This is a genomic window from Paraburkholderia sp. (assembly GCF_024281035.1).
In the GTDB taxonomy this organism is placed as follows: domain Bacteria; phylum Pseudomonadota; class Gammaproteobacteria; order Burkholderiales; family Burkholderiaceae; genus Paraburkholderia.
On the sequence record NZ_JAMXLH010000030.1, the window covers coordinates 1 to 55,942 of the forward strand.

A 55,942-nucleotide genomic window follows, 5' to 3' on the forward strand; every position below is an offset into this window, starting at 1 on the left:
AGCCGCCCGCGCAGACGAACTGCGCACGGACTTCCCAATAGTCGCGCGGCACGAAGTTGCGGATTTTCTCTTCACGTTCGACGACGATCGACAACGTAGGCGTCTGCACGCGGCCGACGGTCGTCAGGAAGAACCCGCCGCCCTTGCTGTTGAACGCGGTCATTGCCCGCGTGCCGTTGATGCCGACGAGCCAGTCCGCCTCCGAGCGGCAGCGGGCCGCATCGGCGAGCGGCTGCATTTCCTCGTCGCTGCGCAGACGCGCGAAGCCGTCGCGGATCGAGCCGGCCGTCATCGACTGCAGCCACAGCCGTTGCACCGGCTGCTTTGCTTTCGCGTGCTGCGCGATCAGGCGGAAAATCAGCTCGCCCTCGCGCCCCGCGTCGCATGCGTTGATGAGGCGGTCGACGTCCTTGCGCTTCATCAGCTTCGTGAGCACCTTCAGGCGCGTTTCGCTTTTTGCGATCGGGTTGAGGTCGAAATGCGGCGGGATGACGGGTAGATGCGCGAAGCTCCACTTGCCTCGCTTGACTTCATATTCTTCCGGCGCGGCGATTTCCAGCAAATGGCCGACCGCCGAGGACAGGACGAAATCGTCGTTCTCGTAATACTCGTCATGCTTCGTAAACCCGCCCAAAGCGCGTGCGATGTCGTTCGCGACGGACGGCTTCTCGGCGATGATCAGAGCTTTGGACATGACTTTTATAAGTGGGTGAATCCGGGTTAGTGCGCCTGTGGCCGATGCCCTGGCGGGTCGGTTCTCGGGCCGGTCCTGTAACGACCGCTTTATAGCACAAGGTGCGGCGGCGGCGATTTTCGCATCTTCTCGTTGGCCGCCATCGCCACTGCTGTTGACACTGCTGGTGACGCCGCAGTTGTCACATAAGGCGCCCAATCATAATGGCGCGATGAGCCCGCGGGCAAGCGAGGGACTTATCGGAATCAGGTCATTGTGCGAACGGGCGGGTTGCGGCTCGTCCTCCTGCTGAGGGTCCTGCCCCGGCTTCACGCCTCGGCAAGCGCGGGACGCAGCTTCGGCGCGTCTGTCACGCCCGGCAGCGCCGTGAGATCGGCGAGCATGCGCTCGACCACGGCGCCATGGGGCAGCACGGTGCCGAAAAAGCGCGTTGCAGAGGCATCTTCGATCAGGATCGTCGGGAAGTTCTCCACATCGAGGTCGTCAAAGCGGTCGGCGTGCGTTTCGATATCGATCCAGGCGAAACAGATGTCCGGGTGCGCGTCGGCGATGCGATCGAACGTCGCCCGATAATCGCGACAGGTGCCGCACCAGTCGGCGCACAGGCACGCGACGAACAGCGTATCGCGGTCGGCGACGCGGCCGGCGATCCGGTCGGCATCGGTGTCGAGGTCAAGCGCTGGCATGGTCGTTCCTTGCGTTCTCTTATATATAGAGGCGGTACATTTGGCGCGAATGTAACATGCCGGCGCTAGCGAAGTGTCGCCCTGACGAACCATCCTCCAGGCAGCGAATTCAATTGACCGGAAAGTTCGAGCTGTAGCAATGCGGCTTGCAACGTCGCTTCGCTCAGTTCGGTACGCGCCGCGAGAATTTCAAGCGTGGCGGGCGCATGGCCGAGCGCGTCGAGCACGCGTCGCGCCTCGGGATCGGGGTTGCCCGGCAATCGTGTGTGGTCGCTTGGCGGGAGTTCGTGCGTGGCCGCACGCACCGGTTGCGCGATGCTTTCGCCAACGCTGCGCGGTGCGGGTGCAGCGGGTGCAGCGGGTACGGTGGGTGCCGCACGCGCCGCGGGTAGCTGAATGCCAAGCGCTTCGAGTACTTCCTCGGGCGACTCGACGAGTTGCGCGCCTTCCTTGATCAACCGATGGCAGCCGCGCGCAAGCGGTGCGTGAATCGAACCGGGCAGCGCGAAGACATCGCGTCCCATTTCATTGGCGAGCCGTGCCGTGATCAGCGAGCCGGAGCGCATGGCGGCTTCCACGATCACGACGCCTTCCACGAGTGCCGCGATCAGGCGATTGCGCTGCGGAAAATTCGCCGAGCGCGCGGGCGTGCCAAGCGGCCACTCGGAAAGGATCGCGCCGCGCTGCGCGATTTGCGCGGCGAGCGCGCGATGCGTGCGCGGGTAGACGAGATCGGCTCCGGTGCCGACAACGGCGGCTGTTCCGCCGCGTTCGTCGAGCGCGCCCCGGTGCGCGGCGCCGTCCACGCCGAGCGCGAGCCCGGAGACGACCGTGGCGCCCGCGGTTGCGAAGGCGCGGGCAAACCGTGCGGCGTCTTCGAGTGCCTGCGGCGTCGCGCTGCGGCTACCGACGACGGCGATGCTGCGCGCGTGCAGCAGGCCGAGCCGGCCTTGTACGTAGAGCAGCGGCGGCGGGTCCGGCATCGCGAGGAGCCGCGGCGGATACGCGGGATCTGCGAGCGTAACCAGCGCGTTTCCTGGCGTTGCGCACCAGGCGTTCAGCGTTTCGAACTGGTCCGCAAAGCCGGGCGTGGGCGCAGCGACCGCGGCGCGCGCGGCTTCGCTGCCCGCCGCGGCGGCAAGCGCCGCGAACGGCTGGGCGAGCACGTTCTGCGGCAGCCCGAAGGCGGCGAGCAGCGTGCGCAGCGCGGCGGGTTTCAGGCCGCGCGCAGTGGCAAGGTGCAGCCAGGCGGACCGTTCCTCGTCGCCGATCGGCAAGGGTGCGAGCATGGAGAAAACCCCGGTGCCAGGTGGGTTGGAACCTGGCGTGATAAAATTTTCACTATCCGAAATCCAGTGCGGCGCGTCCCTCGATGCGTCGCGCGCCTGTGCGGCGGCCTGCGGACTGTGGCGTGGGCAGCGGCTGTTGAATCCGGCCGTTTTGTCCGTATATCCTCTGCGTCCTGCAACGCGCGGACAAGCTGGCCGAACGGCCAGTCCGCGCGATGCCGCAAGAACCCGGCCCCTCATAGAAACTCCGTAAAACCATGGCTCTACTGAACATCCTTCATTACCCGGACAAGCGCCTGCACAAGATTGCCAGGCGGGTCGAGGTCTTCGACGACCGCATCCGCAAGCTCGTCGCCGACATGGCGGAGACGATGTACGCCGCACCCGGCGTCGGTCTCGCGGCGACGCAGGTGGATGTGCACGAGCGTGTCGTGGTGATCGACGTCTCCGAAACGCACAATGAACTGCGGGTGTTCATCAATCCCGAAATCATCTGGTCGAGCAAGGAGCAGGTGGTCCACGAAGAGGGCTGCCTCTCGGTGCCGGGCATCTACGACGAAGTCGAGCGCGCGGAACGCGTGCGCGTGCGTGCGCAAAACGAGAAGGGCGAAACCTACGAAGTGGACTGCGAAGATCTGCTCGCCGTGTGCATCCAGCACGAGATGGATCATCTGATGGGCCGCGTGTTCGTCGAGTACCTCTCGCCGCTCAAGCAAACGCGCATCCGGAACAAGATGAAGAAGCTCGAGCGCGCGATGTGAGTTGCGATGTGAGGCGCGTGTGAGGCATTCTCGCCGCGCCGTTCTTTCCTCCTTCTTCCTCCCTCAGCCCGACTTCGAGCGCACATGAGTCACTCCCTTCGCGTCATCTTTGCCGGCACGCCGGAATTCGCCGCCGCGGCGCTCGCGGCGATCCACGAAGCGGGCTTCGCGGTGCCGCTCGTGCTGACCCAGCCCGACCGCCCGGCCGGGCGCGGGATGAAGCTGCAGGCGAGCCCGGTCAAGCGCTACGCGCAGGATCACGGCCTCGCGGTTGCGCAGCCCACTTCGCTGCGGCGCGCGGGCAAGTATCCGGAAGAGGCCGCCGCCGCGCTGGACCTGCTGCACGCGACGCCGTACGACGTCATGGTGGTCGCCGCGTACGGGCTGATCCTGCCGCAGGAAGTGCTGGATATTGCGCCGCACGGCTGCATCAACATCCATGCCTCGCTCTTGCCGCGGTGGCGCGGCGCCGCGCCGATCCACCGCGCGATCGAAGCGGGCGACGCTGAAACCGGCATCACGCTCATGCAGATGGACGCGGGCCTCGACACCGGCCCGATGATCTCCGAGGCGCGCACGCCGATTACCCCTACCGACACGACCGCAACCCTGCACGACCGGCTTGCGCAACAGGGCGCGAAGCTGATCGTCGAGGCGCTCGTGGAACTGGAGCGCAGCGGCAATTTACCGAACACGCCGCAACCGGCCGAGGGCGCGAATTACGCCGAAAAGATCGGTAAGCAGGAAGCCGCGCTCGACTGGCGGCGTCCCGCCGGCGCGCTCGTGCGCCAGATCCGCGCGTTCGACCCGTTTCCCGGCGGCGCCGCGACGCTGGACGGTGCGCAGGTGAAGCTCTGGGCCGCCGAACCGGCCGATGGCGCCAGAGTTCCCGCAGGCGCTGCGCCGGGCCAGATCCTCGATGTCACGCCCGCTGGCGTGGTGGTGGCGTGCGGCGAAGGCGCGCTGCGCGTGACGCAATTGCAGAAACCGGGTGGCAAGCGCCTTCCCGCGCGCGAATTTCTGGCGGGCATGCCGCTCGTCGCGGGACAGCGTTTTAAATTGCCGGATACGCCCGATACACCCGATACGCCCAACACGCCTGCAGTCTGAGCGACGAAGCACTGGCGCGCCAGTCGTCCATTCGGCCAGGTGCCGCGCATGATCCGATGCGCGTTAGAATCGGTCCAGCCTGATTCGTATTCCCCGAGGACGTCATGTTCGGCATTACCCACTTTGGCTTTTTCTGCGTCGCCGTCTTTTTGCTCAACGTGACGCCGGGCCCGGATACCGCTTACATCGTCGGCCGCAGCGTCGCGCAAGGCCGCAGCGCCGGGCTCGTCTCGGCACTCGGCATTTCCGCCGGGTGCTGCGTGCACTCGCTTGCATGCGCGTTCGGCCTGACCGCGCTGCTTGCCGCGTCGGCTACGGCGTTCACCGTCGTCAAGTTCGTCGGCGCGGTGTATCTCGTCTATCTCGGTGTGCGGCTGATTTTCACGAAGGCAGCGCCCGCGTCTGTCGAAGCCGATGCCGCGCCACGCGCGAGCGCGCCGCGTCCGTTGCGCCAGCTCTTTCTGCAGGGTTTCTGGACCAACGTCCTCAACCCCAAGGTGGTGCTGTTCTTCGTTTCGTTCTTCCCCCAGTTCGTGACTGCAACCAGCTCGCACAAGGCGCTCGCCTTCCTTGCGCTTGGCGTCGTGTTCGTGTTGATGAGCACGGTCTGGAACAGCTTTGTCGCCTGGGTTGCCGGCAGTGTCACGCGGCGCTTCTCCGGCAAGCCGGGCATGAAGCGGTGGCTGGACCGCACGGTCGGCTCGGCGTTCGTCGGACTTGGCGTGAAGCTCGCCACCGCTTCCCGGTAACGTTGAATTTTTCGCATCCGCCCATAAATTACAAATCGCATACAATGCGTTCGCTGCCGGTGTGCGGCGCGCGCCAAACGATTTGATTCCCCTTTTGGGTGAAGGAGCACAGCAATGTTCAACTGGGTCAAAACCGCGATGTTGATGGCTGCGATTACGGCCCTCTTTATCGCGATCGGCGGGATGGTCGGCGGTCAACGAGGGATGATGTTCGCGTTCGTCGTGGCGCTCGGCATGAACTTCTTCTCGTACTGGTTTTCGGACAAGATGGTCCTGCGCATGTACAACGCGCAGGAAGTGGACGAGACCACGGCGCCGCAGTTCTACCGCATGGTTCGCGATCTTTCCACGCGCGCCGGGCTGCCGATGCCGCGCGTCTACCTGATCAACGAAAACGCACCGAACGCATTTGCCACAGGCCGCAATCCGGAGCATGCGGCGGTCGCGGCGACCACCGGCATCCTGCGCGTGCTCTCCGAGCGCGAGATGCGCGGCGTGATGGCGCACGAACTCGCGCACGTGAAGCATCGCGACATCCTCATCTCGACGATTTCCGCCACGATGGCCGGCGCGATTTCGGCGCTTGCGAACTTTGCGATGTTCTTCGGCGGCCGCGACGAAAACGGCCGCCCGGCGAATCCGGTTGCGAGCATCGCCGTGGCGCTCCTCGCACCTGTCGCGGGCGCGCTGATCCAGATGGCGATTTCGCGTGCGCGCGAATTCGAGGCCGACCGTGGCGGCGCGCAAATATCGGGCGATCCGCAGGCGCTCGCGTCCGCGCTCGACAAGATCCATCGCTACGCGCAGGGCGTTCCGTTCCCGGCGGCGGAGGAGCATCCCGCAACCGCGCAGATGATGATCATGAATCCGCTCTCGGGCGGCGGCGTCGCGAGCCTGTTCTCGACGCACCCGCCCACCGAGGAGCGCATCCGCAGATTGATGGACATGGCGGCGGGCAAGACCTGACCGAAATCCGCTGCTCCGAAAAACGCCTCTCTGGAGGCGTTTTTTTTGCCTTTCGCACGCCGCAGGCGTGCAGCGCGCGTTCAGGCGCGGTCGGCCCATGTCGGGCCGCGTCCTCGGGCGTAGCGCTCACGCCACGCTACAATGCGTCGTTTGTGCCGCGCGTCTCTCGCGGCCCGCTTCCGGTTTTTCCATGACATCCAGCTCGTCCCGGCGGTCCGCCGCCCCGTCCCGCAACCAACGTCCTGGCGCTCAGGCACACAAGCCCGGCCCCGCGACCGGCCGTCAGGCCGTGCATCTGGCACCTGATTCGCTCGGCTTCGCGCTCGATCAGGCTGCGCAGGCCGTCGGCGCGGTGCGCGCGGGCGCGGCGCTGCCCGCGGCACTCACGAGCATGTTCGCCGCCTTGCCCGCCGATTCGGCGACGCTCGCGCGCGGGGCCGTACAGGACATCGCCTACCGGACGATGCGGCGTCTGGGCCTCGTCGACTGGCTGCTGCGGCAGCGCGTGAGCAAGGCGCCGCCGCAGCCGGTCGCGAACCTGATGGCGTGCGCGCTGGCGCTGCTCGTCGACGACGAAGCGAACGCTGCCTACGCGCCGTTCACCGTCGTCGACCAGGCGGTTCGCTCGGTGGGCGCGCGGCGTGATGTGGCTTTCGCGAAGGGGCTCGTCAACGCCGTGCTGCGCGGTTTTCTGCGCGAACGCGAGGCATTGCTGGCCGCGGCGCGCGCCGACGAGGTCGCGCGCTGGAACTATCCGCAATGGTGGATCGATGCGACGCGCGCCGCGTGGCCGTGCGAATGGCAGTCGATTCTTGCCGCAGGCAACACCCACGGCCCGCTCACGCTGCGCGTGAACGCGCGCCGCACGACCGCAGCCGATTACCTCTTGCGCCTTCAGGCGGCGAACATCGACGCCACGCAGATCGGCGACTATGCCGTTCGTCTTGCTGCCCCAATGCCGGTCGATCGCATTCCGGGTTTCATGGCGGGCGACGTTTCGGTGCAGGACGCGGGCGCGCAAGCCGCGGCGCAACACCTGGGCGTGCGCGACGGCATGCGCGTGCTCGACGCCTGTGCGGCGCCTGGCGGCAAGAGCGGCCATCTGCTCGAACTTGCCGACATCGAACTGATCGCGCTCGAAAGCGACGCCGCACGCGCTGCGCGTATCGGCGAGAATATCGAGCGGCTCGGTTTCGCCCAGGACGATCCCGCGCATCCGCTGCGGCGCGCGCAAGTCGTGATCGGCGATGCGGGCGAGACCGCCGCCTGGTACGACGGCCAGCCCTTCGACCGCATTCTGGCCGACGTGCCGTGTTCGGCCTCGGGCATCGTCCGGCGTCACCCCGATATCCGCTGGTTGCGTCGTCAGGGCGACATCGCGGCGCTCGCCAGGGAGCAGCGTCGCATCGTCGCGGCGCTGTGGCCGCTCCTGAAGCCGGGCGGCGAGCTGCTCTACGTGACCTGCTCGATCTTCCCCGAGGAAGGCGAAGCCGCGGCGCGCTGGTTTGAAAGCAGTCACCCGGATGCGGTACGATTGGACGCGCCGGGGCAACTGTTGCCGACGGCCGGGCATGCGCCGTCCGGGGGGGCTGATGGGGTGACTGACACCAGCGCAGCCAACAAGGCGCAGCCTGACGCGAGCGGAAACGATGCGGATAACGCCGCCGTTCCCCGCCGCACCGCCGATCACGACGGATTCTTCTACGCGCGCTTTCAGAAACGGTGATCATTAAACGCTTCTTCCCGCTGCGGCTCGCGGCTCTGCTCTGGTTCGTGCTGGTCGCCGGCTTTATCGCCGCGACGCCGGCGCGCGCCGAGTCGATTTCGGTGCAGCGCGCGTCGCTGCAGGCCGACGGCAACGGCTGGAACCTCGACGCCCGTTTCGACTTCGACCTGAACAGCAGTCTGGAAGACGCGGTCAACAAAGGCATTCCGCTCTACTTCACGACCGATTTCGAACTCTCTCGCGCGCGCTGGTACTGGTTCGACGAGAAGCCCGTGAGCGTGTCGCAGAGCATCCGGCTGTCGTTCCAGCCGCTCACGCGCGAATACCGCGTCTCGACCGGCGGCCTGCAGCTCGGCTTTCCGACGCTCGCCGAGGCGCTCGCCGTCGTCAAGCATGTGACCTCGTGGCATGTGTTCGACCGCAGCGACGTGAGCGCGGACGAAACCTACATCGCTTCGGTGCGCATGCAACTCGACGTGGCGCTCATGCCCAAGCCGTTCCAGATCGACGCGGTCAACAACCGCGACTGGAATCTCGCCTCCGACTGGAAGCGCTTTAACTTCACGGTGACCGAACGTGCTAGGTAAAGTGCGCCGCGCCACCAGCGTCAGCAGCATTGTCCTCAGGCTGCTCGTATCCACCGTCGCGTTCACCGCGACGCTGCTGCTCGTGCTGCTCGCCGCCGCGAGCGCGAACACCGAATTCTTCGATCGCTACTACGGCTGGCTCTACGCGGCCAACTTCGTCGTCGCGCTGATTTTCATGTCGGTGGTGACGGCGCTCGTGATCGTGATCGTCGTGCGCCTGAGGCGCGGCAAATTCGGCACACGGCTGCTCGCGAAGCTCGCGTTCTTCTTCGCGCTGGTCGGCGTCGTGCCGGGCGGCATCATCTACATCGTTTCGTATCAGTTCGTGTCGCGCTCGATCGAATCGTGGTTCGACGTGAACGTCGAAACCGCGCTCACCGCGGGCCTGAACCTCGGGCGCGGCATGCTCGATGCGTCGCTCTCCGATCTGCAGACCAAGGCGCGCCTCATGGCCGAGCAGATCGCGAGCGCCGACTCCGCGGGCACGACGCTCACGCTTTTGCGCACCCGCGACCAGTTCGGCGTGCAGGACGCGACGATCGTCACGCCGGTGGTGCGCAGCATGTCGGGCGCGGCGCCGGACCTGCGGGTCGTCGCGCAGGCGTCGAGCAACCTGTCGTCGCTGGTGCCCGCCGGCCTGCCCACGCAGTTCATGATCGAGCGGGCGCGCGAGGGCGGCTACGCGGCGATCGAAGGGGAAGTGGACGGCGATCCGCAAGAGCACGGTTCGAAGGGCCCGCTGCGGCTGCGCGTCGTGACGCGCATTCCCGATGCGAACACCACGGACCTGCAGCCCACCGAACGCTTCCTGCAACTCGAACAGCCGGTGCCCGCCGCGCTCGCGCGCAACGCCGACGCCGTGCAGCGCGCGTATCGCGAGTATCAGGAGAAGGCGCTCGGGCGCACGGGCTTGCGCAAGATGTACATCGGCACGCTCACGCTCGCGCTCTTTCTCGCCACGTTCGTCGCGATGATGCTGGCGCTCGCGCTCGGCAACCAGCTTGCGCGGCCGCTGTTCCTGCTCGCGCAGGGCACGAAGGAAGTGACCGAGGGTGACTACACGCCGAAGCGCGAAATCAAGTCGCGCGACGAACTGGGCTTCCTCACGCAGTCGTTCAACGCGATGACGCGCCAGCTATCGGAAGCGCGCGCGGCTGTCGAGAAGAACCGCGTCGCGCTCGAACATTCGAAGGCATACCTCGAAAGCATTCTTGCGAACCTCACGGCGGGCGTGTTCGTGTTCGACCGCCAGTTCCGGCTGACCACGGCGAATCCGGGCGCGGAGCGCATCTTCCGCCAGCCGTTCGAGACGCAACTGGGCGTGCAGCTCGAACACATCGGCGTGCTGGCCGAATTCGGCGCCATGGCGCGCAAGGCGTTCGCCGATCAGGAAGCCGCGAGCAGCGACGGCGAACAGGCGCGCGGCCACTGGCAGCAGCAGTTCTCCGTGCCGATTCCCGGCGAAACCGATCCGCTCACGCTGCTCGTACGCGGCGCGCGCCTCGTTGCGGGCACGGGAACGGGGACAGGCGCCGAGGCGGGCAACCCGCAGACGGCGGGCTATGTGGTCGTGTTCGACGACATCTCGGACGTGATCTCGGCGCAGCGCTCGGTCGCGTGGGGCGAAGTCGCGCGGCGTCTCGCGCACGAGATCAAGAACCCGCTCACGCCGATCCAGCTGTCGGCGGAGCGCCTGCAAATGAAGCTTTCCGACAAGCTCTCGCCGACCGATGCCGACGTGCTCAAGCGCGGCGCGACGACGATCGTGAACCAGGTCGCGGCGATGAAGCAGATGGTCGACGATTTCCGCGACTACGCGCGCACGCCGCCGGCGGTGCTGTCGAGCCTGCAGCTCAACGATCTGGTGAGCGAAGTGCTGACGCTCTACGGCGTGGAGGAAGGCAAGAGCGCGCTGAAGGTGGAGTTGTCGGCGCTGCCGGTGATCCGCGGCGACGCGACGCAATTGCGCCAGGTGATCCACAACCTGTTGCAGAATGCGCAGGACGCGGTCGCCGACACAGCGAACCCGCATGTGACGCTCGAAACGCGGGCCGTAGAATACGGGGATCCGGACGCGGACGGCCGCTCGCGCGTCGCCGTGCGCCTCACAATATCGGACAACGGACCGGGATTCCCGGCGCGCATCCTCACGCGCGCATTCGAACCCTATGTGACGACCAAAGCCAAAGGAACAGGACTCGGGCTTGCGATGGTCAAGAAGATCGTCGATGAGCACGGCGCGCGCATCGACATCCGCAACCGCATGAAGACGGGCGATGTGATCGAAGGCGCGCAGATCTCGATTCTCTTTCTCCAGCTGGCAGACGACGCCGCAACGCCGGAATCCGGCGAGCGGAATTCGCGTGCCGCAGCCGGGCAGGGAACAAAAGCAACAGTGCAGACAAGGGCAGCGTAAATGGCAACCATCCTGGTGGTAGACGATGAAATGGGGATCCGGGAACTGCTCTCGGAGATCCTGAGCGACGAGGGACACGTCGTGGAGCTGGCGGAGAACGCGCAGGAGGCGCGCGAATTCCGCCTGCGCCAGGTGCCTGACCTGGTTCTGCTCGATATCTGGATGCCGGATACCGATGGCGTCACGCTGCTCAAGGAATGGGCGGCGCAGATGCTCCTGACGATGCCGGTCATCATGATGTCGGGGCACGCGACGATCGACACCGCCGTCGAGGCGACGAAGATCGGCGCGCTGAATTTCCTCGAAAAGCCGATTGCGCTGCAAAAGCTGCTGAAGGCCGTCGAGCAGGGACTCGCGCGCGGCACGGCGGCGCCCGTGCTCGCGCAGGCGGGCGGCAAGCCCGCCGCGGGCGGCACGGCCGCGGTGGCCTCGGCGGCGGCGCTGCCGATGCTCGTGGCCGATGGCGTGCAGGGCATGGCGCCGGCCTCGCAGATGGCGTCGATTTCGTTCGACATTCCGCTGCGCGACGCGCGCGACGCCTTCGAGCGCGCCTACTTCGAATATCACCTCGCGCGCGAGAACGGCAGCATGACGCGCGTGGCGGAAAAAACCGGGCTCGAGCGCACGCACCTGTATCGCAAGCTCAAGCAACTGGGCGTGGATCTCGGCAAGAGCAAAGGCGAATGAGGCTTATCGCCCACTTTTGAGAGGGGCTTGCGTTGGAGCGCGAGCGTCGCTATAATCTGCGTTCTTCGTTGGCCCGGTAGCTCAGTTGGTAGAGCAGCGGATTGAAAATCCGCGTGTCGATGGTTCGATTCCGTCCCAGGCCACCAGAATTGCAGCCCCAGGAGATCGCACGATTCCTGGGGCTTTTTCGTTGTTCTGCTGTTCTGTCGCGCCGATGCGGCAGCCAGCCGGGCGGATTGCAGCGCCGGGCGCCGATCCTCCCGCGAAGGGCCTGGGCCTATACTGCATTAGCTGCATGAACCGGCACCGCATGAACCAGTACGGCCCCGGGCTGCCGAAAGCGGCTACCTGCGGCGGCTACCTGAAGTGACTACCTTCGGCGGCTACCTGAAGTGGCTAACTGCGGCGGCTACCTGCAGCACGGCGGCGGCGTTCGCGACGCTGTGCGGGAATCTCACACACGGAGTTTCACGTTGACTCGAACAGACGCCAAGACCGGCGCACTCGTGCTGTTTTCCGGCGGCCAGGACTCGGCCACGTGCCTCGCCTGGGCGCTCGATCGCTACGATACTGTCGAGACGCTCGGCTTCGATTACGGCCAGCGCCATCGCGTCGAGCTAGCGTGCCGCGAAGGTTTTCGCTCGGCGATTGCGCGTGCGTTCCCGGCGTGGGCCGGGCATCTGGGCGAAGATCACATGGTCGACCTCTCGGTGCTCGGTTCGATCAGCGACACCGCCATGACACGCGAGATCGAGATCGAGACCGCCGCGAGCGGCCTGCCGAACACGTTCGTGCCGGGCCGCAACCTGATGTTCATGACGATTGCCGCGGCGATTGCCTATCGGCGCGGGCTCAAGGTGCTGGTCGGCGGGATGTGCGAAACCGATTTTTCGGGCTATCCCGACTGCCGCGACGACACGATGAAGGCGCTGCAGGTCGCGCTGAACCTCGGCATGGACAGCCGCTTCGTGCTCGAAACGCCGCTGATGTGGCTCGACAAGGCCGACACCTGGCGTCTTGCCGAGCAACTGGGCGGCAAGGAACTCGTGGAGCTGGTGCGCGTCGAGACGCATACGTGCTATCTCGGCGAGCGCGCCGAACTGAACGCATGGGGCTTCGGCTGCGGCGAATGCCCGGCCTGCAAGCTGCGCAAGCGCGGCTACGAAGCGTATCTCGCGGGCGAGAAGGTCACAGAAGCGCCGCATTGAGGCCCTCGGCGTATCTAGGCAGACTCGGGCAGCCGACTCAACCCGATCCAGGATCAGGCAGCAGCATGACTTACGCGGTAAAGGAAATTTTCTACACGTTGCAGGGCGAAGGCGCGAATGCCGGGCGCCCGGCCGTGTTTTGCCGGTTCGCCGGCTGCAACCTGTGGTCGGGCCGTGAAGAGGACCGGGCTGCTGCCGTGTGCCGGTTCTGCGATACGGACTTCGTCGGCACCGATGGCGAGAACGGCGGCAAGTACCCGCGTGCCGAGGAACTGGCCGCGAAAATCGCGTCGCTGTGGCCCGAGGGCGAAGGTAACCGCTTCGTCGTGTGCACGGGCGGCGAGCCGATGCTGCAGATCGACCAGCCGTTCGTCGACGCGCTGCACGCCGCGGGCTTCGAAATGGCCATCGAAACGAACGGTTCGCTGCCGGTGCTCGATTCGATCGACTGGGTGTGCGTGAGCCCGAAGGCCGATGCGCCGCTCGTCGTCACGAAGGGCAACGAGCTGAAGGTCGTGGTGCCGCAGGACAACCAGCGCCTCGCCGACTACGCAAAGCTCGACTTCGAGTATTTTCTCGTCCAGCCGATGGACGGCCCGTCGCGCGACCTGAACACGAAACTGGCCATCGACTGGTGCAAGCGCCATCCGCAGTGGCGCCTTTCGATGCAGACTCACAAGTACCTGAACATTCCCTGACGCGCCGTGCTGACGATCACCCGAAAACTCGAATTCGATGCGGGCCACCGCATCCCCGACCACCGCAGCCAGTGCCGCAACCTGCACGGCCATCGCTATGTGCTCGAAGTCACGCTGCAGGGCGACACGGTCGAGGCCGAAGGCGCGCCCGACCGCGGCATGGTGATGGACTTCGCGGACGTGAAGTCGCTTGCGAACCAGCATCTCGTCGACCGCTGGGATCACGCGTTTCTCGTCTATGAAGGCGACACGCAGGTGCGCGGGTTCCTCGACACGCTGCCGGGCCACAAGACTGTCGTGATCGACCGCATTCCGACCGTCGAGAATCTCGCCGCGCTGGCGTTCGAGATCCTCGCGAACGTCTACGACGCCCACTACGGCGTGAATCTCCAGCTCCACAAAGTGCGTCTCTACGAGACGCCGAACTGCTGGGCCGAAGTCGTCCGCGACTAGGTCCGCCACCAGGCCGCGCGCCCGCGCGGCTCGCGCCTGTGCGCGCCATCCGAGGCGCGCGCACGCCCTTTCCCCTTGCCTGTCGATGCCTCGCCGCACCGGGTTTTCCGCCCGATGGCGGCGTTTATTGTCGCTGTATCATCATTGCAGCAAGGCCGCGCACCTTCCGCGCGGACGGACAACATAAACATAGCGAGACATGCCGGTTGCGGCGCCGCCGGGCCATACGCCCGGGTACGGCGCGCGCGGCGCGCGGCCTCGCCGGGAGCACGGCGATGAGCACCTTCACCAATCCCCTGAAAGAACGTTTGAGAGAGGCGGAGCCGCTCTACGGCCTGTGGCTGTCGATGGGCAGCGAAACGGCCGCCGAGGCGCTCGCCCATGCCGGATTCGACTGGCTGCTGATCGACATGGAGCACGCGCCCAACGACAGCGCGGATACGGTCGCCCAGCTGCGTGCAATCGCCGCCGCCCATCTGCCGACCGAGCCGGTCGTGCGCCTGCCGACCAGCGAGCCGTGGCTCGTCAAACGCGTGCTCGACGCGGGCGCGCGCACGGTGATGTTTCCCAACATCGGCACGGCGGAAGAAGCCGCGCATGCCGTGAGCCTCACGCAGTACCCGGACGAGCGCACGCCCGATGGCCAGCGCGGCGTGGCGGGCGTCGTGCGCGCCGCCGCGTACGGCATGCGGCGCGATTACCTGCACGGCGCGAATGCGCAGATTGCTTGCATCGTGCAGATCGAATCGGCGCAGGCGCTGGGCGAGGTGGAGAAGATCGCGGCGACGCCGGGCGTCGATTGCCTGTTCGTCGGCCCCGCCGATCTTGCCGCGAGCCTGGGCCATCTGGGCGATTCGAAGCATCCCGACGTCAACGCAGCGATGCTGCGCATCGTCGCCGCGGCGCGGGGCGCGGGCGTGGCGACGGGCATCTTCGCGATGGATGCGGCGCAGGCGAAGCAGTACCGCGACATGGGCTTCAGCTTCATTGCGCTCGCCGCCGATGTGATCTGGCTCGTGCGCGCGACGCGGCAGGCGCTCCAGGAGGCGAGATCATGAGGCGCAATACAGGGGCGACTGTGGGGGCGACTGCGAGGGCGACTGCGAGGACGGCGGTGCGCGCGGCAGCCGGGCTTTTTGCCGCGACCTTTGCGGCGGCGTGCTTTGCAGCCGGAACGGCAGTCGGACCCGCCATCGGCGCGGCCGATGCGACGGGCGCGGGTGCGCAGTCGGATCCGCAGACGGCCAATGCCGTCGCCGACTACAACGCAGGCAACCTGAGCGCCGCGCTGACCGAGTTTCGCGCGGCGGCCGAGCGCGGCAACCGTCTCGCGGAATTCGACTACGCGATGATGCTGCTGAACGGCGAAGGCGGCGCGACGGATATCGGCGAGGGCCGCCGGTGGCTGCGCAAGGCCGCCGACGCGAACATGTCGCATGCGCAGTACGTCTACGGGAAGATGTACGACGACGGCGACTTCGTCGAGCGCGATCCGGCTCAGGCACACCCGTGGTTCCTGAAGGCGGCGAAACAGGGCCACGTGCAGGCCGAGCTTGCGCTGGCGAACCAGTACCTCGACGGACGCGGCACAACGCGCAACAACAAGCAGGCGTTCTACTGGTACAAGAAGGCGGCCGAAGGCGGCGACATGACGGCGCAATACGTGACCGGCTCGTTCTACGAGCACGGCGGCGACGGCGTGCCAAAAAACCTCAACGTCGCGCGCGCGTACTACGCCGCCGCGGCGGCGCAGGGCGACCGGGTAGCGCTCCTCAAGTACCGGCAGCTGAGTTCGCAGTTGATGAAGTCGGCGCCTGGCGCGACGCTGCAGTAGTCAAAACACCGGCAAGGCACAGTCAAAGAGTCAAAGCACGGCGGGCCGCCGCCGCCCGGCGCGCAGGCTAGCTCTGCATGAGCCGCTTCTGGCGGCCGACGCTCATGATCAGTCCGATTGCGATGCCGAGCGTCGTGAGCGCGGTTCCGCCATAGCTCATGAACGGCAGCGGCACGCCCACCACGGGCAGGATGCCGCTCACCATCCCGATGTTCACGAATGCGTAGGTGAAGAAGGCCATCGTCAGCGATCCGGCCAATAATCGCCCGAACAGCGTGGCGCCATTCGCGGCGATATAGAGCCCGCGCGCAATCAGGCACATATAGAGCGTGAGCAGCACGAGACCGCCCGCCATGCCGAATTCCTCGGAGAACACCGCGAAAATGAAGTCGGTGTGCTTTTCGGGGATGAACTCGAGGTGCGACTGCGTGCCCTTCAGCCAGCCCTTGCCGAGCGGCCCGCCGGAGCCGATCGCGATCACGGCCTGAATCGTGTGGAAGCCCTTGCCGAGCGGATCGGATGTCGGGTCGAGCAGCGTGCAGACGCGGTGCTTCTGATAGTCGTGCAGGAGCGGCCAGTTCACCTGCGGCTGGCAGATCTTGTCCTGGAAGACGGCAATCGATGCGACGGCGATCACGCACGCGATCAGCACCGGCACGATCAGCTTGAACGACAGCCCCGCGAAGTAGATCACGAAGAAGCCTGCCGCGAACACGAGCACGGCGGTGCCGAGGTCGGGCTGCTTGGCGATCAGGCCGACCGGCACGAGCAGGATGATGAAGCCGACGAGAAAGTCGTACCAGCGCGTCACGCCTTCGCGGCGCTGGTAATACCAGGCGAGCATGAGCGGTGTGGCGATCTTGAGGATTTCCGACGGCTGGATCACGACGCCCACGTTGATCCAGCGCTTTGCGCCCTTGCGCGTGAGGCCGAACATCGCCACCGCTATCAATAGCGCGATGCCGAATGTGTACATGGGCACGGCGAAGCGCATCAGCGTCGTGGGCGGCACGTTCGCGAGCACCCACATCACGACGAAGGTCAGCATGATGTTGCGCAGCTGGTCCTCGACGCGGCCCGGCACGTCGAGGCTCGCGCTGTACAGCGTCACGATGCCCACGCACAGCAGCAGGAACACGGTGAGCGCCAGCGGCCGGTCGAAGCCGATGAACATCTTGCGGATCGTGTCGAACACCGCGCGCTTGTCGATCTTGTCGAACTGGAATATGGGCATGGCGGATTCCTTACTCGTCGATGCCGGAGGCGGGCGATGGCTGCGCCGGCTGGCCGTCGTTGCGCGAGGGCGCGAGGGCGGCCGTGTCCGGCGCGCTCGCGGGGCGCGGCGGGCGGCGGTGCGGCTCGCCCCGGCGCGGCGCGGATGCGGCGTCCGCATGGCTGGCGGCGGCATTGGCTGCATCGGCGGTTGCCGACGTGCCGCCGTCGACGGCATCGGCGGTGTCGGGTGCGTCGGGCGAAACCTTGGCGCGGCGCGCGGCGCCTGCGCCCGGCGCGGCGGCCAGACGCGGATTCGTCGCGGCAGCGGCGCTCGCACCGGTGGCTTTCGCGATGCCCTTTGTGCGCGCAGCGGGCGCTGAAGCCGCGATCGAACTGGAAGCGGCCCCCAAAGCGGCGCCTGAAGCAGCGCTGGCGGGCGCTGCCGCCGCTGCTGCAGCGGCGGCCGACGCAGCCGCCGCCGCCGCCGCCGAAGCCGCGCCGGGAATCGGCAGCGGCTTGAACCCGGCGGCGACTTTCACCGTATGGGTATCGGAGGTTTCCTGCGGCGCGCCGATCACGGGCTCGGACGCATCCTGCGCGGCGGACGCCGCTGCGGCCACGGCGGCTTGCAGGACGCCCGGTTTCTGGCGGTCGAGGAGGTAGTAATCGAGCACGCGGCGCGCGATCGGACCTGCGGCCTGCGCGCCCCAGCCGCCGTTCTCGACGATCAGCGCAACCGCGATCTTCGGCTTGTCGGCCGGCGCGAATGCGATGAAGAGCGCGTGGTCGCGCAGATGCTCGGCGAGGGCATGCGCCTGATATTTCGCGCCCTGCAGTGAGAACACCTGCGCCGTGCCGGTCTTGCCCGCCGACGTGTACGGCGCGTTCGCGAAGATCTGGTACGCGGTGCCCGACGGGTTCATCGTCACGCCTTCCATGCCGCGCTTCACGACGTCGATGTCTGCTTGCGACACGTTCAGACGCCCGCTTTCGTGCGGCACCGTGAGGTGCACTTCGCGCGTGATCGGATTCTCGATTTCCTTCACGAGGTGCGGCTTCATGACGATGCCGTTGTCGGCGAGCGTCGCGGTCGCGTGCGCGATCTGCAGGATCGTGAACGAGTTGTAGCCCTGGCCGATGCCGAGGCTGACCGTCTCGCCCTCGTACCAGCGCTGCTGCTCGGGCTTGCGGTAGGCCTTGCGCTTCCACTCGGTCGACGGCAGGATGCCGCGCGCCTCGCCCGCGATGTCGATGCCGGTGATCTGGCCAAAGCCGAGCGGCTTCATGAAGTTGGCGATGTTGTCCACGCCGAGATCGTGCGCGAGCATGAAGAAGTAGGTGTCGTTCGACACCATGATCGCGCGGTTCATGTCGATCCAGCCCTGGCCGGATCGCACGTCGTTGTTGAAGCGGTGGCCGCCGAACATGTAGAAGCCCGGATCCTGGAAGCCCCATTCCGGCGTGCGCTTGTGCAGCGTGAGCGCGGCGAGCGCCATGAACGGCTTGTAGGTCGAGCCGGGCGGATAGGTGCCGTGCAGCGGCCGGTTGAGCAGCGGGTGATCGGGCGAGTTGTTGAGCTCGTCCCAGGTCTGCTGGTCGATGCCGTCGACAAACGCGTTCGGATCGAAGCTCGGCGCGGAAACGAACGCGAGGATGTCGCCGGTCGCCGGCTCGATCGCGACGAGCGCGCCGCGCCGGCCCGCGAACGACTGCTCGGCGATCTGCTGCAGGCCGATGTCGATCGACAGCCGCAGGTTGTTGCCCGGCGTCGACTGGGTGCGCGAGAGCGTGCGCACGGGGCGCCCGCCCGCCGTGACTTCGACTTCCTCGAAACCGGTCAGGCCGTGCAGTTCGGTTTCGTAGCTCTGCTCGACGCCGATCTTGCCGATGTAGTCGGTGCCGTTGTAGTTGTTCGCGTCGCGGCGCGGATCGTAGTGCTCCGGATCGCTGTTGTTCTGGTCGCTGGCGTCGTCGATGCGCTCCTGGTCGCGCTGCGAGATGCGGCCGATATAGCCGATCACGTGCGCGGCCGTCTGGCCGAGCGGGTACTGGCGGAACAGGCGCGCGCGCACTTCCACGCCGGGGAAACGGAAGCGCTGCGCGGTGAAGCGCGCGACTTCGTCGTCGGTGAGGCGGGTGCGGATCGGCAGGCTCTCGAAGTTCTTCGAGTCTTCGAGCAGCTTCTTGAAGCGGCGGCGGTCGCGCTGGTCGATCGGGATCACCGTCGAGAGCTGGTCGATCGTGTTGTCGAGCGTGTCGGTCAGCTTCGAGGGCGTGATTTCGAGCGTGTAGGCCGAGTAGTTCCTGGCGAGCACGACGCCGTTGCGGTCGGTGATGATGCCGCGGTTCGGCACGATCGGCGCGACGGAGATGCGGTTCTCGTCGGCCTGCAGCGAATACTTGCTGTGGTTCCAGACCTGTAGCCAGAGGAAGCGGGTGGCGATCAGCCCGAAGCAGACGAACACGAACAGTCCCGCCGCCGCGACGCGCAGGCGGAACTTCAGAATCTGTCTCTGGGTGTCCTTGAATTCGGTCATGCGATGCGTCCGGCCCGCGTGCGCGGTGAAACGGTCCGGGGAGTGTCAGTGGGTGTCACGCGCGTTTTCCTGCTGTCTTCCTGCTGCTGTCTTTGCTACGTCGGCTGCGTCGGCCACGGCGGCATGTGCCGCTCAGATGGGCCGCGTGTCGTCGGGATCGACGGGGCGGCGCTGCGGCAAGAGGAGCACGATGCTCGCAACGGGCCACAGCACGGCGGCGACGAAACCGCTCAAGAGGTAATCCCAGCCGGGAAACGATGCGCCCATCAAGAGGCGGATCACGAACGGCACGACCTGCGTGCCGACCAGCATCGGCATCACGGCGAAAAGCTGCACGCCGAGCGACATCCACAGGACGCGGCGGTGAATCGTGATCGCGCCGTAAGACAGCAGCGTGTACGCAAGCGCGTGCTCGCCGAGCAGGCTGGCGTTATGCACGTCCATCATGAGGCCGAGGCAGAACGCGAGGCCCATGCCGACCTTGCGCGGCTGGTGGATGTTCCAGAACAGCAGCACGAGCGCGACGAAGTCGGGCACGCCCGGCAGTTTGCCCCACGGCAGCAGGTTCAACAGGAACGCGGCGGCGAGGCTGAACGCGATGAAGTACGGGTTGACCGGCTGCAGGATGTATTGCGGACGCGGCATCACGGATGCTCCGGCGCGGCGGCGGGCGCCACGCTGTGCTGGGCGGAACGGGCCGCTGGTTTGGCCGCCGGCGTGGCTGCTGCGGCGTGCTCGGGCTTCGCCGCGGATCGGGGCGCGGCCTCGGCAGGCTTCTGTTTTGCGGCGGCGGTTGTGACGGCTGCCGTGGCGGCGGCTGTGACGGTCTGGGTTGCCTGGGTTGCTGCCGGGGTCGGCGCGGCCGTTACCGCGGCGGCGGGCTGCGCCTTGCCGTCCGCTGCCTTCTCTGCTGCCTTCCTGTCGGCGGCTTTCCTCGCTTCGGCCTTCTTTTTCGCGTCCTTCGGGTCGACGGGTTCGGTCTCGGCGGGACGCGGCGGCTCCTGCGAAACATAGTGCAGCACGAGCACCTGGCGCGCGCCGCGCACGGTGGCGATCGGCACGCAGACCACGCGCGCGAACGCGGTGTCGGCCTGGCGGTCCACGCGCAGCACCTTCGCGACCGGCAGTCCTTGCGGATATACGCCGTCGAGGCCGCTCGTCACGAGTTCGTCGCCGACCTGCACGTCGGCGCTGATCGGCACGAAACGCAGGTCGAGCAGCGCGCCCTGCGCGGTACCGTAAATCACGCTGCGCAGGCCTGTGCGCACGATTTCGACCGGGACGGCCTGGTCCTTGTCTGTGAGCAGCGTGACTTCGGACTGCATCGCGAACACGCGCGTGACCTGGCCGACCACGCCGTCCTCGCTCACCACGGGCGAGCCGGTCTGGATGTCCTGCTGCGAGCCGCGCCCGATCACGACCTTCTGCGTGAACGGGTCGCGCGTGTCGTACTGGATTTCGGCGGGGGTCGACTGCGCGCCGATGCGCTGCGACAACTGCAGCACCGCGCGCAGGTGGGCGTTTTCGGCGCTGAGCGCGGTGGCGATATTGGCTTGCTGCGAAAGCTGGAGATTGCGCGCGTGGAGTTGCGCGTTCTCGGTGCGCAGCGTGGCGCCTGTGACCGCGAGGTCAGCGGCGCCCATGATGAGATCGCGCGGCACGAGCGCCGCGCGTTGCAACGGGTAGAGGCCTGCCCCGAGCACGCCGCGCACGACTTCGAGCGTCTTGAAGCGGGCGTCGGAGACAAGCAGGGCCAGCGACAGCGCGACAAAGAGGATGAGCCGCGCAAGTGCCGAAGGGCCTTGCTTGAACAGAGGCGGCGGACTGTATTCCATGGTCGGCGCCGGGGGCGTGTGCAGATGGATGAAACGGTGGCGCTACGAGGGGCGCCTGTTAGCGGGCGACGCGGCGGCAACCAGGCAGCGAACCGGCTGCCTCTCCAGGATGTGCGGGATGTGCCGCGCCGCTCGCATGGGATACGTGTGCTTACTCGTACGAGAAGATGCTGCCGAGCTTGTCCATGCGCTCGAGCGCCATACCCGACCCGCGCACGACGCAGGTGAGCGGGTCTTCGGCGACGAGCACGGGCAGGCCGGTTTCTTCCGCGAGCAGGCGGTCGAGATCGCGCAGCAGCGCGCCGCCGCCCGTGAGCATCATGCCGCGCTCGGCGATGTCGGCGCCGAGTTCCGGCGGCGTCTGCTCAAGCGCGATTTTCACGGACGAGACGATCTGGTTCAGCGGATCGGTCAGCGCTTCGAGGATTTCGTTGCTGGAGATCGTGAAGCTGCGCGGGATGCCTTCCGAAAGATTGCGGCCCTTCACTTCCATTTCCTTGACTTCGGAGCCGGGGAAGGCGGAACCGATTTCCTTTTTGATGGCTTCGGCGGTTTGCTCGCCGATCAGCATGCCGTAGTTGCGGCGGATGTAGTTGACGATGGCCTCGTCGAACTTGTCGCCGCCCACGCGCACCGAGCCCTTGTAGACGATGCCGCCGAGCGAGATCACGCCGACTTCGGTCGTGCCGCCGCCGATGTCGACGACCATCGAGCCCGTGGCTTCCGAAACCGGCAGGCCCGCGCCGATTGCGGCGGCCATCGGCTCTTCGATGAGATAGACCTGCGAGGCGCCCGCGCCATGCGCGGCTTCCTTGATCGCGCGGCGCTCGACCTGGGTCGAGCCGCACGGCACGCAGATGATGATGCGCGGCGACGGCGAGAACATGCGCGATTCGTGAGCCGACTTGATGAACTGCTTGATCATCTGCTCGGTGACGGTGAAGTCGGCGATCACGCCGTCCTTCATCGGGCGGATCGCCTCGATGTTGCCCGGCACCTTGCCGAGCATCTGCTTGGCTTCCTTGCCGACGGCCTGGATGGTCTTCTTTCCGTTCGGGCCGCCTTCCTGGCGGATCGACACGACGGACGGCTCGTCGAGGACGATGCCTTTGCCCCGCATGTAGATCAGCGTGTTGGCGGTGCCGAGGTCGATCGCGAGGTCGTTTGAGAAATAGCTACGCAGAAAACCGAACATTCAAAAATCCTGTCTCGCTTGTGGCCGACCTTCCAGACGGGCGGGTCAAGGACGGCAGCGGAAAAAATAACAGCCCCAGGCCGGGCGCGAAGCGCGCCGCGAGGAACCTGAAACTGCGGGAATGATTACCGGGGGCAAACTGGTGGCGTTTTGAGTCTGCCGCGAGCCTGCCCCTTGCATGCCCCGTAGCCCCTTCGTGCCTTTACGTGCCTTTGCGTGCCTGCCGCGCACCTTTCGCGCGCCATTTGCGCACCTGTTTGCGTGCGCATGTATGTCAGCGCTTCGCCGGTACTTTGGCCGCGAAGTGTTGCACAAGCGCTGCCGAAGTGCTGTGACCGGCGACGAAAGGCAGATGCAAGGCTATCCGGGTTTGGGTCGAACGCGTAATGATACCTTATAATTTTGCGTGTTTTGCAGGATCCGAAAGGGAGTTTTTGACGACGTCGAAGCTTTCCTCCAGAGCCGGATCCGGCGCGATAAATCGCTGTTGCAGCACTGTTTTTTCGAACCTGGCGCAACGGCTGGAGCTACAGCCCATTTTTTCCGGTGACCGCATGGCCCTGACCCTCAACGATGTGAAGCGAATCGCGCATCTCGCGCGTCTCGAACTGGCCGACGCCGAAGCCGGCAATACGCTCGAACGCCTGAACAACTTCTTCGGCCTCGTCGAGCAGATGCAGGCCGTCGACACGACCGGCATCGCGCCGCTCGCGCACCCGATCGAGCAGATCGAGGACGTCGCGCTGCGCCTGCGCGAGGACGCCGTGACCGAAGCCGTCGACCGCGACGCGTTTCAGCGCCCGGCGCCCGCGGTGCAGGACGGCCTGTACCTCGTGCCGCGCGTGATCGAATAAGCCTCGGGCACGCGGTTTTCCCGTCGCGGGCGCATGAAACTGCCGCGACGGCTCCCCGATCTCACGGGGCGCGGCCTGCCGGCTGGGCACGCAGCCCCGATGACGGCGCACGCGGCACACAGCAAACGGCGCCGCCGCCACGTTCTTCCAGGAACCTCGCAATGCATGAAAAAAGCTTGACCGAACTGCGCGCCGCGCTGGCTGCCAGGGAATACTCGGCAGTCGAGCTGGCGCAGCATTATCTGGCGCGAATCGACCGGTATAAGGCGCTGAACGCGTTCGTCGACGTCAATCCGGAGCTGACGCTCGCCCAGGCAAAGGCCGCCGACGCGCGCCTCGCCGCCGGCGAAACCGGTGCGCTGCTCGGCCTGCCGCTCGCGCACAAGGACGTGTTCGTCACGCGCGGCTGGCGCTCGACGGCCGGCTCGAAAATGCTCGAAAACTACGTGAGCCCGTTCGACGCCACCGTCGTCGCGCGGCTCGAACGTGCGGGCATGGTGTGCGTCGGCAAGACCAACATGGACGAATTCGCGATGGGCTCGTCCAACGAGAACTCGCACTTCGGCGCCGTGAAGAACCCGTGGGACGAGCGGGCGGTGCCGGGCGGCTCGTCGGGCGGCTCGGCCGCGGCCGTCGCCGCGCGCCTCGCGCCCGCCGCGACCGGCACGGACACGGGCGGCTCGATCCGTCAGCCCGCGTCGTTCTCGGGCGTCACGGGCATCAAGCCGACCTACGGCCGCGTATCGCGCTACGGCATGATCGCGTTCGCCTCGTCGCTCGACCAGGGCGGCCCGTTCGCGCACAGCGCCGCCGACTGCGGCCTGCTGCTCAACGCGATGGCGGGCTTCGACGAGCGCGACTCGACGAGCCTGCAGCGCGACGACGAGGACTACACGCGCCATCTCGGCGCGGGCTGGAGCGCCGACGCATCCGCCGACAAGCCGCTCGCGGGCCTGCGCATCGGTCTGCCGAAGGAATACTTCGGCGCGGGTCTCGCCGAAGACGTCCGCGCGGCCATCGACGCCGCACTCAAGGTCTACGAATCGCTCGGCGCCACGCTCGTCGAGGTGTCGCTGCCGAAGACCGAACTGTCGATCCCCGTCTACTACGTCATCGCCCCCGCCGAAGCCTCGTCGAACCTCTCGCGCTTCGACGGCGTGCGCTACGGCCATCGCGCGGCCGACTACCGCGATCTGCTGGACATGTACAAGAAGTCGCGCGCGGAGGGCTTCGGCCCGGAAGTGAAGCGCCGCATTCTGGTCGGCACCTACGTGCTCTCGCACGGCTACTACGACGCGTACTACCTGCAGGCGCAGAAGATCCGCCGCATCATCGCGCAGGACTTCCAGGAAGCGTTCAGGCAGTGCGACGTCATCATGGGCCCGGTCGCACCGAGCGTGGCGTGGGACCTCGGCGCGAAGGGCGACGATCCGCTGCAGATGTACCTTGCGGATATCTACACGCTCTCCACGAGCCTCGCGGGCCTGCCCGGCATGAGCGTGCCGTGCGGGTTCGGCGCGGGAGCGAATGCGCAGCGTCCGGTCGGTCTGCAGATCGTCGGCAACTATTTCAACGAGGCCCGCATGCTGCAGGTCGCCGACGCCTTCCAGCGCGCGACCGACTGGCATAGCAAGGCTCCGGCAGGGGTGTGAACATGGCAGCAACACAATGGGAAGTCGTTATCGGTCTTGAGACGCACGCGCAGTTGTCGACGGCGTCGAAGATTTTCTCGGGTGCTTCGACGCAGTTCGGCGCCGATGCCAACACGCAGGCCTGCCCCGTCGATCTCGCGCTGCCGGGCGTGCTGCCGGTGATGAACCGCGGCGCCGTCGAGCGCGCGATCCGCTTCGGTCTCGCGATCGGCGCAACGGTTGCGCCGCGCAGCATCTTCGCGCGCAAGAACTACTTCTATCCGGACCTGCCGAAGGGCTATCAGATCAGCCAGTACGAGATCCCGGTCGTGCAGGGCGGGCAGATCACGATCCAGGTGCCGGCCAACGAGAAGACCGGCAAGGAAGCCTACGAGAAGACCGTCAATCTCACGCGCGCCCACCTCGAAGAGGACGCGGGCAAGTCGCTGCACGAAGACTTCGCGGGCATGACGGGCATCGATTTGAACCGCGCGGGCACGCCGCTGCTCGAAATCGTCACCGAGCCGGAAATGCGCAGCGCCGCCGAAGCCGTGGCCTACGCGAAGTCGCTGCATAGCCTCGTCATGTGGCTTGGCATCTGCGACGGCAACATGCAGGAAGGCTCGTTCCGCTGCGACGCGAACGTCTCCGTGCGTCCGGTCGGCCAGCAGGAATTCGGCACGCGGGCCGAAATCAAGAACCTGAACTCGTTCCGCTTCCTCGAAGAAGCGATCCAGTACGAAGTGCGCCGCCAGATCGAGCTGATCGAGGACGGCGGCACCGTCGTGCAGGAAACGCGCCTCTACGACCCGGACAAGCGCGAGACGCGCTCGATGCGCAGCAAGGAAGACGCGCACGATTACCGCTACTTCCCCGATCCCGATCTGATGCCGCTCGTGATCGATGCAGCGTGGATCGAGCGCGTGAAGGGCGCGATGCCCGAACTGCCCGCGACGATGCAGACGCGCTTTGTCGAGCAGTACGGCGTGACGCCGTACGATGCGGGCGTGCTCACGGCGGCCAAGTCGATGGCTGTGTACTTCGAGGCCGTGGTCGCGACGACGGGCGCCGCCCAGGCGAAGGTTGCCGCGAACTGGCTGATGGGTGAAGTTTCGTCGCAGTTGAACCGCGAAGGCCTCGATATCGACGCTTCGCCGGTCTCGGCGGCGCAGCTCGGGCTGTTGCTGCAACGCATCGCCGACGGCACGATCTCGAACAAGATCGCGAAGGAAGTGTTCCTCGCGATGTGGGACGAGAAGGCCGAGGGCGCCGACGCTGCCGATCGCATCATCGAAGCGAAGGGCCTCAAGCAGATTTCGGACACCGGCGCGCTCGAAGCGATCATCGACGAGGTGCTCGCCGCGAACCAGAGGTCGGTGGAGGAATTCCGCGCGGGCAAGGAGAAGGCGTTCAACGCGCTGATCGGCCAGGCGATGAAGGCCACGAAGGGTAAGGCGAATCCGCAGCAGGTGAACGAGCTGCTGAAGAAAAAGCTATCCTGAGCGCTTCCCGGCAATTGCCACCGCAGGGCGGCGTCGCGCAAGCCGCGCGACGCCGCCCTGCCGTTTGAGGCGCCACCGAGGTACGTGCTTTGGAACAAGAGGAGAACCCCGCATGACGAAGCGCCCGAGTCTCGATGACTACCGCGTGCCGTACTTCGGCGACAAGCGGGCGGCGAAATTCTCTCTCGACGCGCTCGATCCGTCGGCCAAGCCGTTCAGCACGGGAAGCAAGGAAGGCGACCGCGACCGCCTGTCCGTTGTCAGCGAGCGCATCGACGTGCAGCAGGAGCGCTTGCACGCACAACGGTACGAGCGCGTGCTGGTCGTGCTGCAGGGCATGGATACGAGCGGCAAGGACGGCACGATCCGCGGCGTCTTTCACGAGGTCGATCCGCTCGGCCTGCGCATCGTGCCGTTTCGCGCGCCGAGCGCCATCGAGGCGTCGCACGATTTTCTCTGGCGCGTGCACCGGCAAGCGCCCGCGGCGGGCGAACTGACCATCTTCAACCGCAGCCACTACGAAGACGTGCTCGTGCCGCGCGTGACGGGCCAGATCGACGCGACCGAGTGGGAGCGCCGCTACCGCCAGATCCGCGAATTCGAGGCGATGCTCACGGAAACCGGCACGACCATCATCAAGTGCCTGCTGCACATCTCCAAAGACGAGCAGAAGGCGCGCATTCAGGCGCGCATCGACGACCCGACCAAGCACTGGAAGTTCGACCTCTCCGACCTCGAAGCGCGCAAGCGCTGGGACGCCTATCAGGCGGCCTATCGCGACGCGCTCGCGGCCACTTCCACGGAGTACGCGCCGTGGTACGTGATTCCGGCGAATTCGAAGTCGCATCGCAACGTGATGGTGGCCGAGCTGCTGCTGCGCCTGCTCGAAGGTCTCAAACTCGAATTCCCGCCCGCCAAGGAAGAACTGAAGGGCGTCAAGGTCGACTAGCCCGACTGGCTCAACCAGGATTAACACGCCTCGCGCAGCGGCATGAAGCGGCATGAAGCGGTGCAAGGCGGCGGGCGCAAACCACAAGGAAACAAGACATGTTGCGTGTGATCACCGCGAACCTCAACGGCATTCGTTCGGCGGCGAAGAAGGGCTTCTTCGAGTGGTTCGGAGAACAGAAGGCCGACGTGCTGTGCGTGCAGGAAATCAAATGCTCGCAGGACGACATGACGCCCGAATTTCTCGCGCCGCACGATTTCACCGGCTATTTCCAGCATGCGGTGAAGAAGGGCTACAGCGGCGCGGGCCTCTATACGCGCCATGAACCCGACGAGGTGATCATCGGCTTCGGCAGCGACGAGTTCGATCCCGAAGGACGCTACGTCGAGGCGCGCTTCGGCAAGCTGTCGATCGTGTCGGTGTATGTGCCCTCGGGTTCGAGCGGCGATGAGCGCCAGGCCGCGAAATACCGCTTCATGGACGCGTTCATGCCGCATCTCACCGAACTCGCGCGCGAGCGCGAAGTGATCGTGTGCGGCGACGTGAACATCGTCCACAAGGAAATCGACATCAAGAACTGGAAGGGCAACCAGAAGAACTCGGGCTGCCTGCCGGAGGAGCGCGCGTGGCTCACGAAGCTCTTCGACGATGTCGGCTACGTCGACGTGTTCCGCACGCTCGATTCGCGGCCCGAGCAGTACACCTGGTGGAGCAACCGCGGCCAGGCGTACGCGAAGAACGTGGGGTGGCGCATCGACTACGAGATCGCCACGCCCGGCATCGCGGCGACCGCGAAGCGCACGTCGATTTTCAGGGACATCAAGTTCAGCGACCACGCGCCGCTCACCATCGACTACGACTACAACTACAAGGTCGGGCGCTGACCCCCGTTGCGTGACATCGGGTGACGTTGGGTGATATTGGGTGACGCGGAGCGGCGCCCGCGTCAGGGCGCTGCGATCTTGCGCCGTTGCGGCACGGCAATGCCCGCGTAGTCGGGCAGCGCATCGACCGATACGCCAATCGCCTTCGCATAGAGCGGCATCATGTCGGGCAGGCGCTTGACGATGTCGGCGCGGCGCGCGCTCGTGAACGGATGCACGTAGATGAAGCCCTGATCGCGGTCGTTCTTCGTCGCTGCGGCGAGCTTGTCCCAGAGCGTGACCGCGGCGCGCGGATCGAAGCCCGCACGCGACGCTATGTCGCTGCCGATCACGTCGGCTTCGGTTTCGTCGGCGTGGCCGTAGTGCATTTCGACGAGCTGCGAGCCGATGCCGAGCGGAAACACGCCCAGATCGGCGAGCCCGAAGAGCTGCGGCACGCTGCCGGACTCGACCTGCGCCGCCTGCTGTTCGCCGAGGCGCTCGCGCACGTGCTCGCGCACCGCATGCGCGATCTCGTGGCCGAGCAGCATGCCGAATTCGTTGTCGTTGAGCTTCACGCGGTCGAGCAGGCCGCCATACACGACGATCTTGCCGCCCGGCAGGCAGTACATGCGGATATCCGGCGACCGGATCACCGCCACCTCCCATTTCCAGTTCTTCACGCGGTCGCCCCACTTCTGCGCGAAGGGCGCAAGGCGGTTCACGAAGAAGCGCACGCGCTCCACGTGCGGGTCGCTGTCGGGATAGAGCCGGTCGGAGTGGGCCGCGCCGCGCACGATCTCGGCATATTCGGCGGCGGCCTGCGCCTCCAGCATCGGCGAGGGGATCAGGTTGCGGTACACGGCGCTATTGCCGAAGCGCACCTGACGGCCCGTGCTCATGCCCGGCGCCGGCGCCCGGGCGGCCAGATCGGAAGCGCTTTGCACCGTGGATGCGGCGGGCCCGGTTACAGCGACAGCGCTTGCGGCCTGCGCGCCGCCCACGTGCGATGCCATAAACGCCGCCAGCAGCGCCGCCGCGAGTGCCAGTGCGCCGTGCCGGCGCGGGCGGCGAGGTGCCGGATGCGTTGCGGGCACGGCAATGTGCTGCGGGGTCACGACCTGATTCTCCACGGGGCGATACGGACCAGCAGGAGCATACCCGGTACAGCGAGTGCCGTGCAGAGGATGAAGTAGTCGAACCAGCCGATCTTTGCGACCAGATAACCGCTCGCTGCGGACGCGAGTGTGCGCGGCACGGCGGCGAGACTCGTGAAGAGCGCGAACTGGGTGGCCGTGTAGCGCGGATCGGTGGTGCTCGCGATATAGGCGGTGAACGCGGCGAGCGTGAGACCGGTCGCGAACGTCTCGAAGCCGTAGACGAGCGCGAGCGCCACGGCGCGCGGATCGAGCGAGAGCTGCAGGTTCCAGCCCAATGCGCTCGTGACCTGCGACACGGCATGGCTCGTGGCGACGACAGCGTCGTAGATCGCCGCGAGCGACGGCGAGCCGGGCCCGAGTTGCGCGAGCCACGCGAAGCCGAGCGTCGAGACCATCTGCAGGAAACCGAAGATCCACAGGCCGCGCCCGATGCCGATCTTCACGAGCGCCACGCCGCCGACGATGCCGCCCGCGAGGCTCGCGCCGAACGCCGTCATCTTGGCGATCACGCCGATTTCCGTGCGCGAGTAGCCGATATCGAGGAAGAACGACGTCGAGAGCGTGGTGGCCATCGTGTCGCCGAGCTTGTAGAGGAAGATGAACGCGAGCACGAAGAGCGCGCCTTTCCAGCCGTCGCGGCGCACGAATTCCGCGAACGGCTGCACGATCGCCGCGCGCAGGTTCTTCGGCGGCACGCCGTGCGCCTCGGGCTCGCTCACCACAAGCGCCATGATCATGCCGGGAATCATGAATGCGGCCGTGACGATGAACACGGTCTGCCACGGCAGGTGATCGGAGAGGATCAGCGCGAGCGAGCCGGGCACGAGCGCGGCGATCTTGTACGCGTTCACGTGCACTGCGTTGCCGAGGCCCTGCTGCGTGTCGGTCAGCAGCTCGCGCCGGTAGGCGTCGATGGCGATGTCCTGGCTTGCGCCGAAGAACGCGACGAGCGCAGTGAGCGCGGCCACGGTCCAGATCGCGTTCTTCGGCGAGACGAAGCCGAGTGCCGCGATGGCGAGCGCCACGAGAATCTGCGTGACGAGCATCCAGCCGCGCCGGCGGCCCGGACGCCAGCCCGGCAGGCGCGGCACGTAGCGGTCCATCAGCGGCGCCCAGACGAACTTCCAGGTGTAAGGGAACTGGATCAGCGCGAAGAGGCCGATTTCCTTGAGGTTGACGCCCTCGGAGCGCAGCCACGCCTGCACGAGATAGACAAGCGTGAAAAGCGGCAGCCCGGAGGTGAAGCCGAGAAACACGCAGATCAGCATGTGCGTGTTCAGATACGCCCGCCAGCCAGGATGTTCTTCGTGCGCGTCTACGTGAATGTTGCGGGCGGGGGCCTCGTGGGCTGGATTCGGCATGTCGTCGTCAGCGGCGGCGGCGGTTTTTGTGGGTCTGGGTCGAAAAAACACGCCGCGCTGCCGGCGACGTTATTTTTTCCTTACGCGATAGACCGCAAGACTACCACGCCAGTTCACGCCCCATCGAACGGTCTGACCGCCGTGCAGTACGGCGCGGTCAAGAATTTCGACACCCACTTCGGGTGCGAGCGCTTCGAAATCCTTTACGGTGAGCACGCGCACGTTCGGCGTGTTGTGCCACTGGTAGGGCAGCGACTTCGAAACCGGCATGCGTCCGCGCAGCACCGACAGCCGGTGCGGCCAGTAGCCGAAGTTCGGGAACGAGACGATGCATTCCTTGCCCACGCGCGCGGTCTCGCGCAGGATCGCGGCCGTCTGGTGGATGGTCTGCAGCGTCTGCGAGAGGATCGCGAAGTCGAAACTCGCGTCCTCGAAGAGGCGCAGGCCGTCTTCCAGGTTCTGCTGGATCACGTTGATGCCGTTCGCCACCGAGGCGAGCACGCCCGCATCGTTGATCTCGATGCCGTAGCCCGTGCATTCCAGCTCTTCGCCGAGCAGCGCGAGCAGCGAGCCGTCGCCGCAGCCGAGATCGAGCACCGTCGAGCGTGGCTCGATCCAGCGTGCGATGGTGCGGAAGTCGGGACGGGCGGAAAGACTGTCGAAAGCGCTCGGGTTCATGCGCCCACCTCGCTGGCAATACGTTCGTAGTAAGCGCGCACGACGTTGTGATAGCGCGCGTCGTCGAGAAGGAATGCGTCGTGGCCGTGCGGCGCGTCGATTTCCGCGTAGGTCACCTGGCGCTTGTGGTCGAGCAGCGCCTTCACAAGCTCGCGCGAGCGCGCGGGCGCGAAGCGCCAGTCGGTCGTGAAGCTCGCCACGAGGTACTTCGCCTTCGTGTGCGCGAGCGCGCGGGTGAGATCGCCGTCGAACGCCTTGGCCGGATCGAAGTAATCGAGCGCGCGCGTGATGAGCAGGTACGTGTTCGCGTCGAAGTAGTCGGCGAACTTGTCGCCCTGGTAGCGCAGATACGACTCCACCTCGAATTCGACGTCGAAGTTGAAGTTGTATTCGTCGACGGCGCCTTCCGCGCGGCGCAGCGCGCGGCCGAATTTTTCGGCCATGTCGTCGTCGGAGAGATAGGTGATGTGGCCGATCATGCGCGCCACGCGCAGGCCGCGTTTCGGCTTCACGCCGTGCGCGTAGTAGTCGCCGCCGTGAAACTCGGGGTCCGAGAGAATCGACGAGCGCGCCACTTCGTTGAACGCGATGTTCTGTGCGGAGAGCTTGGGCGTCGACGCGATCACGATGCAGTGGCCGACCCGCTCCGGATAGCGCGTGCTCCAGGCGAGCGCCTGCATGCCGCCGAGGCTGCCGCCCATCACGGCGGCGAATTTGTCGATGCCGAAGCGGTCGGCCACGCGCGCCTGGGCGTCCACCCAGTCCTCGACGGTGACGACCGGAAACTTCGCGCCGTAGGGCTGGCCGGTGGCCGGATCGACGCTCATCGGGCCGGTCGAGCCGAAGCACGAGCCGAGGTTGTTTACACCGATCACGAAGAAGCGGTTGGTGTCGAGCGGCTTGCCGGGGCCGACCATGTTGTCCCACCAGCCGACGTTTTTCGGGTCGCCCTCGTAGACGCCCGCGACGTGATGCGACGCATTGAGCGCGTGACAGACGAGCACGGCGTTGCTGCGTGCGGCGTTGAGCGTGCCGTAGGTTTCGACGACGAGGTCGTACCCGGCGAGCGACGTGCCGTTCTGCAGGCGCAGAGGTTCGTTGAAATGCAGTGTGTGTGGAGCGACGATGCCGATCGATTCCATTCGTTCCGCCTTGGTTTTTCGGGGCGGCTAGACGGTGTCGGCGGGCGCGAAATGCGGTGGGTTGGCTCGGCTGACGACCTCTTTAGCCGCATTTGTAATGAACCCGGCAGCCGTGGCTTTCGGGTTCGCGCGCCCGCAATCGAGTCAGCAAATCGGCGCGTGGATGTCAGAAGACAAGCGCAGAGTATAGCGGAAATTGCGCCCCGGCAATGCGGTGAATCAACCGGGGCGGCGAATGGAGCGCACGGTGGGCGGTACGCATTACGCCATCGCGGGATGCATATTGCGCCAGCGCCGCAGCTGGAGCGCGGCGACGATCATCAGGAAGCCGTAGACGAACGCATAGGCGGCGATCAGCCAGATCAGCGAAAGCGCGCCCGCGCCGGGGAACATCACGATGAAGAAGCCGACGACGGCCGAGAGCAGCCCCGAGAGCCCGACCGCCCAGGGATGCGCGATGGCGCGGCGATACTGGAAGGCGTAGATGATCTCGAAGACGCCGATGGCGAGCGCCCAGAAGCCGATGATCATGACGAGGATGATGGCCGTTTCCTTGGGCCAGAAGAACGCGACGAAACCGGCGATCACGCCGATCAGGCCCACGAAGATATAACTCCAGCGTCGTGTTCCGCCGCCGCGCGCACCGTAGATCAGCGCGAAGGCGCCGTCGACGATGGCGTAGGCGCCCCAGACGAGCGCGAGCGCGAGGACGGTCCACTTCGGCCAGGCAAGCGCGATCACGCCGAAAAGGATGGCCGAGATGCCGCGGGCGAGGAGCCAGCCCCAGTGGGCGGACAGACCGGAAAGGAGCGGGAGCGGAGCGCTGGGCAACGAGTGGTTCATGCGTTTGTTCTCCTTGTTGTGGAGCACAGTGCCGATGCGCGCCGCAGCCTGACGAGTACACGGCCCCAGCCGTGCCGCCGGCCGACCGCGCGCCGTCGCGCCGTCGCGCCAACGCGCCAGTACGCACGCGTGCAGTCGTTCCGTCGTGCCAGCGCGAGCGCGTTACTGCAGGATCACGCGAATCTGCTCGTCGGCGTGCTCGACCGGCGAGCGCGTGAAGCCGCTTTGCGCGTAGCGATGCCAGCAGCCGATCACGTAGCGCACGAGCAGGTTGGCGCGCATAGCCGGATCGTACCCCTTCGGTAGGGCCGTTGCGCCGGGGTTGTGCGTGCTCTCGCCGCTGCCGTCGCCCCTGTCCTCGCCGCTCTCGCTGCCTTCGGCGACGCCCACGCGCAGGCACTGGCGCAGCGACGCCTCGATCCGGTCGAGCATCTGGTTCACGCGCTCGGCCAGCCGCTCGTGCTCGCCCACGAGCGCTTCGCAGGTCAGCACGCGCGTCATCCCGGCGTTCTTGGTGGCGAAGTTGATGAGCATGAGCGCGATGGCGCGCGCCTGCAGCACGCCGCTCGGCTCCTTCGCGACGATCTGGTTGATGAGCGCGAACAGTGTCTGTTCGATGAAATCGATGAGCCCCTCGTACATCTGGGCCTTGCTCGCGAAATGGCGGTAGAGCGCGGCCTCGGAAACGCCGAGCCGCGCGGCCAGCGCCGCCGTCGTGATCTTCTCGCCGCGCGGCGTTTCGAGCATCGACGCGAGCGTCTGCAAAATGTGAATACGGCGCTCGCCCGGCTTCGGGCGGCCGGTGCGGTGCACTACGCCCGAGGGCGCTGATGTTACGACTGCGTCACGCGTGTCTGTCGGCTGCATGAATGTCGCCCCTGATCTTGCCGCCGAAGTCCTTTTCCAGCGGTCACGTCCTCACCCCGTCTGCCGCAGTCGTCCCGACTGCAGGCCGGCGTGTAGCGATTTTAACGAACGAACGCGATGATCGACATAGTGCGGTCTGCCGCTGCGGCCCGCGCGCATCGCCGGCGCGCGCTCGGGCAGGTGGCCGGTGATCCAGACCGTCTGGATGCCGAGCTGCCGGTAGCGCTTCAGATGGCCGCGCGTGTCCTCGATCAGGATGGCATCGGCAAGCGATGCCCCGGCGCGGCGCAGCGTCGCGCGCAACATGGCCCGGTCGGGCTTCGCGCGCCAGCCGCGGCGCGTGCGCATGTGCTCGATGGCGACCACGCGCTCGAAGAGCCGCGCGATGCCGAGTTCCGCGAGCACCGCGCGCGCATAGGCTTCGGGCGCGTTGGTCAGCACGATCTTGCGGCCCGGCAGCGCGGCGAGGATGCGTGCGAGTCCGCGTTCGGCGACGAGCATCGCGCGCAGGTCGGGGAAGGTGTGGACGACCTTGAGGAAGTCGTGCGGATCGACGGGATGGTGGCGCGTGAGGCCGAGCAGCGCCGCGCCGTAGCGGTGCGTGTAGCTCGTGCGCAGATGGTTCGCGACGTCGTGGCTCACGCCGAGCGCATCGACGATGTATTGCGTCATCGCCTGGTTGATGGCCGGGAAGATCGCGTGCGACGCGCCGTGCAGCGTGTTGTCGAGGTCGAAGAGCCAGACCGGCGTGCGCGCGGCGCGCTGCGGCCGGTGTTGGCGCGCTCGTGCGATGGTCATGGAGGCCCTCAGGGAGCGGCGCGAACGCGCGCCGCCGCAAACTTCAATGCGAGCGGATCATCGTGCCGAACGGCTGCTCGGTCAGGATTTCGAGCAGCACCGAATGCTCGATCCGTCCGTCGATGATGTGCACGGAGCGCACGCCGCTCTTGGCCGCGTCGAGCGCCGACGCGATCTTCGGCAGCATGCCGCCCGAGATCGTGCCGTCCTCGAACAGCGCATCGATCTCGCGCGCCGACAAGTCCGTGAGCAGATTGCCCGCCTTGTCCATCACGCCCGGGATATTGGTCATCATCACGAGCTTTTCGGCGTTGAGCACGACTGCGAGCTTGCCCGCCACGAGATCGGCGTTGATGTTGTACGAGTAGCCGTCTTCGCCGAAACCGATCGGCGAGATGACCGGAATGAACGCGTCGTCCTGGAGCGCCCGCACGACCGCCGGATTGATCGACTCGACTTCGCCCACCTGGCCGATATCGACGTACTGGCCGGGCTGGTCGCGGTCCGGCATCATCAGCTTGCGCGCGCGGATCAGGCCGCCGTCCTTGCCGGTCAGGCCCACGGCGTGGCCGCCGAAATGGTTGATGAGCGTGACGATGTCCTGCTGCACCTCGCCGCCGAGCACCCACTCGACGACTTCCATCGTTTCCTCGTCCGTGACGCGCATGCCCTGGATGAAGGTGCCTTGCTTGCCGATCTTCTTGAGCGCCTGGTCGATCTGCGGGCCGCCGCCGTGCACGATGACCGGATTGATGCCCACGAGCTTCAGCAGGATCACGTCGCGGGCGAAGCCCTGCTTCAGACGTTCTTCGGTCATGGCGTTGCCGCCGTATTTGATCACGACGGTCTTGCCGTGATACTGGCGGATGTAGGGCAGCGCTTCAGCCAGAATTTCGGCTTTCAGGGTGGGCGCGATCTGCGAGAGGTCGATAGGCTCGGACATGGCGGCGGGAAGTGAGCAAAAAGACGGTTGAAACAGGCCGGATTGTACAGGACTGGCGCGCTGCAACAGCGTTTTCGAGACGGTGCACGGGCGTGCGCGCAACACGGCGCAAAACGCCGTAACACGCGCCAGGACGGCGTTCCGGCCTTGTACCGCTGGCTGCCCAAACGGACTACGAAAGCGCGTGCAGGCGTGTTCGAGCCGCCGCTCGAATCCGGGCGTGGCGCTGTGGCATCATTTCCGTACTGCCGACACCGGCTTCACGATGAGCGCGCCGCCATGACCGCCCCAGTCACTTCCGCCGCCAGTCTCAAATGCGCGCGCTGCCCGCGCTGCGGTCGGGCCTTCGACTGCGGCCGGAACACCGAACCTTTCGATTGCTGGTGCCGCACGCTTCCTGCGCTTGCCGCGAACCAGCTCGATCCGCGCGGACGCTGCCTGTGTCCCGAATGCCTGGCCGACGCGGCGGCGGCCTCCGCAGCCGCGCCGGGCGACGGCGTGGGCAGCGGCCCTCGCGCGACTTGACCGGCGCAACGCCTTGCATGTCCTGCACGCGCCCGGCTCGCGATCAGGTCAGCGCGCCAGTTAGCGCTCAGGTCAACGCTCGGGCTGGCCGCGCCCGTGCAAGCGCCCAGAGATCGGCGGCAACTTCGTCGAGCACCGGCTCCCACTGCCTGAACGCCTTTTGCCGGTACAGCGTCGTGTGCGCGTACCACGGGCTGTCGCGCCGTTCGAGCTGCCAGATCCAGTGCGGATTCACGTCGAGCAGCACCCACGTGCGCTGGCCGAGCGCCCCGGCGAGGTGGGCGCTCGACGTGCACACCGAAATCACGAGATCGAGCGCATCGACGAACGCGGCGGTGTCGTCGAAGGTTTGCCACTCGGCGCTGAAATCGGCGATATCGAAGCCCGCGGCGTGCGCCGCGGCGACATCGTCGGCTGCGCCCGGCTGCAGCGAGTAGAACGCGACGTCGTGGGTCAGCCCGGCCAGGTGCGCCGCCAGGCGCGCAAGCCCGATGTGCCGGTACGGATTGCGCTGATGTCCGGTGCTGCCCGTCCACGCAAGGCCGACTTTCAGGCGCCGTTCGTCGGCGAGCCGCTTGCGCCAGCGCGCCGCCGCCGCCGGGTCGGACGCGAGGTAACGCAGCGGGGCGGGGATCGTGTCTTCGCACGTGCCGAAGTGAAATGGCAGGCTCATCAGCGACACTTCGCAGTCGTGCGGCGGCAGGCTTTCGATGCCGCCGCCCGCGCTGTAGCCATCGCAGTGGCCGCCGAGGCTGCGCTCGAGCAGTGCGCCCATCTGCGGAAACGAATTCCAGAGCAGGCGGCCGCCTTCGCGATGCACGCGCTCGGCGAGAAGCGGCACGTAGCGGCAGAACTGCAGCAGGTCGCCCATGCCCTGCTCGCCCCACAACAGCAGCGTGCGGCCCGCAATCGGCTCGCCCTGCCATTGCGGCTTCGTGAACACCGGCCGTCCGCGCTTCATTTCCGCGGCGCCTTGCCAGCGCCGCTCGTGCCCGGGCCAGCCTTCGACGTAACGTCCGCGGGCGAGGTCAATCAGGGACAGGTTGAAGTGCGATACGGGGTCGTCCGGCGCGTAGTGGCAGGCGGCGCGGGCCGCGCGCTCGGCCTCGTCCCAGTTCTGGGCTTCCTTTTGCGCCAGTGCGTAATTGTTGAGTGCGAGCGGATCGTCTGGCGCGATTGCGAGCGCGCGCCGGTTGGCGTCGATTGCGCGCGCAACGCCCGTATCGTCCGGCCGTAGCCGCCCGAGGTTGATCCAGGCGAGCCTGTCGCCGGGATTATCGGCGATGCAATCTTCAAGAAGCCGGGCGATTTCCTCACTTTTGCCATTGACGTGAATCAATGCTGCTGCGAGATTATTGCGAAGATTGGGAAATGCGGGGTCGATGGCCAATGCGCGACGGTAAATATCCACCGCTTCGGCATGTCGATCGGCGAACTGCAACGCGAGCCCGGTAGCGAAGCTCGGGCCGGCGCGCTCGGGGGCGAGCCGGGCGGCGGCGGACGCGATGCGGATGACTTCGTCGAGCCTGCCGGTCTCGCGCGCCGTATTGACGGCTTGAAGCAGGGTTTCGTCGTCGAGCGCGCGCAGCGTGTCGGCAGTCCGGTCGAGCAGGGCGCGGGCGCTGGCGTCCGATGCCGGGCGCGAAGCGCAGTCGAGATAATCGAGGAAGATCTGCCAGATCGGCTGCAAGGCGGGCTGCAAGACGGGCTGTATGGACTGAAATGGGCCGCGGGGGTCGTTGGGCATCGTTTCTCCAGCCGTAATACAGAAGGACTGCCAAGATGGCTTAGTTTGACAAGCCCTATTGGATCAAATTTTTTCAAGATAATTAATCGGATTCGTCCGAACATGTAAACTCACGCCATGCATCGCATCACCCTTAGTGCTCGCGTCAATCTGGGCCATCTCTTCTGGCTGCGTAGCCTCGCTATCATCGGCCAGCTCTGCACGATCGCCGTCGTGCAGCTGTTCTTTGGCGTTCATCTGCCGCTGCCGGCCATGCTGTTCGTGATCTCGATGGAGGTCGCGTTCAACGGCATCACCTGGATGCGCGTCGCGCAGGATCGTCCCGAGTCCAATCTCGAGCTGTTCGGCCAGATCTGGGTCGACCTCGGCGCGCTGTCCGCACTGCTCTTTCTCTCGGGCGGCACGACCAATCCGTTCGTCTCGCTCTACCTGCCTTCGCTTGCGATCGCGGCAGCCGTGCTGCCGTGGTATCTCACGGCCTGGCTCGCCATGTTCGCGGTGGCCTGTTACGTGCTGCTCGGCTTCGACAACGTGCCGCTCAACATGGACAACCCCGCGAACCTGTTCGATTACTATCGCGCGGGCATGTGGGTGAACTTCATGGTGAGCGTCGGGCTGATCGTGTGGTTCGTCGCGCGCATGTCGCGTGCGTTGCGCGAGCGCGAAAACGCGCTGGCCGACGCGCAGCAGAGCCTGTTGCGCGACGAGCGCGCCGTGGCGCTGGGCGTGCAGGCGGCGACCGTCGCGCACGAGATCGGCACGCCGCTGTCGACCATCGCGATGCTCACCGAGGAACTGCGCGACGTGGCGCGCACCGACAAGGCGCTCGCCCCGTACACCGCCGACCTCGATCTGCTCGACCGCCAGATCACGCTGTGCACGTCGGCGCTGGCGCGCCTGCGCAGCCGCGCGTCGGCCGAGGACAGCCGCCAGGCGGTGAGCGAGTGGCTCGGCCCGTTCGTCGAACAGTGGCGGCTGCGTCATCCGCACGTCAAATTCGAGCAGCTCGGCGAGGCGCCGAAGGGGCTCTACCTCGACGACTGCGTGGCGGTCGGCCAGATCCTGACCATCCTGCTCGACAACGCCGCGCGCGCGAGCCGCGATTACGTGACGCTGTGCGCGTATCCTTCCACGCGCTCGGGCTACATCGATTTTGAAGTCTGCGACGCGGGGCCGGGCATTCCGGCGTCGCTGCGTAACACGCTCGGCGCGGTACCCGTGGAAAGCACGCAAGGCGGCCACGGGGTCGGGCTCTATCTGGCGTTTTCGTCGGCGGAGCGGCTCGGCGGGTCGATCGACCTGTCGGACGTCGCGACGCTTGCCGCGGACGAAGGTTTCGGCCAGGCGGCTGGCGGCGGAAATGCCGGCGGGAGTGCAGGTCGCGAGTACAAGACGCGCGGCACGCGCGCAGAATTGCGCGTGCCGGTGAGTACCGGCGCGTCCGCAACGGCGCACGGCGCGCGTGCGGAAGGCACGGCTGCCGCGGGTTCAGGTTCAGATTCAGGTGCGGGCCGGCCCGGCTCGGCGCCGCCCAACAACACGGAGAAGCAGGCATGAGCGAGATGAATTTTCTGGTGATCGACGATGACGAGGTTTTCTCCGATATCCTCACGCGCGGCCTGACGCGGCGCGGTTACCAGGTGCAGCAGGCGCACAACGCGGAAGAAGCGCTCCGCTTCGCAAACCAGCAGCGGTTTGCGCAGATCACGGTCGACCTGCATCTGGGCAGCGACTCGGGTCTCGCGCTCGTCGCGCCGCTGCGCGAGCTTCAGCCCGACGCACGCATGCTCGTGCTGACCGGCTACGCGAGCATCGCGACGGCGGTGCAGGCCGTGAAGGACGGCGCCGACAACTACCTCGCGAAGCCCGCGAACGTCGAGATGATTCTCTCGGCGCTGCAAAACGACGCGAGCGCATCGCAGGCCGACGCGGCCATCGAAAATCCGGCGCCGCTTTCGGTCGCGCGCCTCGAATGGGAACACATCCAGCGCGTGCTGGCCGAGCACGGCGGCAACATCTCGGCGACCGCGCGCGCGCTCAACATGCATCGCCGCACGCTGCAGCGCAAGCTCGCAAAGCGCCCGGTGCGCCAGTAAGCGCACGCGTGATTCGCGCTGCGGCGCGAGGGCGGCAAATCAGAAGGCAAACAAGAAGGGGCCCCGCGGGGCCCCTTTGTGTGTTGCCGGTGCGGCGCAGCGCTTACAGCACGTAGCGCGACAGATCCTCGTCCTGCGCGACTTCGCCGAGCGCGCGGTCGACGTACGCGGCGTCGATGGCCACGGTCGTTCCCGAGTGATTGCCCGCTGCGAACGACACCTCTTCGAGCAGCTTTTCGATGACGGTGTACAGGCGCCGTGCACCGATGTTCTCGGTTTTCTCGTTGACGGAAAACGCGATCTCGGCGAGACGGCGAATGCCGTCGTCGGCGAAATCGAGCTGCACGTCTTCGGTTGCGAGCAGCGCCTGATATTGCTTGACGAGGCTCGCATCGGTCGCGACGAGAATTGCTTCGAAGTCCTTCACGGACAGCGAATCGAGTTCCACGCGGATCGGGAAGCGGCCCTGCAGTTCCGGAATCAGATCGCTCGGCTTCGCAAGATGGAACGCGCCGCTTGCGATGAACAGGATGTGATCGGTCTTCACCATCCCGTACTTCGTATTGATGGTTGTGCCTTCAACGAGCGGCAGCAGATCGCGCTGCACACCCTGGCGCGAGACTTCGCCGCCGCCGCCTTCGGCGTTGCGCGACGCGATCTTGTCGATTTCGTCGAGGAACACGATGCCGTTCTGCTCGACGTTCTGCACGGCCTTCGTCTTGACCTCTTCGTCGTTGAGCATCTTGCCCGCTTCTTCGTCCGTGAGGACCTTCAGCGCTTCCTTCACCTTGAGCTTGCGGCGCGTCTTCTTGCCGCCGCCCAGGTTCGCGAACATCGAGCGGATCTGGTCGGTCATGTCCTCCATTCCGGGCGGGCCCATGATGTCCATGCCGACTTGCGGCAGTTCGACGTCGAGCTCGATCTCCTTGTCGTCGAGCTGGCCTTCGCGCAGGCGCTTGCGAAACGTCTGCCGCGTGGCGTTGTCGCCTTCGCCGTGGCTCGCGGTGTCCACCGCCGAGCCGAAGCCGACCGGACGCGCGCTCGGCAGCAGGATGTCGAGGATGCGGTCTTCGGCCTGATCGGTGGCCTTGCTGCGCACCTTGCGCATTTCCGATTCGCGCGTCTGCTTGACCGAAATCTCGATCAGGTCGCGCACGATGCTGTCCACGTCGCGGCCAACGTAGCCCACTTCCGTGAACTTGGTCGCTTCGATCTTGATGAACGGCGCGTCGGCGAGTTTCGCGAGGCGGCGTGCAATCTCGGTCTTGCCGACGCCGGTCGGCCCGATCATGAGGATGTTCTTCGGCGTGATTTCCTGACGCAGCGGGTCGGCGACCTGCTGGCGGCGCCAGCGGTTGCGCAGCGCGACGGCGACGGCCTTCTTCGCGCGTGCCTGGCCGATGATGTGTTTGTCGAGTTCCGAGACGATCTCGGCGGGGGTCATGGTGCTCATCCTGATTCCTTCTCGTCTGTTCGGTCTGCGAGTCCGGTTACTCGATGGTTTCGATCACGCGGTTGTGGTTCGTGTAGATACACATGTCGCCCGCGATTTCGAGCGACTTTTCGACGATCTCACGCGGGCTCAGCTCGGTGTTGTCGACGAGCGCGCGCGCCGCGGCCTGCGCATAGGCTCCGCCCGAGCCGATCGCGCAGATCCCGCCTTCGGGATCGAGCACGTCGCCGTTGCCGGTGATGACGAGGGTGGTTTGCCCGTCGGCGGCGATCAGCATCGCTTCGAGGCGGCGCAGCATGCGGTCGGTGCGCCAGTCTTTCGCGAGTTCGACGGCGGCGCGCGTGAGGTTGCCCTGATGCTTTTCGAGCTTGGCTTCGAAGCGGTCGAGGAGCGAAAACGCATCGGCCGTGCCGCCCGCGAAGCCGACCATGACCTTGCCGCCGTAGATGCGCCGAACCTTCTTCGCGCCACCCTTCATGACGATGTTGCCGAGCGTGACCTGGCCGTCGCCGCCGAGCGCGACCTTGTCGCCGCGCCGCACGGAGACGATCGTCGTGCCGTGAAATTGCTCCATGTGGGTTCCTCTTTTGACCGTTTGTTCCGGTGACTGTTTGGGGGATGCGGCCGCTAACCGGGCCGCCGCCGCTGAATTCCGGGGTGCGCCGCGCGCGCTTTCAGGCGCGCGGGCGAAGCACGTTCCGATACAAGTTTAGGGCGGCGGTGGGCAGTTCAAGAGCGCGTGCGGGGGAAAACGCGCCGCACGCGAAGTCAGGATACGCGCGGGCAGGCCGCAAAAACAAAAAGCGCACGGGACTCCGTGCGCTTCTTTGGGGAAGGCGGATTGTGTGGCGCGCACCCGCGGCGGCGCACCCGCTAATCGATCAATCGCCGAACAGCTTCTGGCGCAGTTCGCGGCGCTCCTGCGCCTCGAGCGACAGCGTGGCCGTGGGCCGCGCGAGCAGACGCGGGATCCCGATCGGCTCGCCCGTTTCCTCGCACCAGCCATACTCGCCCGACTCGATGCGCGCGAGCGACTGCTGCACTTTCTTCAGCAGCTTGCGTTCGCGATCGCGCGTGCGCAGCTCGAGTGCATGCTCTTCTTCGATCGTTGCGCGGTCGGCCGGATCCGGCACGATTACGGTTTCGCGCAGGTTCTCGGTGGTTTGGCCCGCATTGCGGAGGATTTCCGCCTGCAGCTGTTCGAGCCGGTTTTTGAAGAAAGCGAGCTGATCCTCATTCATGTAATCCTTATCGCTCATCTTCAGGATTTCGGCTTCGGTCAAGAGTCGTTTCGTGGTCATCTGGCTTGCTTCTTCAATGAGTGAGGCAAAACTTGCGCTTGTGCCCGCACTTTTGTGTTGCCCGCAATGGCTTTGTACCACGCGCCATTCTTCTGGCTGACGCGTTGTCTCGCGCGAACGATGCGCTCTCGTGGACGCCGAAGCGCCGCTGCGGGGCCGAACTCCTCTGGAAACCGCTCTTCAGATACTCCTGAGGCATTTTCCGTACCGGCTACGCGCTGCCACGCCGCGTGCCGCCGGTGGGGCTGTACCGTCCGGTGCAAATGCGCCGGGGGCCGCCATTCTACTCATACTTGTTGTACTTACCGCACTGTCGGCGCGGCCAGTTTTACGAGGCCGCATCGCTTGCGCATGCAGCGCGCATGGCGGCCTTTATTTGGCTGCCCGCTTATCTGCCCGCGTGCTCTCCCGTCTGCTTTCCCGCAGTCTTTCCAATAGGGTGGCGCAGCGGGGCCGCAAAGTCGGGCCGTATTGTAACTGAATCGCAAGTGCGTGCTGTGAGGGGGAAATCCCTGCTTCCGGGCGCATTCGTATTCGGCACGTTATCAGGAAAATATAACGCGCCAAACGTGAAAAAGCGATGGTCGGGTACGTTATTTGGAGGGATGGGCCACGCAAAGAGGGGACGGTGCAGGCCTTTCCCGGCGCGCAGGACGCACGCCGGGGCCGAACAACGCTCAGCTCAAACCCGGATGCGGCTCAGACGAGGCAGGCGTCGAGGCCGTCGGTGATGAGGTCTTGCGGCAGTTCGATGCCGATGAACACCATCTTGCTGCTCTTCTTTTCACTCGGCAGCCATTTTTGGGCAAGGTCGCTGCCCATCATCTGATGGACGCCCTGGAACACTACCTTGCGATCCACGCCCTTCATGAACAGCACGCCCTTGTAGCGCAGCAGACGTTCGCCGTAGATCTGCAGGATGCCGCCAAGGAAGTCTTCGAGACGGTTCGCATCGAACGCGCGGTCGCTTCGGTACACGAACGATTTGATCTTGTCGTCGTGGTGCGCGTGGTGATGATGGTGGCCGTGATCGTGGCCTTCATGACCTTCGTGGCCTTCGTGATCGCAGTGGCCGTGATCGTGATCGCAGTGCGCGTGATCGTGATCATGATCGTGCGCGTGATCGTCTTCCTCGAGGAAATCCGGGTCGATCTCGAGCTTCGCATTGAGGTTGAAGCCGCGCAGGTCGAACACTTCCTTGATGTCGGCTTCGCCGAAATTCACCTGGCGGATCTGCGCCTTCGGATTCATGTGCATCAGACGATGGCGCAGGTCGGCGAGCTCCGCTTCGTCGACGAGATCGGCCTTCGTGATGAACAGGCGGTCGGCGAAACCGGCCTGGCGCTGCACCACTTCGTGCTCGTCGAGCTGATGGTTGCCGTGCTTCGCGTCGACGAGCGTGATGATCGCGTCGAGCAGGAACTGGTCGGCGATGTCGTTATCCATGAAGAACGTCTGCGCGACCGGGCCCGGATTCGCGAGACCCGTGGTTTCGATCACGACGCGGTCGAAATCGAGCTTGCCGTCGCGCTTTTGCTGCGCGAGGTCGCCGAGCACGCGCGCAAGGTCGCCGCGGATCGTGCAGCAGATGCAGCCGTTGCTCATCTGGATGATCTGCTCGCCGCTGTCCTGCACGAGGATCTCGTTGTCGATGTTCTCTTCGCCGAACTCGTTTTCGATCACGGCAATCTTCATGCCGTGCTGTTCGTTGAGGATGCGCTTGAGCAGCGTCGTTTTGCCGCTGCCGAGAAAACCGGTCAGGATGGTTACGGGAATCATGGTTGCCATGCTGGGTGCCTGTTCTGTGCTGTGCGTGAATCGGAGCGCTGGCCGTCCGGCGCGCTCTGGCGCGCGTGGAAAAGGGTGTCGCTGCCCGGTGTTACAACATAACTGCGTATTGGAACATAACTTCGGAAACGTAACTTCGGAAACATACCCGCGCCGCCGCTGTATCGCGCGGCCGAAGCCTGCGCTGGAGGGGGCGCCGGAGCGTGCGCTGCCGGTTACGTCAATGCCGGATACGCCAGATAAGGGGCGCGAGCGCGGACGTTCCGGTCCGCGCACTAGCCGGGCAGATGGGGCCGTTCAGGCGATCTGCAACAGCAGGCCCTTGAGATACTCGCCTTCCGGGAACGCCGTGAGCAGCGGATGATCGACGCCCGCGCCGAGGCGCTTGAGGATGCGCGCGTCGACTTTCGCGTCGGCGGCTGCGCCCGCGACGATCTTCTGGAAAAGATCCGCATCGATCGCGCCCGAGCACGAATACGTGAAGAGCAGGCCACCCGGACGCAGCAGCTTGAACCCGGTGAGGTTGATGTCCTTGTACGCGCGCGCCGCGCGGTCGACGTGCTCGCGCGACGCGGCGAACTTCGGCGGATCGAGCACGACGAGGTCGAAACGCTCGCCCTCGTCGTGCAGGCGGCGCAGCGTCTTGAAGGCGTCGGCGTCGAGCCAGGCGGCGCGGGCCGCGTCGAACCCGTTCGCTTCGACGTTCTTCTGCGCGGTCGCGAGCGCGTCGCCCGACGAGTCGATCGACACCACGCGTTTTGCGCCGCCCTTCATCGCCGCGAGCGAGAAGCCGCCGGTATAGCAGAAGCAGTTGAGCACCTCGCGCTCGCGCGCGAAGGTCTGCACGAGCGCGCGGTTGTCGCGCTGATCGACGTAGAACCCGGTCTTGTGGCCGTTGCGCACGTCGACGTGATAGCGCACGCCGTTCTCGCTCGTCACGATGGTTGCGGGCGGCTCGTCGCCCGCGAGCAGCCCGGTGATCTGCTCAAGCCCTTCTTTTTCTCGGATCGACACGTCCGAGCGCTCATAGACGTTCGGGCAGCCGGTCGCGCTCGTGAGCGCGGCGACGATGGCTTCCTTCCACGCCTCGACGCCGGCCGCCATGAACTGGCAGACGAGCTGGCCGCGTCCGTTTGCGCCGTCTTCGACGTAGTGATCGACGATCAGGCCCGGCAGGCCGTCCGCCTCGCCGAAGATCAGGCGCACGGCGCCGGTGCCGGTCACCATCGCCTGGCGGTGCGCGACGGCGCGCTGCACGCGGCGCTTGAAGAACGCGTGATCGATGGGTTCGTTCTCGTCGAAGCTCCAGACGCGCACGCGGATCTGCGAGTGCGGGCTGTAGGCGGCGCGCGCGAGAAAGCGTCCGTCGTGCGCGCGCACGATCACGGTTGCGCCCGCGGCGGGCTTGCCTTCGACGCGGTCGATCGCAGTCGCGTAGACCCACGGATGGCGGCGCGCCAGGGATTTTTCTTTCGACGGTTTGAGCGTGACGATATTCATGATGTGTTCAATACAGAAAGCCGGCGCGCGCGGCGGCTGGCTCAGGTCGCCAGGCCACCGCGCCGATGCGCCGCAGCGCGTCAGCCGCGCTTTTTCGCGCGTGGATGCGCGGTGTCGTAGACCCGCGCGAGATGCTGGAAATCGAGCGACGTATAGACCTGGGTGGCCGCGATGCTCGCGTGGCCGAGCAGTTCCTGCACCGCGCGCAGGTCGCCGCTCGATTGCAGGAGGTGGGTCGCGAACGAGTGCCGCAGCACGTGCGGGTGGACGTTGGCCGGAATGCCGGCTGCGAGCGCCGCGCGCTTCACGCGTTCGCGCACGACGCCGGGCGACATGCGGTTGCCGCGCACGGAGAGGAAGAGCGGGGCGTCGTCGTGCTTGACGAGCGTGTCGCGCACGGCGAGCCAGGCGTCGATGGCGTCGAGCGCCTTGCGCCCGACCGGCACGACGCGATGCCGGTTGCCCTTGCCGTGCACTTCGACTTCGGCGGCGTCGCGCTTGAGCCAGCCTGCCGATTCGTAGCCGTCACGCTTCGCGTAGCGTACGTCGAGGCCCACGAGTTCGGCGAGCCGCAGCCCGGACGAGTAGAACAGTTCGAGTATCGCGTGATCGCGCAGCGCTTCGGCGTCGTTGCCGCCGGCCGCAGCCGGGCTGCGGGCTTCCATCAGACGCTGCGCGTCGTCGACGGAGAGCGCCTTCGGCAGCGTCTTCGCGCGCTTGGGCGCGCGCACGGCCGCCACGGGGTTCGCGTCGAGTTCGATTCGTCCCGCCAGCCAGCGATAAAACGCGCGCCATGCCGACAGCCGGTGCGCGATCGAGCGCGCCGAGAGCCCGCCCGCGTGTGCGCGAGAAACGGCGCCGCGCACGTCGGCCGGCGTGATCTTTTCGAGCGGGCGCTCGCCTGCGAGCTTCTTCAGCTCGTCGAGTTCGTGCGTGTAGCCGCGCAGCGTGTGCGCCGACAGCCGCCGCTCGTGTTCGAGACTGGCGAGGTAGTCGGCGATCGGATCGGTCGAGGTCACGATGGGCGGCGTTTCAGGCGAGCGGTGGGTGCGTGCGGTGCGCTTAGTGCGCTCAGTGCGGCAGCAGGCGCGTGAGCGCCGCGCTTGCGAGTGCGCCGATCTGCGTGAGGAAATCCGTGGCCATCCCCTCGTGGAAGCGGCGCGGATCCGGCGAGCCCATCACCAGCAGGCCGAACGCGTTGCCTTCGGTTTCGGCATGGCCGCCGGCGCCGGGCGCGCGCAGCGCCACCAGTGCGACCGATTGCGTTTCGCCGTCGGCAGGGTCGAGCCACTGTGCGGCTTCGAAACCCGAATTCGCGCCGCAGTACGGCACCGTGAGGCTGTTCGCGAAGAGCCGCACTTCTTCGCCGGTCTGGCGCGCGAAGTCGGACTGGCCGTAGGCTTCGGCCACGTCCCAGACACGCAGCGCGGCCTGCGGCACCTCGAACACGTCGCGCAGGTTCTCGGAGATGGCGCGGGGCAGGGCGTATGGATCGCGCTCGGCGATCACGCGCGTCGTCCAGCGGCCGAACTTCGTCGCGATGCTGTCGTTCTCGTGGCCGTAGCGCAGCAATTCGGAAAGACGGCGCTCGAGATGCTTGTTCTTCTCGCGCAGCATTTCCATCTGCCGCTCCTGCAGCGACACGGCGGCCTTGCCGTGAGGATTGCCGAGCTTGATCGTCGTGAGCAGTTCGGCATGCTCGACGAAGAATTCGGGGTTGGCGAGCAGGTAGTCGGCGACTTCTCGATCGTTCATGTTGTCGGTGCGTGGTTGACGTGAGGCGCGCCGGGCGCGCAATCGATGAAGCGTTATAAGCGGTGAGGTCAAGCTGCGAATCCGGCACTGGCACTGGCGGCACACCGGCGGCACCGGCGGCATTGATGGCGCTGGCGGCTTACGCTGCCGCGCGGCGAACCGCTCAGTGCATTCACTCAGGGCCCTCAGTCGGCCAGTTCGATTTCACCCTCGAAAACGGTCGTGGCGGGACCCGCCATCATGAGCGCCGCGGATTCGTCGCGCGCGCCGTCCCAGGCAATCGTGAGCATGCCGCCGTGCGTGTGCACCTTGACCGGCGAATCGAGCAGTCCGCGCCGGATGCCCGCGGCCACGGCCGCGCAGGCGCCCGTGCCGCACGCGAGCGTTTCGCCCGCGCCGCGCTCGTAGACGCGCAGACGGACCTCGTTGCGCGAGACGACCTGCATGAAGCCGGCGTTGACCTTCTTCGGAAAGCGCGCATGCGCCTCGATCACGGGGCCTTCGACGAGCACCGGCCAGGCTTCGACGTCGTCGACCACCTGCACCGCGTGCGGGTTGCCCATCGAAACAGCCGAAATCCAGCGGGTCTTGCCGCCGACGTCGAACGGCCAGAGCGTGTCGTTGCCTTCGCGTCGGCCTTCCAGTCCGCTGGCGTCGAACGGCACGCGCGCGGGTTCGAACACCGGGCTGCCCATGTCGACGACGACTTCGCCGTTTTCCTGCATGGCGAGCGTGATCGTGCCGTTTTGCACCTGCACGCGCACGCGGCTCGCATCGGTGAGCCTGCGCTCGCGCACGAACTTCACGAAGCAGCGCGCGCCGTTGCCGCAATGCTCCACTTCGCCGCCGTCACAGTTGAAGATGCGATAGCGGAAATCGACACCCTCGATGGTCGGCTTCTCGACCAGCAGCAACTGGTCGGCGCCGACGCCGAAATGGCGGTCGGCGAGCGCGCGCACGTGCTCGGGCGTGAGCGCGAGCGGCTGGCTGTAGCCATCGAGCACGACGAAGTCGTTACCCGCGCCGTGCATTTTGGTGAATTTGAGTTTCATGCCGCTATTGTAAGTGAGGCCCGCGCGTTCGCCACGCAACCCGCATGCACCCCGCATGTCCCCTGTAAGGCGGTCGCGGCCCGCTCAGTACACGCCCGGTTCGCCGGGCGGGCGGGTCTTGAAGCGCTTGTGGACCCAGTAATACTGCTCGGGAATGCGGGGAATCTGCTCTTCGAGGAACGCGTTCATGCGGCGCGCGTCGAGGTCGTCGTCGCCGGTCGGGTAGTTGTCCCACGGCTTGAAGATCTTCAGGCGATAGCCCTTGTAGTTCGGCAGCACCTCGCCGATGAACGGCACCACCTGCGCGCGTCCCACCTGCGCGAGGCGCCCCACGGCGGTCAGCGTGCACGCGGGCACGCCGAAGAACGGCACGAAGGTCGAATTGCGCGCGCCGTAGTCCATATCCGCACCGAGCATCACGGGTTTTCTGTCGCGCAGCCAGCGCAGCACGACGCGCGCGCTGTCCGCGCGGCTCACCATTTCCGCGCCGAAGCGGCTGCGGCCCCATTTCGCCGCCGCCTCGAATTCGGGGTTCGAGAACGGCTGATACAGCGAGCCGCACGGCCGGTGCAGCGAATAGTTGAGGAACATCGAGCCGGCCTCGATGCCGACGAAGTGCAGGCCGAGGAACAGCGTGGGCGGCAGATCGGGATCGGTGAGATCGACTTCGCTGTCGAGCACGAAGAGCTTTTCGAGCTTCTTCGCCGAGGCGAACCACTGCACGCTGCGCTCCATATAGCTGCGGATCGCGTGGCGAAAGTGCAATCCCGCGACTTCCTCGCGCTTTTCCTCGCTCCACTCGGGAAAGCACAGCCGGAGATTGGTATGGACGACGCGCTTGCGCCGGCTCGGGATCTTGTAGAGCAGCCAGCCGAGGCCGTCGCCGAGACGGGCGACGAACCCGTAGGGCAGGATCGCGAACAGCTTGAGCAGGCCGATCGCGAAGCGGGAACCGAGCTTGCCTAGCATGCGACGGCTCCCTGGATGGCCGCGAACGCGGGAACGGAAAGGAAGGCTGGCGGAAATGCGGGGGCGGATGCGGGAGACTGCACGCGAAGGGGCTCTGTGACAAATTAGGGAAGACGCTATAATACGGGCTTCGCCGAGTTAATAGACAACTTGCGGGGCGAAGACGGTTCGTGCCGGATTTTCGTCGATCGATCGATCGTCAGGCGCGCCCCGGGCAGGTAATCCGCTAAAGCGTCGCCGCTTCAAGGCTCCCGAAGCTGGCTACGTGAAATCAACCGTCACCAGCTTAAAGAAAGGAGTTCAGAGCGTGGCAAACGACTATTTCTTCACTTCCGAATCGGTTTCGGAAGGCCATCCGGACAAGGTCGCTGACCAGATCTCGGACGCGATCCTCGACGCCATCCTCGCCCAGGACAAATACTCCCGCGTTGCAGCAGAAACGCTGTGCAACACGGGTCTCGTCGTCCTCGCCGGTGAAATCACCACGACCGCGAACGTCGATTACATCCAGGTCGCGCGCGACACGATCAAGCGCATCGGCTACGACAACACCGATTACGGCATCGACTACCGCGGCTGCGCGGTGCTCGTCGCTTACGACAAGCAGTCGCCGGACATCGCCCAGGGCGTGGACCGCGCGCACGACAACAACCTCGATCAGGGCGCGGGCGACCAGGGCCTGATGTTCGGTTACGCGTGCGACGAAACGACCGAGCTGATGCCGCTGCCGATCCACCTCTCGCACCGCCTCGTCGAGCGCCAGTCGAACCTGCGCCGTGACGGCCGTCTGCCCTGGCTGCGCCCCGATGCGAAGTCGCAGGTGACGATCCGCTACGTCGACGGCAAGCCGCACGCGATCGACACGGTCGTGCTCTCCACGCAGCATTCGCCGGACATCGACCTCGCCACGCTGCGCGAAGCCGTGATCGAGGAAGTCATCAAGCCGGTGCTCCCGGCCGAACTCATCAAGGGCGAGATCAAGTACCTCGTGAACCCGACCGGCCGGTTCGTGATCGGCGGCCCGCAAGGCGACTGCGGTCTCACGGGTCGCAAGATCATCGTCGATACGTACGGCGGCGCGGCGCCGCACGGCGGCGGCGCGTTCTCGGGCAAGGATCCGTCGAAGGTGGACCGCTCGGCGGCCTACGCCGGCCGTTATGTCGCGAAGAACATCGTGGCCGCGGGCCTCGCGTCGCGCTGCCTGATCCAGGTGTCGTACGCAATCGGCGTCGCGCAGCCCACGTCGGTGATGGTCAACACGTTCGGCACGGGCAAGGTCTCGGACGCGACGATCACGCAGCTCGTGCGCGAGCATTTCGACCTGCGTCCGAAGGGCATCATCCAGATGCTCGACCTGCTGCGCCCGATCTACGAAAAGACCGCCGCTTACGGCCACTTCGGCCGCGAAGAGCCGGAATTCTCGTGGGAAACGACCGACAAGGCGCTCGCGCTGGCCGAAGCCGCCGGCACGGAGCCGGTGGGCGCGCTCGCGTAACAGGACGCAATCGGGCCGCGGTTTGGCCCGGGTCGTATGGCCGGTGCAACGCCGGCCTGTGACTGAAAAACCGATAAAAAACCCCGCTCGGCGTAATGCCTTGCGGGGTTTTTTCGTTTCTGCGCCGGGTGGGGCAATTTATCGCATCGCGAACGCAAACCATCCCATGCTGCTTGCGGACGTGCGGCGCGGACGGCGCGCGTTATGCGGCGCCGGACTGGCCGCCGTCGTGCCGACGGCGCTGAATGCGCGCAGCGGCGTTTTCGGCCGATAGAGCAGCGTGCGCAGCGAGAAATGCCGTGCGCCCGATCGCATGCGCAGCACCGAGAAGAACGAGTGGAACCAGGCGCGCATGCCGTCGACGGGCCTCGCTTCGCGCACGTGCCCCGCGAGTGCGCGCGTGCGTGCCGCGTGATGGCGCAGCGCGCGCGTCACGTGACGGCGCGCGGGACGCGCCGCCTTCAGCGCGGCGCGGGTAATGCTGCTGGTGAAACCGTGGGTGAGGCTGGTGGTGAAGCGAGGGGTATCGAAAACGGTGTGCATGGTGTTGAGCGAAATCGGAGTCGAGATGCGCCTTGCATGGCGCTTCATCCGCAGCAGCAAACGTGCCTGCCCCGGAGAAATTCAAGAACAGTGCGCGCCCCACGGCTTACGCGTGGAGCAAGGATCGAAGCGACGCAACATACCTGCGCAAAACCTGCGCGAACCTGTGTCATGCGGCGGGCCATGCAGCGGTTGCCGGCCGCGCGTGCGTGCGAGAAAGGGGCTGCTGACTGAAACAACATGCACGCGAGGCTACACGCGATTCGTGTCGTGCTGAAGTCGGTTAAACCCCCGCATCGGCGCGTGTCCGGCGCAGGCGATGACGCCCTTTGACGCCATGCCGGTGCACGCGCCCCAACGTCGTGCGCCGCGGGTAACGCTCGCTTCAGCGCAACCCCAGTCGCTCTACAATCGAACGGCCGGCACGCACATGCGCGCCGGATGCCAAAGACATCGAACAACGGGCGTCCCATGTCACTTCAATCAAAGAAAGAACAGGTGCAGGCGCTGCGCGATCACGGCTTCGTCGTGGTGCCGGGGCTCGTCTCGCCCGAGCGTTGCGAAGAACTCAGGCGCATCGCACAAACGCAACTGCGCGAAGCTGCCGCGCCGCTCGAATTCGAAGCCGATTTGCGCTATCCCGGCGCGCCGTCGTCGAAGGACGCACCCGGCGGGCATACGGTGCGGCGTCTGCTCGACGCGTACGCGCGCCACGCGCGCTTTCGCGAATGGGCGATTTCCCCCGACATCGTCGGCTGGATGGAACTGTATTTCGGCGATATGCCGGTGCTGTCGCGCGCGCATCACAACTGCATGATGACGAAGCATCCGGCGTACGGCAGCCTGACCGGCTGGCATCGCGACGTGCGCTACTGGTCGTTCGAACGCGACGATCTCGTTTCCGTCTGGCTCGCGCTCGGGCCCGAGACGGTCGAGAACGGCGGGCTGTGGTTCGTGCCGGGTTCGCACGAGCAGGCGTTCACGTCGGACCGGTTCGATGCCGCGAAATTCTTCCGTGCCGATGTGCCCGAGAACCGCGCGTGGATCGACCGCGCGGTGTCGCCGCCGCTGCAAACCGGCGACGTCGTGTTTTTTCACTGCAACACGCTGCATTCGGCGGGACAGAACCAGAGCGAACAGGTGAAGTTCTCGCTCGTGTTCACGTATCACGGCGCGAGCAACGTGCCGCTGCCGGGCACGCGCTCGGCGGGTATGCCGGAAGTGCGGCTCTGAGCGACGCGACGGGCAGGGCGCTTGCGGCGTGCGCTGGTGCGTTGTCCGGTGCGTTGTCCGGTGCGTCGATCGGTGCGCTGTGCGGTGCGTTGATCTGTGCGTTGTGCGCCCCGGCGGCGTCAGCGCCGCCGCCCAGAAGCCGCGAGCCCCGTGAGCCCGGCGATGGTTGCCGCCACGCCGCCCACGATCAGCAGGATCGTGCGATTGGTCGGCGCGCCCGTGAAAAGCCGCGACATGTCATTCGAAAACGAATGGAACGACTCGCCCGCGAAATACAGCAGCACTACGCCGCAGGCGAGCAGGGCAAACGAAATCGCTTTGACCATGGAAATCCTCTCGGGTAAGACGAACGTTGCAGTGTAGGCGAGCGGCGATGCCCGCGTCCATCGCGCCGCTGCCGATGACGCAATCCCGAAGAATGGGCCTCTGCGCAATGCAGGCGGATTCGCTACCATGTCAGCCTCTGCTGCGCGCCGCCGCGCGCGCTTGTTCCGCTTTTCCCGCTTTTTTCGCTTTTTCCCGCTTTCATCGAGGACGATTCCATGGCCTACGAAGCCGCTTCTGAACGCTATTCGGAGATGCAATATCGCTTTTGCGGCAGGTCGGGGCTCAAGCTGCCCGCGCTGTCGCTCGGCCTGTGGCACAACTTCGGCGACACCACGCCGATCTCGACGCAGCGCGAGATTCTGCGCACCGCTTTCGACCTCGGCATCACGCACTTCGATCTGGCCAACAACTACGGGCCGCCGTACGGCAGCGCCGAAACCAACTTCGGCCGCATCTTCAAGGACGACTTCCGCCCGTACCGCGACGAACTGCTGATTTCGTCGAAGGCCGGATGGGACATGTGGCCCGGTCCCTACGGCCAGGGCGGCGGCTCGCGCAAATACGTGCTCGCGAGCCTCGACCAGAGCCTGCAGCGCATGGGGCTCGACTATGTCGACATCTTCTATTCGCATCGCTTCGACGTGGAAACGCCGCTCGAAGAGACCGCGGGCGCGCTCGCGAGCGCCGTGCAGCAGGGCAAGGCGCTCTATGTCGGCATCTCGTCGTATTCGCCCGAGAAGACGCGCGAAATGGCGAAGCTGCTCGCCGAATACAAGGTGCCGCTCCTGATCCATCAGCCGTCGTACAACATGCTCAACCGCTGGATCGAGCGCGGCCTGCTCGATACGCTCGACGATCTGGGCGTGGGCAGCATCGCGTTCACGCCGCTCGCGCAAGGCCTCTTGACCGGCAAGTATCTGAACGGCGTGCCCGAAGACGCGCGCGTGAACCGTCCGGGCGGCGGTTCGCTCCTGGCGGGGCACCTGAGCGCGGAGAACATCGAGCACGTGCGCAAGCTCGACGAGATCGCGAAGCGCCGCGGCCAGAGCCTCGCGCAGATGGCGATTGCATGGACGCTGCGTGGCGGGCGCGTGACTTCGGCATTGATCGGCGCGAGCCGCGCGCAACAGGTGCGGGAGAACGTCGCCGCGTTGAAGAACCTCGAATTCTCCGCGGAAGAACTCACCGAAATCGACCGCTACGCCACCGAAGGGGGCGTGAACCTGTGGGAAAAGCCGTCCACGGATCAGCACATCTGATCGTCTGATTCGCATCGCATCGCGGCGCGGTCGTGCCGGAACGCCTCGCAAAAGAGCGAGGCGTTTTTTTCGTCTTTTTTCGTCGGCGGACCAGGGGTCGCGGCGTCCATTGTTCTTCGTTGCCCTGTCACACGCCGCTGCTAACTTCGCGGCTGTCTTTGCCGCGAGGAGCGCCAATGGAGCCGACAGTCGAGTCCACGATTGAGCCCGCTATTGAGCCAACAATCGCCGACCGAATCGGCGACCGGATTGCCCACCGAACCGCCGACCGAACCGCCCACCGTCCTGCCCCCCGGTCCGGGCACAAAATCCCGTCACCGGCGCCCGACGCGCGCGCGAACGCCGCGATGCTCGCGCTCGCCGGGCTGGCGCTGGCCTGGCCGCTTATCGGGCTGCCGCTCGCGCTGCGCGCAGCGGACGGGCCGTCGCTCGCGCTGCTGGCGACACTCGTGCCCGTCGTGCTCGCCACGCCGATCCACTGGGGCTTGATCCACGAGGGCATCCACGGCCAGTTGCTCTCCAGCCGGCGCGCCAACGAACGGCTCGCACGGTTGCTCGCGGTCGGCCTTGCCATGCCGTTCAACGCCGTGCGCTTCGGACACCTGATGCATCACCGCTTCACGCGCGAGCCGTTCGACCGGCCCGACGTCGACGACGCAACC

54 protein-coding genes and 1 tRNA gene (1 of these 55 cut by a window edge) are annotated in these 55,942 nt (G+C 66.1%); 26 read left to right on the top strand and 29 right to left on the bottom strand.

All coding sequences use genetic code 11. From position 1 onward, the window contains the following. From Q0L30_RS10785 to dprA, 3 genes are all read right to left on the bottom strand, one after another. The coding region (locus Q0L30_RS10785; RefSeq protein ID WP_296654769.1) for a DNA topoisomerase at positions 1 to 694 on the bottom strand (694 nt) is incomplete at its 3' end. A 308-nt stretch (positions 695 to 1,002) separates the two neighbouring features. Next, a complete protein-coding gene (locus Q0L30_RS10790) occupies positions 1,003 to 1,380 on the bottom strand; it encodes a thioredoxin family protein (RefSeq protein WP_293037721.1) in 378 nt (125 codons plus the stop codon). Positions 1,381 to 1,445: 65 nt separating this feature from the next. After that, positions 1,446 to 2,669, bottom strand: a complete 1,224-nt coding sequence (gene dprA / locus Q0L30_RS10795) for a DNA-processing protein DprA (protein ID WP_296654772.1) — start codon at positions 2,667 to 2,669, stop codon at positions 1,446 to 1,448. A gap of 257 nt (positions 2,670 to 2,926) precedes the next feature. Here dprA and def point away from each other — a divergent pair, with 257 nt between their 5' ends. From def to Q0L30_RS10865, 14 genes are all read left to right on the top strand, one after another. Beyond that, positions 2,927 to 3,430: a peptide deformylase gene (gene def / locus Q0L30_RS10800; RefSeq protein ID WP_296654774.1), complete on the top strand. Its 504-nt coding sequence runs from the start codon at positions 2,927 to 2,929 to the stop codon at positions 3,428 to 3,430. Positions 3,431 to 3,514: 84 nt separating this feature from the next. Next, on the top strand, positions 3,515 to 4,540 hold the full coding sequence (fmt, locus tag Q0L30_RS10805) for a methionyl-tRNA formyltransferase (RefSeq protein ID WP_296654775.1): 1,026 nt from the start codon (positions 3,515 to 3,517) through the stop codon (positions 4,538 to 4,540). Between the two features lie 104 nt (positions 4,541 to 4,644). Next, positions 4,645 to 5,289, top strand: a complete 645-nt coding sequence (locus Q0L30_RS10810) for a LysE family translocator (protein ID WP_296654777.1) — start codon at positions 4,645 to 4,647, stop codon at positions 5,287 to 5,289. A gap of 114 nt (positions 5,290 to 5,403) precedes the next feature. Then, entirely contained in the window at positions 5,404 to 6,255 is an 852-nt protein-coding gene (htpX, locus tag Q0L30_RS10815; RefSeq protein WP_296654779.1) for a zinc metalloprotease HtpX, read from the top strand. A 190-nt stretch (positions 6,256 to 6,445) separates the two neighbouring features. Next, positions 6,446 to 7,981 (top strand): 16S rRNA (cytosine(967)-C(5))-methyltransferase RsmB, encoded by a 1,536-nt coding sequence (gene rsmB / locus Q0L30_RS10820; protein ID WP_296654781.1) that lies wholly within the window; start codon positions 6,446 to 6,448, stop codon positions 7,979 to 7,981. Further along, positions 7,978 to 8,568, top strand: coding sequence for a DUF4390 domain-containing protein (locus Q0L30_RS10825; RefSeq protein ID WP_296654782.1), 591 nt, complete (start codon positions 7,978 to 7,980; stop codon positions 8,566 to 8,568). Before rsmB ends, Q0L30_RS10825 begins: the two co-directional genes overlap by 4 nt. Continuing rightward, positions 8,558 to 10,984 carry a PAS domain-containing sensor histidine kinase gene (locus tag Q0L30_RS10830; protein ID WP_296654784.1) on the top strand — a complete coding sequence of 809 codons (2,427 nt, stop codon included), beginning with the start codon at positions 8,558 to 8,560 and terminating at the stop codon, positions 10,982 to 10,984. Before Q0L30_RS10825 ends, Q0L30_RS10830 begins: the two co-directional genes overlap by 11 nt. Beyond that, positions 10,985 to 11,671, top strand: a complete 687-nt coding sequence (esaR, locus tag Q0L30_RS10835; protein ID WP_296654786.1) for a response regulator transcription factor EsaR — start codon at positions 10,985 to 10,987, stop codon at positions 11,669 to 11,671. A 70-nt stretch (positions 11,672 to 11,741) separates the two neighbouring features. Continuing rightward, positions 11,742 to 11,817: transfer RNA gene (locus Q0L30_RS10840), tRNA-Phe, on the top strand. Positions 11,818 to 12,144: 327 nt separating this feature from the next. Beyond that, positions 12,145 to 12,879, top strand: a complete 735-nt coding sequence (queC, locus tag Q0L30_RS10845) for a 7-cyano-7-deazaguanine synthase QueC (RefSeq protein WP_296654788.1) — start codon at positions 12,145 to 12,147, stop codon at positions 12,877 to 12,879. Between the two features lie 65 nt (positions 12,880 to 12,944). Further along, positions 12,945 to 13,577: a 7-carboxy-7-deazaguanine synthase gene (gene queE / locus Q0L30_RS10850; protein ID WP_296654790.1), complete on the top strand. Its 633-nt coding sequence runs from the start codon at positions 12,945 to 12,947 to the stop codon at positions 13,575 to 13,577. A 9-nt stretch (positions 13,578 to 13,586) separates the two neighbouring features. Further along, a complete protein-coding gene (queD, locus tag Q0L30_RS10855) occupies positions 13,587 to 14,030 on the top strand; it encodes a 6-carboxytetrahydropterin synthase QueD (protein ID WP_296654918.1) in 444 nt (147 codons plus the stop codon). A 275-nt stretch (positions 14,031 to 14,305) separates the two neighbouring features. Continuing rightward, positions 14,306 to 15,088 (top strand): aldolase/citrate lyase family protein, encoded by a 783-nt coding sequence (locus Q0L30_RS10860; RefSeq protein ID WP_296654792.1) that lies wholly within the window; start codon positions 14,306 to 14,308, stop codon positions 15,086 to 15,088. Beyond that, positions 15,085 to 15,864: a tetratricopeptide repeat protein gene (locus tag Q0L30_RS10865; protein ID WP_296654794.1), complete on the top strand. Its 780-nt coding sequence runs from the start codon at positions 15,085 to 15,087 to the stop codon at positions 15,862 to 15,864. Before Q0L30_RS10860 ends, Q0L30_RS10865 begins: the two co-directional genes overlap by 4 nt. 67 nt (positions 15,865 to 15,931) lie before the next feature. Here Q0L30_RS10865 and rodA read toward each other — a convergent pair whose 3' ends face one another. The 5 genes from rodA to Q0L30_RS10890 form a co-directional block, all read right to left on the bottom strand. Beyond that, positions 15,932 to 17,098, bottom strand: a complete 1,167-nt coding sequence (gene rodA / locus Q0L30_RS10870) for a rod shape-determining protein RodA (protein ID WP_296654796.1) — start codon at positions 17,096 to 17,098, stop codon at positions 15,932 to 15,934. Positions 17,099 to 17,108: 10 nt separating this feature from the next. Then, positions 17,109 to 19,616, bottom strand: a complete 2,508-nt coding sequence (gene mrdA, locus Q0L30_RS10875; protein ID WP_296654797.1) for a penicillin-binding protein 2 — start codon at positions 19,614 to 19,616, stop codon at positions 17,109 to 17,111. A gap of 132 nt (positions 19,617 to 19,748) precedes the next feature. Further along, on the bottom strand, positions 19,749 to 20,261 hold the full coding sequence (mreD, locus tag Q0L30_RS10880) for a rod shape-determining protein MreD (protein ID WP_296654799.1): 513 nt from the start codon (positions 20,259 to 20,261) through the stop codon (positions 19,749 to 19,751). Beyond that, the gene (mreC, locus tag Q0L30_RS10885; protein ID WP_296654801.1) at positions 20,261 to 21,451 is read right to left on the bottom strand and encodes a rod shape-determining protein MreC; all 1,191 of its coding nucleotides are present in this window, start codon (positions 21,449 to 21,451) and stop codon (positions 20,261 to 20,263) included. Before mreC ends, mreD begins: the two co-directional genes overlap by 1 nt. 151 nt (positions 21,452 to 21,602) lie before the next feature. After that, on the bottom strand, positions 21,603 to 22,646 hold the full coding sequence (locus tag Q0L30_RS10890) for a rod shape-determining protein (RefSeq protein WP_124152902.1): 1,044 nt from the start codon (positions 22,644 to 22,646) through the stop codon (positions 21,603 to 21,605). 554 nt (positions 22,647 to 23,200) lie between these two features. On the opposite strand from Q0L30_RS10890, the gene gatC reads away from it, so the two are divergent. The 5 genes from gatC (at position 23,201) to Q0L30_RS10915 (ending at position 28,466) form a co-directional block, all read left to right on the top strand. Next, the gene (gatC, locus tag Q0L30_RS10895; protein WP_296654806.1) at positions 23,201 to 23,500 is read left to right on the top strand and encodes an Asp-tRNA(Asn)/Glu-tRNA(Gln) amidotransferase subunit GatC; all 300 of its coding nucleotides are present in this window, start codon (positions 23,201 to 23,203) and stop codon (positions 23,498 to 23,500) included. Positions 23,501 to 23,661: 161 nt separating this feature from the next. Next, positions 23,662 to 25,152, top strand: coding sequence for an Asp-tRNA(Asn)/Glu-tRNA(Gln) amidotransferase subunit GatA (gene gatA / locus Q0L30_RS10900; protein ID WP_296654808.1), 1,491 nt, complete (start codon positions 23,662 to 23,664; stop codon positions 25,150 to 25,152). A 2-nt stretch (positions 25,153 to 25,154) separates the two neighbouring features. Next, positions 25,155 to 26,633 (top strand): Asp-tRNA(Asn)/Glu-tRNA(Gln) amidotransferase subunit GatB, encoded by a 1,479-nt coding sequence (gatB, locus tag Q0L30_RS10905; RefSeq protein WP_296654811.1) that lies wholly within the window; start codon positions 25,155 to 25,157, stop codon positions 26,631 to 26,633. A 112-nt stretch (positions 26,634 to 26,745) separates the two neighbouring features. After that, on the top strand, positions 26,746 to 27,582 hold the full coding sequence (locus tag Q0L30_RS10910) for a PPK2 family polyphosphate kinase (protein ID WP_296654812.1): 837 nt from the start codon (positions 26,746 to 26,748) through the stop codon (positions 27,580 to 27,582). Between the two features lie 98 nt (positions 27,583 to 27,680). Further along, positions 27,681 to 28,466, top strand: coding sequence for an exodeoxyribonuclease III (locus Q0L30_RS10915; RefSeq protein WP_296654813.1), 786 nt, complete (start codon positions 27,681 to 27,683; stop codon positions 28,464 to 28,466). Positions 28,467 to 28,528: 62 nt separating this feature from the next. Here the strand turns inward: Q0L30_RS10915 and Q0L30_RS10920 are convergent, their stop codons facing one another. The 8 genes from Q0L30_RS10920 to argB form a co-directional block, all read right to left on the bottom strand. Then, positions 28,529 to 29,563 (bottom strand): M48 family metallopeptidase, encoded by a 1,035-nt coding sequence (locus Q0L30_RS10920; RefSeq protein WP_296654815.1) that lies wholly within the window; start codon positions 29,561 to 29,563, stop codon positions 28,529 to 28,531. After that, on the bottom strand, positions 29,560 to 30,966 hold the full coding sequence (locus Q0L30_RS10925) for an AmpG family muropeptide MFS transporter (protein ID WP_296654816.1): 1,407 nt from the start codon (positions 30,964 to 30,966) through the stop codon (positions 29,560 to 29,562). Before Q0L30_RS10925 ends, Q0L30_RS10920 begins: the two co-directional genes overlap by 4 nt. Before the next feature lie 69 nt (positions 30,967 to 31,035). Next, entirely contained in the window at positions 31,036 to 31,644 is a 609-nt protein-coding gene (gene metW, locus Q0L30_RS10930; protein ID WP_296654818.1) for a methionine biosynthesis protein MetW, read from the bottom strand. After that, the gene (locus tag Q0L30_RS10935) at positions 31,641 to 32,786 is read right to left on the bottom strand and encodes a homoserine O-acetyltransferase (protein ID WP_296654819.1); all 1,146 of its coding nucleotides are present in this window, start codon (positions 32,784 to 32,786) and stop codon (positions 31,641 to 31,643) included. The genes metW and Q0L30_RS10935 overlap by 4 nt, the downstream gene beginning before the upstream one ends. Before the next feature lie 261 nt (positions 32,787 to 33,047). Beyond that, the gene (locus Q0L30_RS10940; protein ID WP_296654821.1) at positions 33,048 to 33,629 is read right to left on the bottom strand and encodes an HdeD family acid-resistance protein; all 582 of its coding nucleotides are present in this window, start codon (positions 33,627 to 33,629) and stop codon (positions 33,048 to 33,050) included. 162 nt (positions 33,630 to 33,791) lie between these two features. Then, positions 33,792 to 34,496: a nucleoid occlusion factor SlmA gene (gene slmA, locus Q0L30_RS10945; protein WP_296654822.1), complete on the bottom strand. Its 705-nt coding sequence runs from the start codon at positions 34,494 to 34,496 to the stop codon at positions 33,792 to 33,794. A gap of 51 nt (positions 34,497 to 34,547) precedes the next feature. Further along, positions 34,548 to 35,294, bottom strand: coding sequence for a pyrimidine 5'-nucleotidase (locus Q0L30_RS10950; RefSeq protein ID WP_296654824.1), 747 nt, complete (start codon positions 35,292 to 35,294; stop codon positions 34,548 to 34,550). Positions 35,295 to 35,337: 43 nt separating this feature from the next. Beyond that, complete coding sequence (argB, locus tag Q0L30_RS10955) at positions 35,338 to 36,237, bottom strand: acetylglutamate kinase (RefSeq protein WP_296654825.1); 900 nt, start codon at positions 36,235 to 36,237, stop codon at positions 35,338 to 35,340. Between the two features lie 279 nt (positions 36,238 to 36,516). Between argB and Q0L30_RS10960 the strand changes: the two genes are divergently transcribed. Continuing rightward, positions 36,517 to 36,762 (top strand): cysteine-rich CWC family protein, encoded by a 246-nt coding sequence (locus tag Q0L30_RS10960; protein ID WP_296654827.1) that lies wholly within the window; start codon positions 36,517 to 36,519, stop codon positions 36,760 to 36,762. Between the two features lie 67 nt (positions 36,763 to 36,829). On the opposite strand, the gene Q0L30_RS10965 is transcribed toward Q0L30_RS10960, so the two are convergent. Beyond that, positions 36,830 to 38,509 carry a tetratricopeptide repeat-containing glycosyltransferase family protein gene (locus Q0L30_RS10965; RefSeq protein WP_296654828.1) on the bottom strand — a complete coding sequence of 560 codons (1,680 nt, stop codon included), beginning with the start codon at positions 38,507 to 38,509 and terminating at the stop codon, positions 36,830 to 36,832. 63 nt (positions 38,510 to 38,572) lie between these two features. Continuing rightward, positions 38,573 to 38,746, bottom strand: coding sequence for a hypothetical protein (locus Q0L30_RS10970; RefSeq protein ID WP_296654929.1), 174 nt, complete (start codon positions 38,744 to 38,746; stop codon positions 38,573 to 38,575). Between Q0L30_RS10970 and Q0L30_RS10975 the strand changes: the two genes are divergently transcribed. Both Q0L30_RS10975 and Q0L30_RS10980 read left to right on the top strand, forming a co-directional pair. Next, positions 38,696 to 40,066 carry an ATP-binding protein gene (locus Q0L30_RS10975; RefSeq protein ID WP_296654921.1) on the top strand — a complete coding sequence of 457 codons (1,371 nt, stop codon included), beginning with the start codon at positions 38,696 to 38,698 and terminating at the stop codon, positions 40,064 to 40,066. The two genes, Q0L30_RS10970 and Q0L30_RS10975, sit on opposite strands and share 51 nt — an antisense overlap. Beyond that, positions 40,063 to 40,605 (top strand): response regulator transcription factor, encoded by a 543-nt coding sequence (locus Q0L30_RS10980; protein ID WP_296654830.1) that lies wholly within the window; start codon positions 40,063 to 40,065, stop codon positions 40,603 to 40,605. Before Q0L30_RS10975 ends, Q0L30_RS10980 begins: the two co-directional genes overlap by 4 nt. Before the next feature lie 103 nt (positions 40,606 to 40,708). Here Q0L30_RS10980 and hslU read toward each other — a convergent pair whose 3' ends face one another. The 9 genes from hslU to Q0L30_RS11025 form a co-directional block, all read right to left on the bottom strand. Continuing rightward, on the bottom strand, positions 40,709 to 42,058 hold the full coding sequence (gene hslU, locus Q0L30_RS10985) for an ATP-dependent protease ATPase subunit HslU (RefSeq protein WP_296654831.1): 1,350 nt from the start codon (positions 42,056 to 42,058) through the stop codon (positions 40,709 to 40,711). A gap of 37 nt (positions 42,059 to 42,095) precedes the next feature. Beyond that, positions 42,096 to 42,632 (bottom strand): ATP-dependent protease subunit HslV, encoded by a 537-nt coding sequence (gene hslV / locus Q0L30_RS10990; protein ID WP_296654834.1) that lies wholly within the window; start codon positions 42,630 to 42,632, stop codon positions 42,096 to 42,098. 307 nt (positions 42,633 to 42,939) lie between these two features. Beyond that, complete coding sequence (gene dksA / locus Q0L30_RS10995; protein ID WP_085228454.1) at positions 42,940 to 43,359, bottom strand: RNA polymerase-binding protein DksA; 420 nt, start codon at positions 43,357 to 43,359, stop codon at positions 42,940 to 42,942. Positions 43,360 to 44,058: 699 nt separating this feature from the next. Beyond that, positions 44,059 to 45,138: a GTP-binding protein gene (locus tag Q0L30_RS11000; protein WP_296654924.1), complete on the bottom strand. Its 1,080-nt coding sequence runs from the start codon at positions 45,136 to 45,138 to the stop codon at positions 44,059 to 44,061. A 306-nt stretch (positions 45,139 to 45,444) separates the two neighbouring features. Continuing rightward, positions 45,445 to 46,647, bottom strand: coding sequence for a class I SAM-dependent rRNA methyltransferase (locus tag Q0L30_RS11005; protein WP_296654839.1), 1,203 nt, complete (start codon positions 46,645 to 46,647; stop codon positions 45,445 to 45,447). A gap of 80 nt (positions 46,648 to 46,727) precedes the next feature. Beyond that, positions 46,728 to 47,666 (bottom strand): tyrosine recombinase XerC, encoded by a 939-nt coding sequence (xerC, locus tag Q0L30_RS11010; protein WP_296654841.1) that lies wholly within the window; start codon positions 47,664 to 47,666, stop codon positions 46,728 to 46,730. A gap of 52 nt (positions 47,667 to 47,718) precedes the next feature. After that, positions 47,719 to 48,402 (bottom strand): DUF484 family protein, encoded by a 684-nt coding sequence (locus Q0L30_RS11015; protein ID WP_296654842.1) that lies wholly within the window; start codon positions 48,400 to 48,402, stop codon positions 47,719 to 47,721. A 185-nt stretch (positions 48,403 to 48,587) separates the two neighbouring features. Continuing rightward, a complete protein-coding gene (gene dapF / locus Q0L30_RS11020; protein WP_296654844.1) occupies positions 48,588 to 49,454 on the bottom strand; it encodes a diaminopimelate epimerase in 867 nt (288 codons plus the stop codon). An 84-nt stretch (positions 49,455 to 49,538) separates the two neighbouring features. Beyond that, positions 49,539 to 50,423, bottom strand: coding sequence for a lipid A biosynthesis lauroyl acyltransferase (locus Q0L30_RS11025; protein WP_296654846.1), 885 nt, complete (start codon positions 50,421 to 50,423; stop codon positions 49,539 to 49,541). Positions 50,424 to 50,730: 307 nt separating this feature from the next. On the opposite strand from Q0L30_RS11025, the gene metK reads away from it, so the two are divergent. Further along, entirely contained in the window at positions 50,731 to 51,918 is a 1,188-nt protein-coding gene (gene metK / locus Q0L30_RS11030; protein WP_293035629.1) for a methionine adenosyltransferase, read from the top strand. Positions 51,919 to 52,056: 138 nt separating this feature from the next. On the opposite strand, the gene Q0L30_RS11035 is transcribed toward metK, so the two are convergent. Beyond that, positions 52,057 to 52,461: a hypothetical protein gene (locus tag Q0L30_RS11035; RefSeq protein ID WP_296654848.1), complete on the bottom strand. Its 405-nt coding sequence runs from the start codon at positions 52,459 to 52,461 to the stop codon at positions 52,057 to 52,059. 471 nt (positions 52,462 to 52,932) lie between these two features. On the opposite strand from Q0L30_RS11035, the gene Q0L30_RS11040 reads away from it, so the two are divergent. After that, positions 52,933 to 53,694, top strand: coding sequence for a phytanoyl-CoA dioxygenase family protein (locus tag Q0L30_RS11040; RefSeq protein WP_296654850.1), 762 nt, complete (start codon positions 52,933 to 52,935; stop codon positions 53,692 to 53,694). Between the two features lie 119 nt (positions 53,695 to 53,813). Here Q0L30_RS11040 and Q0L30_RS11045 read toward each other — a convergent pair whose 3' ends face one another. Continuing rightward, positions 53,814 to 54,020, bottom strand: a complete 207-nt coding sequence (locus tag Q0L30_RS11045; protein ID WP_296654852.1) for a DUF3185 family protein — start codon at positions 54,018 to 54,020, stop codon at positions 53,814 to 53,816. Positions 54,021 to 54,236: 216 nt separating this feature from the next. Between Q0L30_RS11045 and mgrA the strand changes: the two genes are divergently transcribed. Together mgrA and Q0L30_RS11055 are read left to right on the top strand one after the other, a co-directional pair. Then, positions 54,237 to 55,280 (top strand): L-glyceraldehyde 3-phosphate reductase, encoded by a 1,044-nt coding sequence (gene mgrA, locus Q0L30_RS11050; protein WP_296654855.1) that lies wholly within the window; start codon positions 54,237 to 54,239, stop codon positions 55,278 to 55,280. Between the two features lie 347 nt (positions 55,281 to 55,627). Continuing rightward, on the top strand, positions 55,628 to 55,942 hold the beginning of the coding sequence (locus Q0L30_RS11055) for a fatty acid desaturase (RefSeq protein ID WP_296654858.1). The gene runs 609 nt beyond the window's last position; only the first 315 of its 924 coding nucleotides appear in the window; the start codon lies at positions 55,628 to 55,630; its stop codon lies off the right edge, out of view.

What these genes read in the sequence shown, in the direction of transcription:
- Q0L30_RS10790 (WP_293037721.1), bottom strand. Translation starts at nt 1,380, where the DNA reads ATGCCAGCGCTTGACCTCGACACCGATGCCGACCGGATCGCCGGCCGC.
- dprA (WP_296654772.1), bottom strand. Translation starts at nt 2,669, where the DNA reads ATGCTCGCACCCTTGCCGATCGGCGACGAGGAACGGTCCGCCTGGCTG.
- def (WP_296654774.1), top strand. Translation starts at nt 2,927, where the DNA reads ATGGCTCTACTGAACATCCTTCATTACCCGGACAAGCGCCTGCACAAG.
- fmt (WP_296654775.1), top strand. Translation starts at nt 3,515, where the DNA reads ATGAGTCACTCCCTTCGCGTCATCTTTGCCGGCACGCCGGAATTCGCC.
- Q0L30_RS10810 (WP_296654777.1), top strand. Translation starts at nt 4,645, where the DNA reads ATGTTCGGCATTACCCACTTTGGCTTTTTCTGCGTCGCCGTCTTTTTG.
- htpX (WP_296654779.1), top strand. Translation starts at nt 5,404, where the DNA reads ATGTTCAACTGGGTCAAAACCGCGATGTTGATGGCTGCGATTACGGCC.
- rsmB (WP_296654781.1), top strand. Translation starts at nt 6,446, where the DNA reads ATGACATCCAGCTCGTCCCGGCGGTCCGCCGCCCCGTCCCGCAACCAA.
- esaR (WP_296654786.1), top strand. Translation starts at nt 10,985, where the DNA reads ATGGCAACCATCCTGGTGGTAGACGATGAAATGGGGATCCGGGAACTG.
- queE (WP_296654790.1), top strand. Translation starts at nt 12,945, where the DNA reads ATGACTTACGCGGTAAAGGAAATTTTCTACACGTTGCAGGGCGAAGGC.
- Q0L30_RS10860 (WP_296654792.1), top strand. Translation starts at nt 14,306, where the DNA reads ATGAGCACCTTCACCAATCCCCTGAAAGAACGTTTGAGAGAGGCGGAG.
- Q0L30_RS10865 (WP_296654794.1), top strand. Translation starts at nt 15,085, where the DNA reads ATGAGGCGCAATACAGGGGCGACTGTGGGGGCGACTGCGAGGGCGACT.
- rodA (WP_296654796.1), bottom strand. Translation starts at nt 17,098, where the DNA reads ATGCCCATATTCCAGTTCGACAAGATCGACAAGCGCGCGGTGTTCGAC.
- mrdA (WP_296654797.1), bottom strand. Translation starts at nt 19,616, where the DNA reads ATGACCGAATTCAAGGACACCCAGAGACAGATTCTGAAGTTCCGCCTG.
- mreD (WP_296654799.1), bottom strand. Translation starts at nt 20,261, where the DNA reads ATGCCGCGTCCGCAATACATCCTGCAGCCGGTCAACCCGTACTTCATC.
- mreC (WP_296654801.1), bottom strand. Translation starts at nt 21,451, where the DNA reads ATGGAATACAGTCCGCCGCCTCTGTTCAAGCAAGGCCCTTCGGCACTT.
- Q0L30_RS10890 (WP_124152902.1), bottom strand. Translation starts at nt 22,646, where the DNA reads ATGTTCGGTTTTCTGCGTAGCTATTTCTCAAACGACCTCGCGATCGAC.
- gatC (WP_296654806.1), top strand. Translation starts at nt 23,201, where the DNA reads ATGGCCCTGACCCTCAACGATGTGAAGCGAATCGCGCATCTCGCGCGT.
- gatA (WP_296654808.1), top strand. Translation starts at nt 23,662, where the DNA reads ATGCATGAAAAAAGCTTGACCGAACTGCGCGCCGCGCTGGCTGCCAGG.
- gatB (WP_296654811.1), top strand. Translation starts at nt 25,155, where the DNA reads ATGGCAGCAACACAATGGGAAGTCGTTATCGGTCTTGAGACGCACGCG.
- Q0L30_RS10910 (WP_296654812.1), top strand. Translation starts at nt 26,746, where the DNA reads ATGACGAAGCGCCCGAGTCTCGATGACTACCGCGTGCCGTACTTCGGC.
- Q0L30_RS10915 (WP_296654813.1), top strand. Translation starts at nt 27,681, where the DNA reads ATGTTGCGTGTGATCACCGCGAACCTCAACGGCATTCGTTCGGCGGCG.
- Q0L30_RS10925 (WP_296654816.1), bottom strand. Translation starts at nt 30,966, where the DNA reads ATGCCGAATCCAGCCCACGAGGCCCCCGCCCGCAACATTCACGTAGAC.
- metW (WP_296654818.1), bottom strand. Translation starts at nt 31,644, where the DNA reads ATGAACCCGAGCGCTTTCGACAGTCTTTCCGCCCGTCCCGACTTCCGC.
- Q0L30_RS10935 (WP_296654819.1), bottom strand. Translation starts at nt 32,786, where the DNA reads ATGGAATCGATCGGCATCGTCGCTCCACACACACTGCATTTCAACGAA.
- Q0L30_RS10940 (WP_296654821.1), bottom strand. Translation starts at nt 33,629, where the DNA reads ATGAACCACTCGTTGCCCAGCGCTCCGCTCCCGCTCCTTTCCGGTCTG.
- slmA (WP_296654822.1), bottom strand. Translation starts at nt 34,496, where the DNA reads ATGCAGCCGACAGACACGCGTGACGCAGTCGTAACATCAGCGCCCTCG.
- Q0L30_RS10950 (WP_296654824.1), bottom strand. Translation starts at nt 35,294, where the DNA reads ATGACCATCGCACGAGCGCGCCAACACCGGCCGCAGCGCGCCGCGCGC.
- argB (WP_296654825.1), bottom strand. Translation starts at nt 36,237, where the DNA reads ATGTCCGAGCCTATCGACCTCTCGCAGATCGCGCCCACCCTGAAAGCC.
- Q0L30_RS10960 (WP_296654827.1), top strand. Translation starts at nt 36,517, where the DNA reads ATGACCGCCCCAGTCACTTCCGCCGCCAGTCTCAAATGCGCGCGCTGC.
- Q0L30_RS10965 (WP_296654828.1), bottom strand. Translation starts at nt 38,509, where the DNA reads ATGCCCAACGACCCCCGCGGCCCATTTCAGTCCATACAGCCCGTCTTG.
- Q0L30_RS10970 (WP_296654929.1), bottom strand. Translation starts at nt 38,746, where the DNA reads ATGAACGCCAAAGAACAGCTGCACGACGGCGATCGTGCAGAGCTGGCC.
- Q0L30_RS10980 (WP_296654830.1), top strand. Translation starts at nt 40,063, where the DNA reads ATGAGCGAGATGAATTTTCTGGTGATCGACGATGACGAGGTTTTCTCC.
- hslU (WP_296654831.1), bottom strand. Translation starts at nt 42,058, where the DNA reads ATGAGCACCATGACCCCCGCCGAGATCGTCTCGGAACTCGACAAACAC.
- hslV (WP_296654834.1), bottom strand. Translation starts at nt 42,632, where the DNA reads ATGGAGCAATTTCACGGCACGACGATCGTCTCCGTGCGGCGCGGCGAC.
- dksA (WP_085228454.1), bottom strand. Translation starts at nt 43,359, where the DNA reads ATGACCACGAAACGACTCTTGACCGAAGCCGAAATCCTGAAGATGAGC.
- Q0L30_RS11000 (WP_296654924.1), bottom strand. Translation starts at nt 45,138, where the DNA reads ATGATTCCCGTAACCATCCTGACCGGTTTTCTCGGCAGCGGCAAAACG.
- Q0L30_RS11005 (WP_296654839.1), bottom strand. Translation starts at nt 46,647, where the DNA reads ATGAATATCGTCACGCTCAAACCGTCGAAAGAAAAATCCCTGGCGCGC.
- Q0L30_RS11015 (WP_296654842.1), bottom strand. Translation starts at nt 48,402, where the DNA reads ATGAACGATCGAGAAGTCGCCGACTACCTGCTCGCCAACCCCGAATTC.
- dapF (WP_296654844.1), bottom strand. Translation starts at nt 49,454, where the DNA reads ATGAAACTCAAATTCACCAAAATGCACGGCGCGGGTAACGACTTCGTC.
- Q0L30_RS11025 (WP_296654846.1), bottom strand. Translation starts at nt 50,423, where the DNA reads ATGCTAGGCAAGCTCGGTTCCCGCTTCGCGATCGGCCTGCTCAAGCTG.
- Q0L30_RS11035 (WP_296654848.1), bottom strand. Translation starts at nt 52,461, where the DNA reads ATGCACACCGTTTTCGATACCCCTCGCTTCACCACCAGCCTCACCCAC.
- Q0L30_RS11040 (WP_296654850.1), top strand. Translation starts at nt 52,933, where the DNA reads ATGTCACTTCAATCAAAGAAAGAACAGGTGCAGGCGCTGCGCGATCAC.
- Q0L30_RS11045 (WP_296654852.1), bottom strand. Translation starts at nt 54,020, where the DNA reads ATGGTCAAAGCGATTTCGTTTGCCCTGCTCGCCTGCGGCGTAGTGCTG.
- mgrA (WP_296654855.1), top strand. Translation starts at nt 54,237, where the DNA reads ATGGCCTACGAAGCCGCTTCTGAACGCTATTCGGAGATGCAATATCGC.